This window comes from Wolbachia endosymbiont (group A) of Bombylius major (assembly GCF_947251895.1).
GTDB classification, from domain to species: domain Bacteria; phylum Pseudomonadota; class Alphaproteobacteria; order Rickettsiales; family Anaplasmataceae; genus Wolbachia; species Wolbachia pipientis.
Genome location: NZ_OX366395.1, coordinates 288,358 through 346,028, shown reverse-complemented (window position 1 = coordinate 346,028; position 57,671 = coordinate 288,358). Strand labels below are relative to the sequence as shown.

The 57,671-nt window shown below is 35.3% G+C and carries 50 protein-coding genes, 4 tRNA genes, 1 rRNA gene and 2 pseudogenes (2 of these 57 only partly in view); 22 read left to right on the top strand and 35 right to left on the bottom strand.

Going from position 1 to position 57,671, the window contains the following annotated elements:
* The 3 genes in view from bfr to OPR49_RS01590 are tightly spaced (at most 59 nt apart) and all read right to left on the bottom strand, a layout consistent with a single transcriptional unit that may run on beyond the window.
* On the bottom strand, positions 1-433 hold the 5' portion of the coding sequence (gene bfr / locus OPR49_RS01600) for a bacterioferritin (RefSeq protein ID WP_265027257.1). Its footprint begins 44 nt before the window's first position; the window shows 433 of its 477 coding nt (coding positions 1-433); it begins with the start codon at positions 431-433; the stop codon falls past the left edge of the window.
* A gap of 59 nt (positions 434-492) precedes the next feature.
* A complete protein-coding gene (locus tag OPR49_RS01595) occupies positions 493-978 on the bottom strand; it encodes an RDD family protein (RefSeq protein ID WP_265027256.1) in 486 nt (161 codons plus the stop codon).
* Complete coding sequence (locus OPR49_RS01590) at positions 978-1,616, bottom strand: HAD family hydrolase (RefSeq protein ID WP_265027255.1); 639 nt, start codon at positions 1,614-1,616, stop codon at positions 978-980. Before OPR49_RS01590 ends, OPR49_RS01595 begins: the two co-directional genes overlap by 1 nt.
* 167 nt (positions 1,617-1,783) lie before the next feature.
* Here OPR49_RS01590 and OPR49_RS01585 point away from each other — a divergent pair, with 167 nt between their 5' ends.
* The 3 genes from OPR49_RS01585 (at position 1,784) to OPR49_RS01575 (ending at position 4,654) form a co-directional block, all read left to right on the top strand.
* On the top strand, positions 1,784-2,608 hold the full coding sequence (locus OPR49_RS01585; RefSeq protein ID WP_265027254.1) for a hypothetical protein: 825 nt from the start codon (positions 1,784-1,786) through the stop codon (positions 2,606-2,608).
* An 863-nt stretch (positions 2,609-3,471) separates the two neighbouring features.
* Positions 3,472-4,002 (top strand): phospholipase D family nuclease, encoded by a 531-nt coding sequence (locus OPR49_RS01580; protein ID WP_265027253.1) that lies wholly within the window; start codon positions 3,472-3,474, stop codon positions 4,000-4,002.
* Positions 4,003-4,111: 109 nt separating this feature from the next.
* Entirely contained in the window at positions 4,112-4,654 is a 543-nt protein-coding gene (locus OPR49_RS01575; protein ID WP_065094427.1) for a hypothetical protein, read from the top strand.
* A 122-nt stretch (positions 4,655-4,776) separates the two neighbouring features.
* Here the strand turns inward: OPR49_RS01575 and OPR49_RS07540 are convergent.
* The 19 genes and pseudogenes from OPR49_RS07540 to OPR49_RS01480 form a co-directional block, all read right to left on the bottom strand.
* Positions 4,777-4,912 (bottom strand): annotated as a pseudogene (locus OPR49_RS07540) (IS66 family transposase); the annotation flags it as partial.
* 81 nt (positions 4,913-4,993) lie between these two features.
* Positions 4,994-5,692: a ribonuclease III gene (rnc, locus tag OPR49_RS01570; RefSeq protein ID WP_006279914.1), complete on the bottom strand. Its 699-nt coding sequence runs from the start codon at positions 5,690-5,692 to the stop codon at positions 4,994-4,996.
* A gap of 187 nt (positions 5,693-5,879) precedes the next feature.
* Complete coding sequence (locus OPR49_RS01565) at positions 5,880-6,956, bottom strand: quinone-dependent dihydroorotate dehydrogenase (protein ID WP_265027252.1); 1,077 nt, start codon at positions 6,954-6,956, stop codon at positions 5,880-5,882.
* A 130-nt stretch (positions 6,957-7,086) separates the two neighbouring features.
* Positions 7,087-7,158, bottom strand: a tRNA-Cys gene (locus OPR49_RS01560).
* 5 nt (positions 7,159-7,163) lie between these two features.
* Positions 7,164-8,060 (bottom strand): class I fructose-bisphosphate aldolase, encoded by an 897-nt coding sequence (locus OPR49_RS01555; protein WP_265027251.1) that lies wholly within the window; start codon positions 8,058-8,060, stop codon positions 7,164-7,166.
* Between the two features lie 208 nt (positions 8,061-8,268).
* Positions 8,269-9,135: a molecular chaperone DnaJ gene (locus tag OPR49_RS01550; protein WP_265027250.1), complete on the bottom strand. Its 867-nt coding sequence runs from the start codon at positions 9,133-9,135 to the stop codon at positions 8,269-8,271.
* 63 nt (positions 9,136-9,198) lie between these two features.
* Complete coding sequence (locus OPR49_RS01545; RefSeq protein WP_265027249.1) at positions 9,199-11,505, bottom strand: AAA family ATPase; 2,307 nt, start codon at positions 11,503-11,505, stop codon at positions 9,199-9,201.
* A 204-nt stretch (positions 11,506-11,709) separates the two neighbouring features.
* On the bottom strand, positions 11,710-12,936 hold the full coding sequence (locus tag OPR49_RS01540) for a DEAD/DEAH box helicase (protein WP_265027248.1): 1,227 nt from the start codon (positions 12,934-12,936) through the stop codon (positions 11,710-11,712).
* 35 nt (positions 12,937-12,971) lie between these two features.
* Positions 12,972-13,223 (bottom strand): cold-shock protein, encoded by a 252-nt coding sequence (locus tag OPR49_RS01535; protein ID WP_265027247.1) that lies wholly within the window; start codon positions 13,221-13,223, stop codon positions 12,972-12,974.
* Positions 13,224-13,397: 174 nt separating this feature from the next.
* On the bottom strand, positions 13,398-14,732 hold the full coding sequence (locus OPR49_RS01530) for a TldD/PmbA family protein (protein ID WP_265027246.1): 1,335 nt from the start codon (positions 14,730-14,732) through the stop codon (positions 13,398-13,400).
* Between the two features lie 18 nt (positions 14,733-14,750).
* Positions 14,751-15,614 (bottom strand): ATP synthase F1 subunit gamma, encoded by an 864-nt coding sequence (gene atpG, locus OPR49_RS01525; RefSeq protein WP_265027245.1) that lies wholly within the window; start codon positions 15,612-15,614, stop codon positions 14,751-14,753.
* A gap of 198 nt (positions 15,615-15,812) precedes the next feature.
* Positions 15,813-17,033, bottom strand: a complete 1,221-nt coding sequence (locus OPR49_RS01520) for a heme biosynthesis protein HemY (RefSeq protein WP_265027244.1) — start codon at positions 17,031-17,033, stop codon at positions 15,813-15,815.
* Positions 17,030-17,761, bottom strand: a complete 732-nt coding sequence (locus OPR49_RS01515) for a hypothetical protein (RefSeq protein ID WP_265027243.1) — start codon at positions 17,759-17,761, stop codon at positions 17,030-17,032. The genes OPR49_RS01520 and OPR49_RS01515 overlap by 4 nt, the downstream gene beginning before the upstream one ends.
* A complete protein-coding gene (locus tag OPR49_RS01510; protein WP_265027242.1) occupies positions 17,754-18,983 on the bottom strand; it encodes a lipoprotein-releasing ABC transporter permease subunit in 1,230 nt (409 codons plus the stop codon). Before OPR49_RS01510 ends, OPR49_RS01515 begins: the two co-directional genes overlap by 8 nt.
* A gap of 411 nt (positions 18,984-19,394) precedes the next feature.
* Positions 19,395-20,683: pseudogene (locus tag OPR49_RS07750) on the bottom strand (sugar phosphate nucleotidyltransferase).
* A 116-nt stretch (positions 20,684-20,799) separates the two neighbouring features.
* The gene (locus OPR49_RS01495; protein ID WP_265027241.1) at positions 20,800-22,053 is read right to left on the bottom strand and encodes a hypothetical protein; all 1,254 of its coding nucleotides are present in this window, start codon (positions 22,051-22,053) and stop codon (positions 20,800-20,802) included.
* Positions 22,054-22,129: 76 nt separating this feature from the next.
* Positions 22,130-22,486, bottom strand: coding sequence for a succinate dehydrogenase, hydrophobic membrane anchor protein (sdhD, locus tag OPR49_RS01490; RefSeq protein ID WP_265027240.1), 357 nt, complete (start codon positions 22,484-22,486; stop codon positions 22,130-22,132).
* Positions 22,483-22,860 carry a succinate dehydrogenase, cytochrome b556 subunit gene (gene sdhC / locus OPR49_RS01485; RefSeq protein ID WP_007548462.1) on the bottom strand — a complete coding sequence of 126 codons (378 nt, stop codon included), beginning with the start codon at positions 22,858-22,860 and terminating at the stop codon, positions 22,483-22,485. Before sdhC ends, sdhD begins: the two co-directional genes overlap by 4 nt.
* A 100-nt stretch (positions 22,861-22,960) precedes the next feature.
* Positions 22,961-24,465: ribosomal RNA gene (locus OPR49_RS01480) — 16S ribosomal RNA — on the bottom strand.
* Between the two features lie 153 nt (positions 24,466-24,618).
* Between OPR49_RS01480 and OPR49_RS01475 the strand changes: the two genes are divergently transcribed.
* On the top strand, positions 24,619-25,233 hold the full coding sequence (locus OPR49_RS01475; RefSeq protein ID WP_006279813.1) for a hypothetical protein: 615 nt from the start codon (positions 24,619-24,621) through the stop codon (positions 25,231-25,233).
* An 809-nt stretch (positions 25,234-26,042) separates the two neighbouring features.
* Here OPR49_RS01475 and OPR49_RS01470 read toward each other — a convergent pair.
* The 3 genes from OPR49_RS01470 to OPR49_RS01460 all read right to left on the bottom strand — a co-directional run bounded on the left by OPR49_RS01470 (position 26,043) and on the right by OPR49_RS01460 (position 30,304).
* Positions 26,043-26,894 (bottom strand): ParB/RepB/Spo0J family partition protein, encoded by an 852-nt coding sequence (locus tag OPR49_RS01470; RefSeq protein WP_006279814.1) that lies wholly within the window; start codon positions 26,892-26,894, stop codon positions 26,043-26,045.
* Positions 26,891-27,733 carry a ParA family protein gene (locus OPR49_RS01465; protein ID WP_006280226.1) on the bottom strand — a complete coding sequence of 281 codons (843 nt, stop codon included), beginning with the start codon at positions 27,731-27,733 and terminating at the stop codon, positions 26,891-26,893. Before OPR49_RS01465 ends, OPR49_RS01470 begins: the two co-directional genes overlap by 4 nt.
* A 90-nt stretch (positions 27,734-27,823) precedes the next feature.
* On the bottom strand, positions 27,824-30,304 hold the full coding sequence (locus tag OPR49_RS01460; protein WP_265027239.1) for an ATP-binding protein: 2,481 nt from the start codon (positions 30,302-30,304) through the stop codon (positions 27,824-27,826).
* Between the two features lie 160 nt (positions 30,305-30,464).
* Here OPR49_RS01460 and hemF point away from each other — a divergent pair, with 160 nt between their 5' ends.
* The 9 genes from hemF to sucD all read left to right on the top strand — a co-directional run bounded on the left by hemF (position 30,465) and on the right by sucD (position 36,174).
* Positions 30,465-31,289 (top strand): oxygen-dependent coproporphyrinogen oxidase, encoded by an 825-nt coding sequence (gene hemF / locus OPR49_RS01455; RefSeq protein ID WP_064124995.1) that lies wholly within the window; start codon positions 30,465-30,467, stop codon positions 31,287-31,289.
* A gap of 81 nt (positions 31,290-31,370) precedes the next feature.
* Positions 31,371-32,162: a hypothetical protein gene (locus OPR49_RS01450; protein ID WP_265027238.1), complete on the top strand. Its 792-nt coding sequence runs from the start codon at positions 31,371-31,373 to the stop codon at positions 32,160-32,162.
* Positions 32,163-32,217: 55 nt separating this feature from the next.
* The gene (locus OPR49_RS01445; protein ID WP_245611069.1) at positions 32,218-32,568 is read left to right on the top strand and encodes a hypothetical protein; all 351 of its coding nucleotides are present in this window, start codon (positions 32,218-32,220) and stop codon (positions 32,566-32,568) included.
* Positions 32,569-32,636: 68 nt separating this feature from the next.
* Positions 32,637-32,708 (top strand) — tRNA-Glu (locus OPR49_RS01440).
* Between the two features lie 28 nt (positions 32,709-32,736).
* Complete coding sequence (locus tag OPR49_RS01435; protein ID WP_265027237.1) at positions 32,737-33,423, top strand: 16S rRNA (uracil(1498)-N(3))-methyltransferase; 687 nt, start codon at positions 32,737-32,739, stop codon at positions 33,421-33,423.
* Positions 33,424-33,632: 209 nt separating this feature from the next.
* Positions 33,633-33,706: transfer RNA gene (locus OPR49_RS01430), tRNA-Pro, on the top strand.
* A 199-nt stretch (positions 33,707-33,905) separates the two neighbouring features.
* A complete protein-coding gene (rpsU, locus tag OPR49_RS01425) occupies positions 33,906-34,106 on the top strand; it encodes a 30S ribosomal protein S21 (RefSeq protein ID WP_006279819.1) in 201 nt (66 codons plus the stop codon).
* A 37-nt stretch (positions 34,107-34,143) separates the two neighbouring features.
* Complete coding sequence (sucC, locus tag OPR49_RS01420; RefSeq protein WP_151807516.1) at positions 34,144-35,295, top strand: ADP-forming succinate--CoA ligase subunit beta; 1,152 nt, start codon at positions 34,144-34,146, stop codon at positions 35,293-35,295.
* A gap of 3 nt (positions 35,296-35,298) precedes the next feature.
* Positions 35,299-36,174 carry a succinate--CoA ligase subunit alpha gene (sucD, locus tag OPR49_RS01415; RefSeq protein WP_264339708.1) on the top strand — a complete coding sequence of 292 codons (876 nt, stop codon included), beginning with the start codon at positions 35,299-35,301 and terminating at the stop codon, positions 36,172-36,174.
* A gap of 8 nt (positions 36,175-36,182) precedes the next feature.
* On the opposite strand, the gene dapF is transcribed toward sucD, so the two are convergent.
* Together dapF and OPR49_RS01405 are read right to left on the bottom strand one after the other, a co-directional pair.
* Positions 36,183-36,971, bottom strand: coding sequence for a diaminopimelate epimerase (gene dapF, locus OPR49_RS01410; protein ID WP_265027236.1), 789 nt, complete (start codon positions 36,969-36,971; stop codon positions 36,183-36,185).
* The gene (locus OPR49_RS01405) at positions 36,952-37,539 is read right to left on the bottom strand and encodes a nitroreductase family protein (protein WP_265027235.1); all 588 of its coding nucleotides are present in this window, start codon (positions 37,537-37,539) and stop codon (positions 36,952-36,954) included. Before OPR49_RS01405 ends, dapF begins: the two co-directional genes overlap by 20 nt.
* Before the next feature lie 85 nt (positions 37,540-37,624).
* On the opposite strand from OPR49_RS01405, the gene OPR49_RS01400 reads away from it, so the two are divergent.
* The 3 genes from OPR49_RS01400 (at position 37,625) to OPR49_RS01390 (ending at position 39,566) form a co-directional block, all read left to right on the top strand.
* Positions 37,625-38,152, top strand: a complete 528-nt coding sequence (locus tag OPR49_RS01400) for a biotin transporter BioY (RefSeq protein WP_265027234.1) — start codon at positions 37,625-37,627, stop codon at positions 38,150-38,152.
* The gene (locus tag OPR49_RS01395; RefSeq protein ID WP_320157605.1) at positions 38,149-38,538 is read left to right on the top strand and encodes a DUF1284 domain-containing protein; all 390 of its coding nucleotides are present in this window, start codon (positions 38,149-38,151) and stop codon (positions 38,536-38,538) included. Before OPR49_RS01400 ends, OPR49_RS01395 begins: the two co-directional genes overlap by 4 nt.
* A gap of 152 nt (positions 38,539-38,690) precedes the next feature.
* Complete coding sequence (locus OPR49_RS01390) at positions 38,691-39,566, top strand: tetratricopeptide repeat protein (RefSeq protein WP_265027232.1); 876 nt, start codon at positions 38,691-38,693, stop codon at positions 39,564-39,566.
* Between the two features lie 36 nt (positions 39,567-39,602).
* Here OPR49_RS01390 and OPR49_RS01385 read toward each other — a convergent pair whose 3' ends face one another.
* The gene (locus OPR49_RS01385) at positions 39,603-40,691 is read right to left on the bottom strand and encodes an IS481 family transposase (protein ID WP_265027486.1); all 1,089 of its coding nucleotides are present in this window, start codon (positions 40,689-40,691) and stop codon (positions 39,603-39,605) included.
* A gap of 563 nt (positions 40,692-41,254) precedes the next feature.
* On the opposite strand from OPR49_RS01385, the gene OPR49_RS01380 reads away from it, so the two are divergent.
* From OPR49_RS01380 to petA, 3 genes are all read left to right on the top strand, one after another.
* Positions 41,255-41,327 (top strand) — tRNA-Val (locus OPR49_RS01380).
* Positions 41,328-41,379: 52 nt separating this feature from the next.
* Entirely contained in the window at positions 41,380-44,082 is a 2,703-nt protein-coding gene (gyrA, locus tag OPR49_RS01375; RefSeq protein WP_265027231.1) for a DNA topoisomerase (ATP-hydrolyzing) subunit A, read from the top strand.
* A gap of 92 nt (positions 44,083-44,174) precedes the next feature.
* Positions 44,175-44,774, top strand: coding sequence for a ubiquinol-cytochrome c reductase iron-sulfur subunit (gene petA, locus OPR49_RS01370; protein ID WP_264338911.1), 600 nt, complete (start codon positions 44,175-44,177; stop codon positions 44,772-44,774).
* Between the two features lie 18 nt (positions 44,775-44,792).
* Here petA and priA read toward each other — a convergent pair whose 3' ends face one another.
* Positions 44,793-47,135 carry a replication restart helicase PriA gene (gene priA / locus OPR49_RS01365; RefSeq protein ID WP_265027230.1) on the bottom strand — a complete coding sequence of 781 codons (2,343 nt, stop codon included), beginning with the start codon at positions 47,133-47,135 and terminating at the stop codon, positions 44,793-44,795.
* Positions 47,136-47,279: 144 nt separating this feature from the next.
* On the opposite strand from priA, the gene OPR49_RS01360 reads away from it, so the two are divergent.
* Entirely contained in the window at positions 47,280-49,064 is a 1,785-nt protein-coding gene (locus OPR49_RS01360) for a hypothetical protein (protein WP_265027229.1), read from the top strand.
* 72 nt (positions 49,065-49,136) lie between these two features.
* Here the strand turns inward: OPR49_RS01360 and thyX are convergent, their stop codons facing one another.
* The 5 genes from thyX to acpP all read right to left on the bottom strand — a co-directional run bounded on the left by thyX (position 49,137) and on the right by acpP (position 54,055).
* Positions 49,137-49,991, bottom strand: a complete 855-nt coding sequence (gene thyX / locus OPR49_RS01355) for an FAD-dependent thymidylate synthase (RefSeq protein WP_265027228.1) — start codon at positions 49,989-49,991, stop codon at positions 49,137-49,139.
* A 9-nt stretch (positions 49,992-50,000) separates the two neighbouring features.
* Positions 50,001-51,278 (bottom strand): UDP-N-acetylglucosamine 1-carboxyvinyltransferase, encoded by a 1,278-nt coding sequence (gene murA, locus OPR49_RS01350; RefSeq protein WP_006279833.1) that lies wholly within the window; start codon positions 51,276-51,278, stop codon positions 50,001-50,003.
* Between the two features lie 155 nt (positions 51,279-51,433).
* A complete protein-coding gene (locus OPR49_RS01345; protein ID WP_458694417.1) occupies positions 51,434-52,258 on the bottom strand; it encodes a lysostaphin resistance A-like protein in 825 nt (274 codons plus the stop codon).
* 251 nt (positions 52,259-52,509) lie between these two features.
* Positions 52,510-53,781, bottom strand: a complete 1,272-nt coding sequence (gene fabF, locus OPR49_RS01340; protein ID WP_010082030.1) for a beta-ketoacyl-ACP synthase II — start codon at positions 53,779-53,781, stop codon at positions 52,510-52,512.
* Positions 53,782-53,794: 13 nt separating this feature from the next.
* Positions 53,795-54,055, bottom strand: a complete 261-nt coding sequence (gene acpP, locus OPR49_RS01335) for an acyl carrier protein (RefSeq protein ID WP_006279836.1) — start codon at positions 54,053-54,055, stop codon at positions 53,795-53,797.
* 145 nt (positions 54,056-54,200) lie between these two features.
* Between acpP and OPR49_RS01330 the strand changes: the two genes are divergently transcribed.
* Both OPR49_RS01330 and OPR49_RS01325 read left to right on the top strand, forming a co-directional pair.
* The gene (locus tag OPR49_RS01330) at positions 54,201-55,208 is read left to right on the top strand and encodes a polyprenyl synthetase family protein (protein ID WP_265027226.1); all 1,008 of its coding nucleotides are present in this window, start codon (positions 54,201-54,203) and stop codon (positions 55,206-55,208) included.
* The gene (locus OPR49_RS01325) at positions 55,201-56,142 is read left to right on the top strand and encodes an FKBP-type peptidyl-prolyl cis-trans isomerase (protein ID WP_265027225.1); all 942 of its coding nucleotides are present in this window, start codon (positions 55,201-55,203) and stop codon (positions 56,140-56,142) included. Before OPR49_RS01330 ends, OPR49_RS01325 begins: the two co-directional genes overlap by 8 nt.
* 68 nt (positions 56,143-56,210) lie before the next feature.
* Here OPR49_RS01325 and hslU read toward each other — a convergent pair whose 3' ends face one another.
* Positions 56,211-57,671 carry the 3' portion of an ATP-dependent protease ATPase subunit HslU gene (gene hslU, locus OPR49_RS01320; protein WP_265027224.1) on the bottom strand. It continues 30 nt past the right edge of the window, so the window shows 1,461 of its 1,491 coding nt (coding positions 31-1,491); its start codon lies off the right edge, out of view; the stop codon is at positions 56,211-56,213.

Below are 57,671 nucleotides of genomic sequence, written 5' to 3'. Positions count from 1 at the left end.
TAAGATCGATCTGTTTCTCAATCCAATGAAAGTGCTCTTCTTCATTTTTTAACATCTCTTCTAATAACATTACACTAACAAAATCCTTTTCTTTCTCAGCGATAGAAATCGTTTCTTTGATATCCTTAATACCTTTTCCCTCTAATTTCAAATTAGCTTCTAAGATTTTCCGTATTGTGTCTTTTGTAAACTTTCCATCATACTTTGATATTTCGTTTGTATCCTGAAAATTTGGGACTCCTTTAAATAACAAAATTCTTTCTGCCAACTTGTTTGCATGTTCAAGTTCTTCGTTAAGCTCATTTTTTACCTTTTCTGCAAGTTTATTAATTCCATTGTTTTTGAGAATCGCAAAATGCAAAAGATACTGGCGTACAGAAGTCAGCTCATTGGTCAATAATTTGTTCAAATGTTTTACTATCTCTTCATTCATAATCTTCCCTTAGTTCAATTCATCAGCATAATTTATATGATAACGATAGTTATAGCAACTCATTTAATAGTTCCTTTGATAACAACCGTATTAAATAGCATGTCGTGGTATGTCTGTTTCTTTTTAGAAAAACAAGCAACTAGATACCAATAGAGGGTGAGCAGCACTATCATTACTTTCAATGCACTCAAGACATTCACTAATACTTCCTGATCTTGCAAAAATTCAGTAAGGATAACTGCTACACTGTTTAACAAAGGAAGAAAAAACTGGGAAGTGCTTCTGTCAAACGCTAAATTCAAGTCTATTTTAGAATTATCTAAATTGATAGTATATATATTCAGTAACTGTTGGCCGGGAGTTGCTTGGGCCTTTGAAGATATAAAATATGTGAAGTAACTACAAATTACACACATGTATGATAGATGTAATATCAACGGAGAATCCTCTAATAGCAGTATAATTAATAAAGTTGGAATTAATAAAATTGCTACATCTATTAAATATGCGCAAAAGCGCCTTTTTATGCTGGCAATCTCTGTCATTACCTATCTTCTAAATACTTTATTATAAAATCTGTAAGTTTATCAAAATGTTGAAAACATAACAAATCTTCATAACCGCTTATTGATTGACCGTATATAATAGGTAAACAATTGGCATTTTGTGCACACAGAACATCTGTGATGCTATCACCAACGAAAAACACATTTTCTCTATTTATAGGCAACGTACTCTCTTCTAGTGCAAATAGCAGTGGGGTTGCAGATGGTTTATCTTCCGCGGTATCGCATGACCCAACCACTCTTTCAAAGTAAGAATCTAGTTTAAAATAGGTAACTTCTTCACGTAAATTAGTATTTTTCTTATTACTTACTATTGCTAGATAAACATTGTGGCTTTTCAGTGTCTGCAACATTTCCTCTACTCCTTGATTCAGAGCAATGTTTTGTAATAGCGCATTATCTAAGTATTGTTGATATATCTGATTTGCTTTTTTCCACTGATCGCCAAACAAATTGACCATATAGCTCTTTCTCGACTCATGGGAATTTCTATCAGCAGCTTTATTACTATACCCCATTGAGTTTATGGTATGCTTAATAGCATTAAAAATGTTATCTTGAGTGTCAACTAAGGTATTATCCCAATCGAATACTACTGCTAATGGGCTATCTTTCATTTCTTATATAATTATACATTTTAACTTAATAAGTAAACAGCATTTTAATGAAAAAGATATAAATAGGACGCCCTTGATAAACACTTTTTACCACAAGTTATGTTAACTGTTTTTTATATAATTAGCTAATATACTGGTTATATGATATGTTTTAATAGGTAACAGGTATGGCCCAGACATCTAAAGAAAGTGTTGAAAAAAAGTTTAAAGATGTTTTTGAACGTTCTCCAGGTGCTTTTCCAGAAGGTACCTCATTAGAAGAGAAGGTTAATTATATCGCAAAAGGAACAGAGGCTCTAAAAGCTGTGAAAAGTAAGGAGCTTGAGAACAAAATGAAAAACGTTGCAGAATTGAGTCAGAAATTTGAAAGTCAAGAAGGACGTGCAGATGAAAAAGTACGTCAAGATTTTGAAAGAATTGCTGAGCTTGACCAACAATATAAAGGGAAGGGCATCTTCACAAGTGAAAAAGTTGCAGAGCCAAAAAGTGACAAAAAACTCCAAGACACTCCGAGAAAAACTACAACAGCAGTTAAAGACCTTGAACATAATACACAAAAAAAGACTACTGAAGCTTCTGTGCAAACAGCATCAGAGCACGATTCACAAACCGTTAATCCCTCAGTGAGCAAGAGTTCTGTAAAAGAGAAGCTCAACACTGAGCCGGACAAAAAAGATACCACGCCTCAACCACAAGAAAATCAAAAAGAAGAAGGGTTTTTGAGTCTTCTGAAGCGCTTTGTTAAGAAAATATTAGAAAAATTTTTAGGTGAAGGTAAAAAGGATGTAGAGAATGCTCGTGGCATGAAAGAAGATGCTCAAAGAGATACGTCAAATAACGAAGAGCAACAAAAGAGTAAGCAGCTTGATGAAATTTTAAAGGACAAAAGTGTAAGCGAGGGTTTGAAGCAGGCAACAAAGCTTGAGAACCCGGCAATAACGCCTGTTAATACTCCTAAAGTGAATGAAGTAAACACGGGTCGTGAAAGGTGATCCGCTTTCAAGCTTCATTATACCGCCACGAACCGTCATACCGCCGCGGTATCTCATCCGCTAACAAGTAGCGGGATGACGATTGTCAGGGTGTCATCCCAGTGTCCCTATGATGTCATCCCAGTGCCCTGAATACTTGGATCTAGCAAGCTTTGCTTGCAAATAAGTCTAATACGCGTTGCGTTTTATGCCAAAATACAATTGGAGTTACATGCAAAATAGATCCCAGTGTCAGCTACTCGGATGACAAAAAAAGGAGCACTGGAATGACACCATTTGTTGTATTTAACAAAGTTCGTACTTAGCTTCATGTTAGCTATAAACATTAAGAAATTTACCAAGCGAAAAAAAGGCAAAAGAAGCCCCAGCTAATATCTATTTTAGAACATTGGCGTTTTTTAAGTCTTAAACACTGCAATTTAGCTGCTTTTAAATGCAACTCACCTTAGTTTAAATGTTTAAGAAATTTACTAAGCAGAAAAAAAGGCAAAAGAAACCCCGTGTTAGCTAGTTGTCACTTTCTAATCCTGCAAATTGGCGTACTATACTGTCTTAAACGACTTATAAGCGCGTTTCAGCTTATACAGGTAAAAACCCAGAAATGTTGTGAAGACATAAGGTGCACATAGTGCAAAAAATTAAAAATAAGACGCCAACTACGTTGTTTTTTTGCTGTTTAATCTGCACAGATGAAAATAACTGAATACCTTCAGTTTCATGATAAGGGGGCTAGCGGAGCTTGTCAAGTAAGCTTTTCGTTTCTGACAGCTGTTAACGTGCTGCCAAAAGCTATGCAAAAAGTCTATTGACAGGTGATTAAACTATAATGTAGCCTATCGCCATATATCCTGGGGTGGGTTGTTGTGAGGCTTTTTCACTTTTTATTTTTATTAATGTGTTTTTCTCTGTATTACTATGCGGGTTTTATATTTTCGCCCTGCCCAAAAGCTACGGTTTGCTTTTCACCTGGAGAAGATTGTGCTGTGCCGATAATCAGCGTAATAGATCAGTCTAAAAAATCTATCCTAGTTCAAGAATACACATTTACTCTTGAAACAATTGCAAAATCTTTGATCAATGCTAAAGAACGTGGCGTTGATGTTAAAGTCATTTTAGATAAATCGCAACTCTACTCAAAATATAGTGTTATAAATGAATTATTTTCAGGTGGAGTACCAGTTTGGATCGATGATAAGCCAAAAATTGCTCATAATAAGATAATGATTGTTGATAATCAAAAAGTTATCACAGGGTCGTTTAACCTGAGTAAGACAGCTAAAAAAGGAAATGCTGAAAATTTATTAATTATTACAGATTATCCTGAATTGATTCAGCAGTATGTGAAAAACTGGGAGGCACGAATGTCACAGTCTTATAAATATGCTCCCAACTAATCAAAAGCACTTGCTTAAAATCAGTTCTAAAAACAGCAAGAGAGAGCTTTTTTGATTGACTGGCATAATGATTATGATATAATAAACCAAAAGTTTAAGGAATAAAGTAATGGATTATACAAATGATGCTGCCGGTAGCTACACTGCCGTTCATGATTTTTTTCAAAACAATGGTGTTGGAGATTACAAAGTTCAATGCAGTTATGGTGGGGTACCGTATGCTACTGATGAGTACGTGCATTCTGGCGATAAATTTTGGAGTAATAATTTTATAGACTCACATTTTGGAAGGGAAATAAAAATGTATCCTCGAAGTGAACTTTTAGCTAAAGAATATGCTGGAAGTACGCTGCCAGTTTCAATATCACTAGATAAGGATTTAATAAAAATAAAGGAATGTCAGAAAAAAACGAAATTTGTGGAACTAGAAAGGGAGTCAGGCAATTTAGTGTATGATAAGCAACAGCATGTAAAGTGTTACACAACGAAGCTATCATATGATGATGTGCATATTTACAATAACGATAAAGTTTCAACATTTAGCATAAAATACGACGTGCCAAATGATCCGAAATACAGTTTAAATATAACATTTACAAAGGTTAATGATAATAAATCAGGATTTTGGCAAAAATTTAAAAACATGTTTTAACGTGACCATTCACTGGTTTTTACTCAATCAACCAACAACAGTTAATATCAAATTTTTATAATTAAAAAATATGCTATTTTTTAAAACTTTCATTCTCCTTGACTCTGTCAACTTCACAAAACAACTCTTGGACCAAATGTATCTGGCATAACACCTTTTGGTAACTTGCTACTTCTTTTTTTTCCGCATCTCCGACAACGGCCATTGATATTCCACTACATAAGGCTTGATTTTTGGTAGATCAACTTTTTTATGAATAATACTATGCTTCTCCTTAAGTTGACCATTTCCCCTAAACGCTATTAGCTTCCTTAAAACTTACATTAATGCCTATTTTGCCTAAACTGAAGCGTCTTTTCCAATTTTTTCTAGCATCAACTCAGCAGCTTTTTGTTCAGCAATCTTTTTACTAGAAGCGCATGCAGAAACTTTACCATAATCTTCTATGCAAACTGATATAGTAAATTCAGGATTGTGCGCTGGTCCAGTTTGTTTTACAAGCTCATACTCTGGTAAAGGCAATTTGTTTTTCTGAGTCCACTCTTGCAGTGAGGTTTTAGGATCTTGAGGGGGGTCAAGCATGCCTTTAGCTAGCTTTTCCCAATATTGGATAATAAATTTTTCAACATTTTCAAGCCCGCCATCAATATAAATTGCACCTATTAGTGCTTCAAGCGAGTTTTCTAAATTTTTTAAGTTACATCTCCCTCCATTGCAGCGTTCACTATTATTCATGATGATAAAGCTGCCTAATTTTATTTCTTTAGCAACATTAGCAATGGTGTTGCCACAAACTAAATCCGTCTTTCTTTTTGCCAATGCTCCTTCTTTTTCTTCAGGAAATAGTTTAAACAGTGTGGCAGATACAACCATATTCAAAACACTATCGCCCAAAAACTCTAGTCTTTCGTAGCTTACAATCTGGTTTTTGCTATTCCTTTTATTTACGCTTGGGTGAGTTAGTGCCTCTTCTAATATTGCATAATTTGTAAATTTATAATCAATGATCTTAGATATTGCATCATTCAAACTCTTCATACCCATTATTTAAAAGAAAAACACTTCCTACCACACCTTTATACCAAAGAATTAGTTTTGTTTTATTAAAATAATACCAACAACTTCCAAAATATACAGTTTAATAGAGCTCTTGCATAGCCATTATTTGAGTAATGATTCATCGATGTTATTCCAGTGTCGGCTACTTAGGTGACAGAGAAGATGTTTAATGTATACAACCCACCACCTCACTAATGTTACTAAATCCATCTCTCCTTATTAGTTCTGCAAGTTCTAGATTAATTTTGTTTACAACTTGAGGTCCGTGGTATATGAGAGCAGTGTACAACTGCACCAAAGAAGCTCCTGCCTTTATTTTTTTATATGCATCAGCACCACTTGAGATTCCTCCGCATCCTACCAACAATATTTTGCCCTTAGTAAGTTTGTACATATCGCTCAATAACTCGGTTGAAAGTTTAAACAGCGGTTTGCCACTCAACCCACCACTCTCGTTGTGGTGGGAATGTAAGTTATTCCGACTGATCGTAGTGTTGCTCACTGTTAATCCGTCAATCTTATATTCCAACGCAAGCTCAGCGATATTTTCTTTCGTTTGCTGATCTATATCTGGTGAGATTTTTAATATTATTGGTATGGATTTAGAATTATCAATTGATTTCCGGGTTAGAGTTACGGATTTCAACAATTCCGATAATTCTTGCTTATTGTGCAGATTGCGTAAATTAGGCGTGTTTGGAGATGAGATGTTCAGCACTATATAATTGCTTTTTCCATATACTATCTTTATTAAGTCAACATAATCGCTGATTTGGTCCTTTGATGTACTGTTTTTTCCTATGTTGATGCCAAAAATGCAGTCATCAAGCTTGGTTTTATCTATTTGTTTAAGAAAGTAGTCTATTCCTTTATTGTTAAATCCCAATCTGTTAATTACCCCTTGATCTTTAATTAACCGAAAAATTCTTGGTTTTTTGTTTCCATATTGTGGATTACGAGTTACAGTACCAGTTTCAATAAATCCAAAACCAAATGAAAGCATAGGCCTTATAACTTCTGCATTCTTGTCAAAACCTGCAGCCAGACCCACGGGGCTTCTGAGCTTATTACCAAAAAAATTCACACTCAAAGATTCTGGTAGCTCTATAGGTTTTCTATAAGGCATTTTCTTTAATGCCATAATTGCCAAAGAGTGAGCAACCTCGGACGGTAGTAAAAACAATAAATCACGTAATATCATTTTATAAAACACTTTGCTTATTTTTAGTTTATTTTTTACCATGAAACGCTATAAGAGTATAACCATAACTTGAAAAGAAATTGATTTTACTTATGAATAATTTTCTCTATAGGTTACACACTTAAAGCTACTGTTGAATTGAGCAACTTTTACAAGATATAGAAAATGAAAGAGGCCAGGACCGGAATTGAACCGGTATAAAAGGATTTGCAGTCCTCTGCATAAGCCATTCTGCCACCCAGCCGTTTTTTATGTGTAGATATCCATTATATCTTTTAGCATAGATAAAGCTTCCTCCCTTTTGCGTTGGAAAGTGTTACGTCCAATGATTGAACCATTACCACCACCCTGCTTAATTTCTTTCGCTTCATTGCATATGTCATTCACTGATTTCGACTCGCCACCAGAAAAAACTACTATTCTTTTTCCTGCAAAACAAGATCTTTTAACATATTCAATTCTTTTAGATAATGATTCAATATTTTCTGTTTCTATTTTCTCCCTTTCCAAATATTTAGTTGGAAGTTTTACTTTTATTATATTAGCGCCAAGCAAAGCTGCCATGTGTGCAGCATAGGCAATAACATCAACCGCTGTTTCACCTTCTTTGGAAATTCCTTCACCGCGTGGATAAGACCATAACACTACTGCAAGCCCATAAGATTTGGCTTCAGCTACGATTTCACGGGCTTCTTCCATCATATCGAAACACTTAGCAGAACCAGGATATATAGTAAATCCAACAGCCAAGCAGCCCAAACGCAGTGCATCTTTCACAGAAGAGGTTATTGCTTGATCAGAAGTCAGATTCTTCGAATGTAAGGAGTTGGAACTATTAAGTTTCAAAATAAGTGGGAGCATTCCAGCATAAGTTGAAGCACCAGCTTCAATCATACCAAGTGGAGCAGCATATGCACTTACTCCCGAATCAACCGCAAGCTGAAAATGATAATGTGGGTCATAAGCATCAGGGTTAACTTCAAAACTTTTAATTGGACCATGCTCAAATCCTTGATCTACTGGCAGAATCACTAACTTGCCAGTGCCGCCAAGCTTTCCATGCATGAGAATACGAGTAAGATTTGCTTTTACGCCGGGGTTTTCACTTTCGTAGTGGTTTAAGATTTGTTTTATTTCTTTATTCATTAATGCTATGAAGTTCATTTAAAGTATAGCAAAAACCACAGTTGAAGCAAAGATCTTTTTACATTCTTTCTCCTGCAGCCATACCTATATTTAAAGGTGTAACGTTAGGATTGGTGGTGTGCTGTTGTGGCTTTTCTTGGATTAAATCTCCAAAATACATTTTGATAATAGGAAGAACAAGTGGCATAAGCACTAGCTTGTAGTCATACTATGCAAATTTTTCTTTATAGCTAAATTCTGTATCTTCTTCATATAAACGCTGAATGCAATGTTCACTATATAGTTCAGACGCCTTTGTAAAAGTTCTAAGTAAAGCAATAAGTAATAAATCCAATGCTAAATTAATCATCAGCATTGTTCCATATTGAGCAGGCCAGCCATTTTGTGCTACCTCTGACACTAGACTACATATAGCAAACGTCGCCGCAATACATATCACATAATTATCAGCAGTAAGAAGCATATTTACTCTTCGATTATATTTATCAGAATTTTCTTCTTGCAAACCTTTTTGTTTACTTGCTGCGTAAATAATACCACAAAAGAATATAATGGACAACAACGGCCAAATCCCTGTGCTAAATGCATAAAATTGATAAGCGGCGCTTTGCACCGTACCACTATTAGCAAGTTGTGACAAGCAATATTCGACTTTCAGCGATGGAATAAACACCGCATTTGCTAACATAAAAAATAAAAGTGCTCTATTTACAGCTTTGCTTCTACGTGATAATATTCCATAAATTTTTGTTTGCCTCCTCCGTTCTTCTTCACTTGATAGCCTTTCATATTGACTAGGAGTTTTCCCTTCTTTTAAAGCGTTGAGATATTCCTCTAGCCTATCTTTATCTGCACTAAGTTTTTGAAACTTTTCTGTAGCTATCTTTTTCTTCTCTTCATCTTTTTCTTTGTCAGGGTGGCACTTTAATGAAAGCTTTCTAAAGCTCCGTTCAACTAACTTGAGTATATCGTCAAACTCCTGGCTTATTACTTCTTCTGCTTTTATTTCTAGTCTTGAAAATAAATTCTGTAAATCGCGATTACTGTAATACTGATTTCTAGTTAAACTTGCCACTATAGCCTCATTATTCTTAAAATAAAATAAGTATACTATCAGTGTAATAAAAAAACAAGAATTTCAAACTATATCAAAAGCAATTTTATTTTCTACTTTATTCATATAGATTATTAATTTCTTTCCTTTTATTAATTTACGATTCAGTATTTCTTCCGCTAAGTAACTTTTTATCTCTTTTTCAATAAGTCTCTCTATCGGACGTGCTCCCATTTCCTTACTATAACCTGTTTGTGCAAGATAAGATTTCACTTCATCTTCTACCAAGCAGTTTATGCCTTTTTGCGTCAGCTGCTTTTTCAGTTCCTGAATAAATTTATCTACAATATGCAGAATTATATCCGCATTTAAGTCAGAAAAAGAAATAATCGCATCAAGACGATTACGAAATTCAGGGCTAAAAACCTGTTCTATCGCTTTTTCACTATCACCAGTGTTAAATTTTTTATGCCCAAAGCCAACAAAACTTTTGCTGCGTTCAGCTGCTCCTGCATTAGTTGTCATAATTAAGATTATATTGGAAAAGTTAACTTTACGTCCGTAAGTGTCTGTAACACAACCATAATCCATAATTTGTAGCAATATATTATAGATATCGCTATGGGCCTTTTCAATTTCATCAAGCAACACAACACTATATTGATTGTTAGATACAGACTCTGTGAGTAATCCACCCTGATCATAACCTACATATCCAGGAGGAGAACCAATCATCCTTGATATCGTATGAGACTCAATATATTCGGACATATCAAAGCGTATAAGATTCATGCCCATGCTGTCTGCTAATTGTTTTGCTAGCTCAGTTTTACCAACACCAGTTGGCCCTGCAAAAAGATAACTTGCTAAAGGCTTATTGTAATTTCTCAACCCAGACTTAGCAATTTTAATAGAATTAACAAGAGATTCTATTGCCTGCTCTTGGCCAAAAATCACCTTTTCTAGATTAGCTTTTAAAGACTTTACTTTCTGCAAATCATCAGATTCAGATCCGCAAGGCACATTTGTAATTCTAGTAATGGTATTCTTAATATCTCTACTATTTACAATTTTACCCCTGTTTCTTAGCAATTTACAATATGCCCCTGCCTCATCAATAACATCAACCGCTTTATCAGGTAATATTCGCCCAGTAATATACTTATGCGAAAGTTCAGCCGCAGACCTAACGGCATTCTTTGTATAATATACTCCATGATACCCTTCATAGTAGTGCTTTATACCATCTAGTATCTTTATCGTTTCATTAACAGAAGATTCTTTAACATTAATTTTTTGAAACCTTCTCGCTAGTGCTTTATCTTTTTCAAAACTAGCGCTGTATTCTCTATATGTGGTTGCACCTATACAACGCAGTGTACCTCTTGCAAGCGCAGGTTTGAGTAGGTTACCTGCATCAAGAAAGCTACCACTTGTAGAACCTGCTCCAATGATAGTGTGTATTTCGTCAATAAAAAGGATAGCACCTGGTTTTGCCTCAATTGCTTTTATTATAGATTTTATTCTCTCTTCAAAATCACCTCTGTAGCGTGTCCCTGCAAGGAGTGACCCTAAATCCAAAGCATAAATTATACTGGACCTGAGCGCACTTGGAACACTGTTTTCAATGATTTTGAGTACCAAACCCTCAACTATTGTGGTTTTGCCAACACCTGGGTCTCCAACATATAAAGGGTTGTTTTTTCTACGCCTCGATAATATTTCTATAGTGCGATTTAATTCATAATCACGACCAATAACATAATCTATTTTTTTGCTTCTTGCATAGTCATTTAAATTTTTACAATAACTTTGTAGAATTTCCTCATCTTTTAGTAGCTCACCTTTATTTACTGTAGTAGGAGCGTCATTATTTTTATCAAGTTTTACTTTATGATTGGTGGTGTATTCATCTATATCGCTCAAGTATTTCATATTAGATATATGGTAAATCAAATTGGAATCTTTCGCACTTTGTTTCTGCAATAGATCTTCAACATATAAATCTTGCCCAGACAAAATTTCTACTAGAACACTTGCTCCATTTATTTCTTTTTTCCCCAGGCTATGAGCCCGTATTATTGCTCTGTGTATTATGCATTGAAACATTGAGCTAGGTTTAACTCCACTGATAATCAATTCAGAACTGCTTTGTAAAAACCCTTTTATATTATTATTATAATCATTAGCCTTAATATTGCATCTTGATAGAATGTTATCCATATTGATGATTTCATCGGCTCTGATATTACATCTTGATAAAACGTAATTTACATCCACGTCTTTAGTTAACGCCAGCAATAAATGTTCTACTTTCGCATATTTTAGATTAAAATTAGAAGCAATGAGTAGCGCTCTATTCAAACTTGCCTCTAAGTTTTTGGAAATCATCTCCTATTCTCTTTAAAAGTGGGAACTCATATATAATGAATAGCACACAATTATTAAAAAAATTGAAATCCAGCAGTTCGCTGTAGCCAATTTGAGTCCCCACTCTGGATCTACGTCATAGCACCGCGATATCTCAACATAGATTCCGCTAATGAGTAGCGGAATGACGAGTTTTACGCTTATCAAGTTGTAGGTAAATCCTATTTAATACGCTTTTTCTAGTACTCTGCTTTTCTTCTGAAATGCATTGATCTTTTTTCTACCGTATTTAGTCTTTAGCGTACTTGGCCTTTTAAAGACCTTTTTGCTGTTACGTTTTTTAAATTGCACACTACAATCAAAATTTGGCTCTCCTTCTTTGTCTGCCAGTGCAGGCAGTCTTCTCTTATCTTGAGGTGTAACAAAAGATAGCGCATGCCCTTCAGCTCCAGCACGTGCAGTTCTACCTATACGATGAATATAGTCAGCTTGCGATTGTGGTGCATCATAATTGATAACATGTTGAATGTGGGGAATATCAAGGCCGCGAGAAGCAACATCTGTTGCAACCATGATTTGATTACGGCCACGACGAAAAGAATTAATGACCCTTTCGCGCTTGTGCTGCCTTAAATCACCATGAATTGCTAAAGCGCTATAGTCATCTTTGTGCAATCTGTTAGCTAGCTGATCCGCTCCTCGCTTTGTTTTGACAAAGATAATGATTGATCCTTCGCGCTGACATAGTTGTGTAGCAAGCTTTTCATATTTTTCTGATTCTGATGCATAAACAATTTCTTGCTTAATTTTTACAGAAGTTGTAGCCTCACAATCAACAGAAATACGTTCTGGTCGATTAAGGTACTTCTCAGCAAGTTTTACTATATCTCCAGGAAGAGTTGCAGAAAACATAAGAGTTTGCCTTATTTTAGGCAAATGCTTCATAATTTCTTCAATCTGAACTCCAAAGCCCATATCAAACATACGATCCGTTTCATCAAGCACAAGAACGCTAACATTGCGAGTAATCAAAGTTTTACGCTCAATATGGTCTATAATACGACCAGGAGTACCTATTACAATTTGTGGTTTTTTCTGAAGCTGATTTAGCTGCCTAAAAATAGGCTCACCACCAATCAACAAAGCGACCCTTAGTGCAGAATTTTGAGATAAGAGTTTTCTTATCTCATTTGTTACCTGATGCGCAAGCTCTCTGGTTGGCACGATGACTAAAGCTGAACCAGTGTTAGGCTCATTCAGCAACTTAGCAACCAACGGAATAGCAAATGCTAAAGTTTTTCCAGTCCCCGTTTGAGCAGATCCGAGAATATCTTTACCTTGTAGCGCTAAGGGAATCGCTTGTATTTGAATTGGAGTTGGGACGAAAAGATTATTTTTATCTAGAGCTTGTGTAAGCGAAGCTGGTAGACCCATCTCATGAAAATTATTCACAATACGTTAATCCTATTAAAAGACTTCATAATAGATTAATCTTCCAATCTTAAATTTATTGCAGATTTTTTATCTTCTCCGTTTCTACCGCGCTCCTCTTTAACCTCATAACTCACCCTTTCTCCTTTTATCCCCTTCTCTTTATTCTCTCCTTTAAGTGTCTCAGGCCTTATTCCTGAACGTTCCAATGTGCTAATATGTACAAAAACGTCATCCCCTTTACCTTCTGGCTTGATGAAACCATAGCCTTTTTCGGCATTAAACCATTTTACATTACCAAATTCCATTTAAACAACTCCTAAATTATTAACTAACATTACTAATGTGATGAAAAACTTTGAAATTACGATTGAGAATGCTTTAAGCTTAGCTATTGAAACTAAACCTTTATACTCCATAGTCTATTCTTAACATTACATGACAATAATACACAATTGTTGTACTTAATGCAAATAAATTTTTTAATCGTTAAGCGAACCTGCAACCGTCATTTCGCTAACTTTAATCGTTGGTGAATTAAATTGCCCACAAAAAGTTAGATCATCTGCAACGACTAAATCGCTAAACATATCCTTCAAATTGCTAGCAATGGTAATCTCATGTATTGGATATGTTATTTTTCCATTTTCTATAAAAAATCCGGAAGCGCCTTGGCTGTAATCGCCATTGATTAAATTGACACCAAAACCAAATAAATCAGTTATATATATTCCCTCTTTCACTTCCTGAATTAATTCTTCAAACGATACATTACCATTCTCAATGTAGAGGTTACTAGCTGCAGGAATAACTGCAGCATTACTTGCACGAGTTGCACTTCCGGTTGTTTCTGAGTCTAATTTTCTAGCCGAGTATAAGTCTAAAATCCAATTTTGTAATATTCCGTTTTTTACAAATATATTTTTCTTGCTAGTTATCCCTTCTTCATCAAATGGTCTCGATGCTATGCCTCTTGGCAACAATGGATCATCGATAATGTTAATTCTATCATTGAAAATCTGAGCGTTTAAACTACCCCTCAAGAAAGAACTGTTGCTTATAATACTGCTCCCATTTATAGCAGAAGCAAAGCTTTTTACTAGCCCTTTTGCTGCTCTTTTTTCAAAAATAACTGGAAATTTACCAGTTTTAATTGTACGCGAATTCAATTGATCAACTGCTCTTTTTGCTGCTTCTTTTCCTATCAACTCTGGCAACTTTAAATCACTAAAATTACATGCTATATCATAATCGTAACCAACCTTCATTTCACTTTCTCTTCCAGCAACAACAGAGACCTGATTAGTAAAGGTTGATTTACTAAACGAGCCAATAAAACCAGAAACAGTCGATAATACTGTATTCACTAAAGCGTATGAAGAAGAGGCTCCTTCAGAATTAGTGATACTCTTATGTGCAAGGGCTGAATCTTCTGCAGCCTCAGCAATTTCTTTTAGGTTATCAACGGTTACAACATTATTATCTGAGATACTTAAATCTGCAGAAGAGATATAATTACTACCATTTACAGCAAAATTAATGCAAGGATCTTCTGGCGCATTCTTTGCCATTTCTACCACTTGGCTTACCGTATCACTAAGATTATTCAAATCATTTGTAGAAATATACGCAGCTTTGTTTTTACCTGCTATAGCTCTGATTCCTACAGTGCAATTTTTAGATTGTGATATTTGCTCAATTTTTGATAGACGCTGAGAAACTGAAGTCTTATTAGTTTCATATATTGTAACTTCCGCATCTTGATTCTGCTTTTTTATTAATTTAGTGATATCTGCTGCAATATTTAATATATTCATTTTCCATTCCTTAGATTTTTATAAAGACTCTGCACCACCTATAACTTCAATTAAATCAGTTGTAATTGCTGCTTGACGAGAACGATTATAAAGCAATGCTAGTTTGTTCAGCATCTCTTTAGTGTTTCTGTTTGCTGATTCCATAGCAACCATTCTAGCACTATTCTCACTCGTTGCACTTTCAAGTAAAGCAGAGTAAAGAGCAATTACAACGTAATCTTGAACCAAAGATTTTAAAATAAATTCAATATTTTGTGGTTCATACTCATAGCCGTAATCTGTTATTGGACCAGCCAGAGAGTTATCAATCAAGGATGAGTCTTTACTCCATGGTTTTATTGTTTCCAATATTGGTTTTTGCGTGAAGGTATTATAGAATTTGCTATAAAAAACTTTAACTTTATCGTACTTACTTAGATCTATACCACCAACCAAAGCTTCTACGTGCTTTAACGTGATTCCCTTACTATTTTCAATTTTTAAGATACTTTTAGAGTCAAACCTATTTTTCCCTATATCAAAAGCTTTTTTACCAAGAAATACAATATCTACTTTTTTGCCATTTGTGATTAACTTATTTTGACTAAATTTGACAATAGAAGAGTTAAAGTTGCCGCACAAGCCACGATCAGACGCAACAATGAATACTAGGTAAGAACCGTTGTTACTGACATTTAGAATTTTTGCCAGTAATTCTTGATCAACTGATAGCATTAATGAAGAAATAATGCTATGCAGCTGAGATATGTACAATTTTGAATTTGATAATTTCTTTTGGCTTTGTAATAACTTTGCTGCAGAAACCATTTGCATTATTTTCGTGGTTTTCTGGACAGACCTAATATTCTTAATTCTTAAGGATAATTCCTTTAAGCTCTTCATTTTATATACAACTCTATTTATTAAAAATATATAACTGTTAGTGTCTAAAAGCAAGTTTTTTTGACATTAAAACCAAGTCTAGCTAAGAAACTTGCAGGTTTATTGTTTGGAGATAAGGATTATATTAAGAAAGTGCTCTAACTTCAGCAATATCAATGTGAAAGTAGCCTAATGGTAATTTCTACACTTTGTGGAATTTTATAATATATAATAAACACAATTAAAACTATTACAACTTGAACACTTATGATCCCATTGTTCTAGTTCCCTGTTACAATTTTTACATTTCCAGCCTGGATCAGGCAAAGCTTCTGAGCCCATCTTGTTTAGCCAATAAATTACCTTGTCGTGTTCTTGCAATGTAACCTTGAGTTGTATTACAATAAAGTAGATTGACATGTAATTAGCTTTTTTCATAGCAGTGTCTAAATATTGACTTGCAAGATCATATTTACCTGAACTCATTGAGGACAAAGCAAGTAAACAGTAACTAAAATAATAATCAGGGCGTAAGTTGTATAGTCTTTCAGCACCTTTACTATTCAAATTGATGTACATTTTAGCTGACTGAGGAGTAGGATTTACTGCATATTCTGCCTCTAGCATTGCAGAAGCTTTTCTGATTTTTCCAAGTTTGATGTATAATTCTGCCTTTAAATAATTGATGGGCCGAAAGGTTGCATAATAACTTTGCGCTCTGAATAAAGACTTTATAGCCCCTTTAAAATCCCCTTTACTTTCATATTGTTTTGCCAAAGCACAATAAAAAACTGCAAACATTTCTTTATGGTCAAAGGGAAGAAAAATATTGAACTTAACTGCTTCCTTCAACCTCAAAATTGCATTAATCCAATCTTCTTTCAATATGTAATGCTCTATTTGAAAGGGAATAGATAGCATTTTATCGTTAATTGAACTAGAGCAATATTCTATAAATTTTTGAAAGACTACTTTTTCTTGTTTGAGGTGAACGATCAGCTTATTGGCCAGAAGTAGAGCTAAGTTACGATTTTTATTTGCAACGTTTGTTAAACCGTTACTGAAAAAGCTGTAATTTCCCGTCTTACCTGAGTTAAAGAGCTTTATTAAAGATAACCTATCGCTCTTCTCATTTAGACTTTTAACTACCTTTTGGGCGTTCTCTATATTGTCTAAGTCTATGCTAAAGAAAGCTTCAAAGAGAAGCAATTCTTCCCTATCCCTTCTTCTATTTCTTATGTTGGCAAATGTTGATGAAATGGAAGAAAAAAAGCGTGCAAGTGCAATTAACAAAAATAATAAAACTACACAAGTAAAAATAATGAAATATAGATCAATACTTATAATGTAATTGCCTAATTCTAATTTTATTACTTCACCACTTACCTTGACCCATATGCCAAATAAAAACGAAAGAGCGAAAATTATAAAATAAATCATGAGATATATTGTAATAAGTGATGATATATTGTTGAAATATTCTTAGAAGCTACAATAAGACCATTCAATTTATTCAGCCATGGCTTGAATTCTGGGTGTGCTAAATCTCCTATTGTAGTAGCTATGCTCTGCCAATCATTATCGTTTATTGATTCCTCAATTTCCGCAAATTTTACTCTTAATGGATCATTCCGGTCGTCTACCTTTATCCAGTTTGAAATGATTTTTTTAGACAATGTACTTTTGTTGTAACAGATAGTATCAATAGTTTTTTCAAAAGATAACTTCAATTCGTGTAAGGTATTTATCTCTTTCAAATTTTCTAATTCATTTACTGCATTTTCTATCTCTGGATCGTCAAGCTCTGATATCAAAGGCTTTATTGAATTTATATGGTTATCAAATTTTGCTTCTCGCAATAACGAATTCTTCATTTTAACCACAAGTAATAGCAATTTTGCAAGGTTCTTACATCTTGAGTTATTATCACCTTGCTCACATTGAGTATGCTGACTTCTCTTTAAGTCAAATATCCTTTTTTCCGTTCTAGATTGATTAACTTCAAGCAACATTCTAAATTCATCCATGTTTTCCGTTAAAGCTTTCACATTGTTTTCACTTTCTTGTTGATTCATTTTTAAAAAGATTATGTTATTTATTGTGATGTAACCGGTAAATAACAATACAATTAAGAGCCAACCTATGTACTTTTGCTGAGTATCATTCATAACGTAATATCTCCGCAGGATCTTGTGCAGCTGCCTGCAACGCAGGAGCAATTGTCGCTAAAAATGATAAGAATAACGCAAGTGCAGAAATGTTCACTACATCTTGAGGAACTAATATCATTGGCAAACTTGAAAAAAAGTATATCATAGGATCAAACAGCTTGACGTTAGTAATGTTTTCTAAAAACACTCTAATATTTTCGATATTGAGAGAAAAGACGACACCTATAATACAGCCAAGACAAGTTCCCGTAAAACCGATTAATAGACCACAAGCACAAAATATGCGCATAATGCTTCCACTTGTTGCACCAAATGTACGCATAATTGCAATCGCGGATTTCTTTTCTTGCACTATCATCATTAAATTTGAGATAATATTAAACGCTGCTACAACTATAATCAAAGTAAGAATTAAAAACATCACATTTCTTTCAGTTTTTAAAGCACTAAAATAATGGCTTTGCTGTGATTGCCAACTTTCAGCTTCCATTCCTATTTCTTTTTCTATAGCATCTGCCAGTTTATCAGCTCTAGTAACGTCGTCTACAAGTACTTCTATATTTTTTATGCTATTTTCATAATTAAAAAAGGCTTGTGCTGATTTTAGAGGCATATATATCAAGGTATTATCATACTCAAACATACCCATATCAAATATTGCTATAACTTTATATTTTTTCATTCGCGGCATTTCACCAAGTAATGCATCAAATTCTTCAGATGATATAAACGTAATTTCGTCGCCATAGTCAACGTTCAAAACTTCTGCCAATCGTGCTCCTATTATTATCCCTCCATCAAATTTTTTTACATCACCTATAATTACATTATTTGTAACGGCAGTACTATCAAGCAAGTCTTTAGTTGACACACCTCGCACTACGCTACCTGCAATTTTACCATTTGCTACAATAATAACTTGATCATTGGTCATAGGAGTAGCTTTTAATATACCAGGAATTCTCTCAATAGATTTTGAAACTGCGTAGTAATCTGAATTTATGTTCCTATCAAAATAAACGTTAATATGGCCATCAATGCCAAGTATTGAGTCAAGCAACTTTGCTCTGAATCCGTTCATCACAGACATCACCACTATTAGTGTTGCAACTCCAAGGGCAATGCCGATAATAGAGAACAAAGTCATTATAGAGCAAAATCTGGCATTTTTCGCTCGCAAATAGCAAGCAGCCATAGTAATTTCAAAGGCAATGGACATTAAAAAATATTTTGAGGTTAAACATTATATTTTTGAAACTTCATATAATTGTAGACTTTTCTTTATTTGAAAACTAGAGATTTTTGCTTCCTTAAATTTAGCAGGCTTATAGAATATATTCAATACCTTAACACACAGCTATACGAACATTTGTTTTTGTTAAGGTAATTCATACAGTAAATGGTGTCATGCCAGTGCTTGACACTGGCATCCAGGAAATTTTTGCTTGCAAATAAGTAAACTGATTTGGTGAGCGTAGAAAGCAGCTGATCTTATGCTGAATAAACGTTTTTGATGAGGTTGCATGAAAGCTGGATCCCAGTGTCGAAGCACTGGGATGACACCCTTCCCTGGTAGAGATTTGCCCTCAAATCACAATGTTCGTACAGTTATGACCTTAACATTAGAATTTCAAAATCTTCCATATACATCATCCAACCTCACTATATCATTATCAGATAAATGCTCTCCTATCTGAAATTCAACTATTTCAAGTGGAGAGCTTGTGCTTCTATTTTCAATCCTATGGGAAACTTTCCTTGGGATCTCTATCATATGGTCTTTTACTATAGCATATTCTTTGTCGTCTAAACTAACATACCCAACTCCCGATAGTACTATATGGTATTCATCTCTATAGTGATGAAATTGCTTAGAAGTGCAGCTTAATGGATTTATAGAAAGATACTTTATAAGAAAATTTTCGCTCATTAAAATTATACTACAAAATCCCCATGGTTTAACTTCTTTCCTTATCGCCTTTACTTTCTTAACTTTATGAATAAATGAAATTAGACTTTTGTTTGGTTGCTTACAAGCTCCACCCAATAAATTTTTATTACTTTCTGTCGTTGAAACTGGTTCTTTTTCTCTAATCACATGCTGAAATGACACCGGTTCTTTACTAAACTTCTCACTCAATTCTAAAACTGAATTCCAAGTTCCAACATCCAGCCAATCGAAATTAGCCTCTATCATTGTAACGTTCTTTGCTTTCTCCATCACCAAGTAATCAATGGATATGTCTTCAATTCCTGCAAAATCTCGTTGTTTTAAATATAGAAATCTCTCTTGCGGTGTGAAATGTTTAAAACATAAATTGTAAAGATTCGGGGCAGATTTTTTAATCTCATCTATGTAGCGTTTTGCTTTAAACACAAATATTCCAGAGTTCCAATAATGATCGTTACTTAACTTACGCTCGGGTTTTTCTGTAAAATCTTTCACTATATGACATTTTTCTTTCTGACCATATACTGCATTTATATAGCCGTATTCAGAATTGAATTCATTAGGCTTAACCCCAAAAGTGACTATAGAGTTAGTTTCAGAGGCTAACTTAGACGCTTTTTGAGTAGAAGCATAAAAACTATTCAAATCACCTATGAAATGATCTGAAGGCAGAATTAACATTGTCTCGTTTTCATTGCAGAGAAGTGCAGCAATTAATATCGCCGCTGCTGTTCCAATTTTCACTGGTTCGAAAATCACTTTATATTCTCCAGCGCATGCAACTCCTTCTTCACTAACGACTCGTACTGTATATTTGTGGCAATTATAGGCGGCATATAATCGCTTTTTAGCCTCAACAAAGTGTTGTAAAACATAGTGTTCTGACTAAATATTTTCTGAAATTGCTTTGGCCTGAATAAAGGCCAAAGTCTACTGCCACTACCACCACACAATATTACAGGGCGCATTTAGTTAAGAAAATTAATTAAATAATTAATATCTTATACTGAAGGCAAAATGCATGCAAGTTTTTGTTGTGGAATAGTTAATAAAGAAAGTAAATGTTAATTAAAGTAGTAGCTGATTATTGTCTCTCGTATGATGGAGCGCTTGCGCCTACCTGTCTTTTTTGTGTTATTTTATCAGCATGGTTGCTCAATTTCTCCTGAGCAATAGCCTTTTTTCCAGACTCAGCTATGCTTTCATTCTTTAAGCTTTTTCCAACACCTGGTTCTCTAGATTTATCTATACTTTCACTACTTTTATTCAGCGCCTTTTCTAAGTCTCTTTCAATATCTGGTCTCCTGGCGTTAAGCTCATCCCATGTGCCCACTAGTGACTTACGATTCCTATGATCCGGCTTTAGCCTTTCTTCACCTTTAATAACATTAAAGTCACTTTTTGCTTCTTCCCAACATTCTTTCAATTGGTGTTTCCACATAGTGAAGTAAGCATCACCATACTTTTTCTTATCCGCTACAAATAATAAAACTGGAGCCTTAAGTATGGTAGCTCCCATATCCACTAAATTTTTTACTGCCATTGCAGGAGTAAATAAAAGATAACCAAAAGACTTTGCAATTGGGTTTTGTTTACCTATTAAATACTCCCCTAATTTCATAGGAAGAGAAGTCAACAATTTAGTACAAACTTTAGCTAAACTTGTAGCAAAAACGATAGGAACAGATATAAGACTTTTATCTAGCTCTAGATTACCATTCTGATCTCTAATTTCTGAAAAATGGGTGCTTAGCTTCTTGTAATCACTAGTGTATAATAATTCTCCATTTCTTCCTTTTTCATCAACAACTTCCTGAACTTTACCTTCTTTATTTTTTACCTCTTTAGTTAGCACAGAAGAATTAGTTAATTCAAATGGATATTGAGGATCCTTAGTTTTTTCAGCTTCAAAAATTGGCACGTGTTTTTTCAAATCCATTCTCGAAAAGCCTAATGGCTCAAAGTATGACTTATTTAACGAATCTGTAGGAATTTGCTTACCCTGATTGTCTATATAATTGATAGTAAAATAAGATCTATCATTATCTTCATCTTTGGTAACTAAAGATAATCTGAAACTTGGTTGTTCTCCATTCTCATCTTTTTGACCATACAAAAGTTTATAGGTTGGATTTTTATCTTTATCTAGTATAGCATTTCCATGCATATCCCTGTTTTCTATGATTTTAGCAGACTGTACAATTTGATCATAATTTTTTGGATACTGGCATTTCCTTCCATCATACATCATTACCTTTCTAAGGTCTTTGACATAAGTTGTGCTAGGCTCAGATGAAGTAAATAGGCTCCTTACTCCTAGTGTAAGACTTGCAAGCATATTGTTAAACCAGAATCACTATAACTTAATAATAAAATGAGTATGTTAATAATATGTTAACACAGAACCGGTGATTTTACAAGAAAATATGCCTGTAGAAGATAAAGATTGTAAAAGCGAGGGTTATATAAGTAATGCTTGATAAATACTTTATGCATGTAATTGTAAAAATCCTCAAAGGTACGCTATGTATATAATCTTCACACACTACCTGCATTCCAAGAACTGCGTGCCAAAAAATGCAAAACAACAATACAACAAAAAATAAAAGCCCTAAAGGATGATTAATAAATTTTTCACTAAAAGACAAAGAGCTATCAGTATAAAATGCGCAAGAAAATGAATAGATGAACCAAGGAAATAGGAGCAGCAAAATCACTGCAGAAACACGCTGAACCCACCAATGATGTACTGAATTTCCAGATTGACTCATATAAACATAAATAAAAAAGCCATAGTAGAAAGAAGTAACGTTACTGTCAACAGTATAGCACTCCTTGAAACGCCAGTAATTTCTAAATTAAGCCCAGCATCCCACAATAAATGACGAATACCATTAAGAAAATGATATACAAAACTTATAAAACATAAGACATAAGCTAATTTAGCAACAGGAGTGAATAATAATGCATTTAAGTACCTTACTATAAGTAACTCAGGAAAGTAAACATGTAATATGAAATACCAAGAAAGTATCATTAATAAAAGGAATAGCAAGATACCAGTCAATCTATGCATAATAGAGAAAAAACTAGTAACTTGTACTTTATATATTTGTAAATGTGGAGAAAGAGGTCTATCACTCATAAAATTCCGTTATCGGGAAATTAAAATAAAGTAGAAGTAAAGACAGCAGTATAGCACATAACAACACCATCATTAAAAATGGTAAATTATGTGCAAAGCCTAAGGAGGTAATCCAGCTGCAGATTCCCCTACTGCTACCTTGTTACGACTTCACCCCAGTCACCGATCCCACTTTAAATAACTCCCTCCTTGCGGTTAGGTCGTTAGCTTCGAGTGAAACCAATTCCCATGGCGTGACGGGCAGTGTGTACAAGACCCGAGAACGTATTCACCGTGGCGTGCTGATCCACGATTACTAGCGATTCCAACTTCATGCACTCGAGTTGCAGAGTACAATCCGAACTGAGATGGCTTTTAAGGGATTGGCTTAGCCTCGCGACTTTGCAGCCCATTGTAGCCACCATTGTAGCACGTGTGTAGCCCACTCCATAAGGGCCATGATGACTTGACATCATCCCCACCTTCCTCCAGTTTATCACTGGCAGTTTCCTTAAAGTCCCCAGCATTACCTGATGGTAACTAAGGATGAGGGTTGCGCTCGTTGCGGGACTTAACCCAACATCTCACGACACGAGCTGACGACAGCCATGCAACACCTGTGTGAAACCCGGCCGAACCGACCCTATCCCTTCGAATAGGTATAATTTCCATGTCAAGGAGTGGTAAGGTTTTTCGCGTTGCATCGAATTAAACCACATGCTCCACCGCTTGTGCGGGTCCCCGTCAATTCCTTTGAGTTTTAATCTTGCGACCGTAGTCCCCAGGCGGAATGTTTAACGCGTTAGCTGTAATACAGAAAGTAAAACTTCCCATATTTAACATTCATCGTTTACAGCGTGGACTACCAGGGTATCTAATCCTGTTTGTTCCCCACGCCTTCGCGCCTCAGCGTCAGATTTGAACCAGATAGACGCCTTCGCCACTGGTGTTCCTCCTAATATTTACGAATTTCACCTCTACACTAGGAATTCCTCTATCCTCTTTCAATCTCTAGATTAGCAGTTTTAAAAGCAATTCCAAGGTTGAGCCTTGGGATTTCACTTTTAACTTACTAATCCGCCTACGCGCCCTTTACGCCCAATAATTCCGAATAACGCTAGCCCTCTCCGTATTACCGCGGCTGCTGGCACGGAGTTAGCCAGGACTTCTTCTGTGAGTACCGTCATTATCTTCCTCACTAAAAGAGCTTTACAACCCAAAGGCCTTCTTCACTCATGCGGCATGGCTGGATCAGGCTTTCGCCCATTGTCCAATATTCCCCACTGCTGCCTCCCGTAGGAGTCTGGACCGTATCTCAGTTCCAGTGTGGCTGATCATCCTCTCAGATCAGCTATAGATCATTGCCTTGGTAGGCTATTACTCCACCAACTAGCTAATCTAATATAGGCTCATCTAATAGCAATAAATTTTTCCCCCGTAGGGCGTATACGGTATTAGTTGCCGTTTCCAACAATTATTCCGTACTACTAGGTAGATTCCTATACATTACTCACCCGTCTGCCACTAAGTTATACCATAGCAAGCTACAATATAACTCCGTTCGACTTGCATGTGTTAGGCCTGCCGCCAGCGTTCATTCTGAGCCAGGATCAAACTCTCAAATTTAGACTTCAACCTATAAAAGGTTGAGGGTACATCGGATAAATCCGACAAAAAATAATTTAGCTTAATACTGCTGTCTTTATTTCTACTTTAGAAATATTTTAATCTCCAACTATTCAAACAACTTTAAGAATATTATTATGTGATATAATCACTATGTCAATATGTTTTTGCAAATCAAAAGCATTAATGTATAAATATATAACTATTTGGAATATTACCATGAAAAAATACATCTTTCTGCTTGCACTCGCGCCAATGTTAGTTGGCATCACATTATACTTATTGCGCAACATTGATAACACAAAACAATCTATAACTGCAGGTGACAAGTTTTACGAAGTATTATTCTTAAAAAAAGATAATAAGCCGCTGCTAGAAGAAATAGATTCAAATTGGGAGTATTTAGCAAATTTTGAACGCGCATTCAATCATATCTCAGATTCAATGCCAACAGACACAGCATCTATTTATAATGATTTGGCAGATGATAAAGATGCTCCTGGTGTTTTGCGTGAGTTAGCACAATATTTAGAAGTAATGAGCTTACTTCACTCCAACGGTGAAAAAATAAATAAAGACAAAATTGATAATTTAGAATCAAGCACAGTATACCCTTATTCAAGCCAAGAAGCCATCGCTATAGTAAAGATACACAATAACGACGTTAAGGGTGCAACTGAAATATTGCGTTCCCTATTAAATGATAGAAAATGCCCTATCCTAATCAAAGCTAATGCACAAGAATTACTCAGGATATATGGGAGTTAACTCATTGGACTTTTTGCATAGCTTTTGGCAGCGCATTGGATGAAACGAAAAACTTCCTTGACAAGCCTCGCCAGCTCCCTTATCATAAAACTGAAGCTATTTATTTATCTTCGCAATCTGTGCAGGTTAATGACAAAAAACTTAGGGTATTTGGCGTCTCATGTTTAATTTTTCGCACTACGTGCATCGCATGTCTTTAAAAATTTCTGGGTTTTTACCTATATAAGCCGAAACGCGCTTACAAAGCGTTTAAGACAGCAAAAAACGTCAAATTGACAAGGGAGAATTTGAATGCTAGCTACTACGGGGTTTCTTTGCCTTTTTTCCTGCTTAGTAAATTTCTTAAATACTTGCGGTGTAGGTTAGTTGCAAGTTAAAAGCAGCTAAATCGCTCTTAATCAAGCATTTTAGAATAAAAAAAACGCCGATATTTTAGTACATGGTAAATAGCCAACCACCACGGGGTTTCTTTTGCCTTTTTTTTTATTTGGTAAATTTTTTAAATATTTATGGCTAAAGATTGCACGAATGTTGCAATTACAAAAACGATTTCTACTAGGGTGTCATCCCAGTGTCACGCACTGGGATGACACCATTCTTTTTCCTGGATCCAAGTAGTCAGGGCACTGGGATGACAGCTACCCTGACAATCGTCATCCCGCTGCTTGTTAGCGGATACCGCGGCGGTATGACGTAGAAGTTATACTTTTATGCTTACCAACTTAATAAAATTCCTGGATTCCAGTGTCAGCTACTTTCATGACACCAACAGTTGATATTGGTTTGTTGCTTTGCTAGCCAACTACTAGCTATGCCTCAAGTTTCCTATTCAAAATTTTCAATATCAAATCCAATTCATTTGGATTATCATACCGTATCATAACTTTACCCTTAGAATTGTTGTCATTAATTTTGATCTTTAAACCAAGTTGAGAAGATATAGCGCCTTCTATTACTGTCATATCTTGATTTCTAGTATATCTCTGCTCTTTTTGATTGTTGTTTTGATGTAGGTCCTTTATCAGTTTTTCAGTTTGTCTAACGCTTAAGCCCTGAGAAACTATTTTTTCTGCAATACTTTCCGCATTTTCAACATTTATCAACGCTCTTGCATGACCCATAGACAATTTTTTCTCATTGATCATTGTTTTCACCCTATCAGGGAGCAACAACATCCGAATCATATTGGTTATGTGGCTGCGGCTTTTGCCTATAGCTGAAGCTAATTCCTCATGTGTATAGAAAAACTCATCTATCAGTTTTCTGTAAGCTTCACCTTCCTCTATTGGATTAATATCTTGCCTTTGTATGTTTTCAATAATGGATACTTCCAAGCATTCCTTGTCGCTCAGATCTTTTATGATAACCGGTGCACTATCAAGATTTGCAATCTTGCTTGCTCGCCAACGACGTTCTCCAGCTATTATTTCATAACCATCATCATTTGAATCTTTGCGTACCACGATAGGCTGTATAATGCCACTTTTCTTTATCGAATTTGCAAGTTCTCTTAATGACTCCTCGTCAAAATGTTTCCTCGGTTGAAATTTGCTTGGGTGCAGTAATGAGATAGGCAAATGCTCTTGTCGATCTTCTTTATTATCATAATTATCGCCTATGAGGCCGGCAAGACCTCTGCCGAGACGTCTATCATCCTTCATACTACGCCCTCGCTTACTAGTTTCTTCTCCTTACAACTGCTCGCGTGCTTTTTTAAAATTTCCCTTGCCAAACTTATATATGCTTGTGCACCAGGACACTTAAGATCATACACAATAGCGGGTTTTCCATGAGAAGGCGCTTCTGATAACCGTACGTTACGTGGAATAACAGTCTCATACAATGGGATGATAGTTTTGTATACTTTATCATTTAAATACTGGCAAATATCGTTTTTAATCTGTTCACTGAGTTTGTTGCGCCTGTCATACATTGTTAACACTATCCCTTCTATTGCCAAAAAAGGGTTTAGGTTATTTCTTTTTATCAGCTCTACAGTTTTAACTAAATGGCTTAATCCCTCCAAAGCAAAAAATTCACACTGAAGAGGGACAATAATAGAATTAGCAGCAGTCAAAGCATTTATGGTTAGAAGCCCAAGTGATGGAGGGCAATCGATGATTATATACTCATAATTATCGCGTATCTTCTCTAATGCGCTTTTTAGCACAAATTTTCCTCGCTCAAGTTGCGATAATTCAATTTCTGCAGCTGATAAATCAACTACTGACGAAATTAGTGATAAATTTGGAATTTCCTTTATATTGAAAATTGCCGATTCTATCAATTTATTTTCGCTGCTTAGTAGTATTTTGTATATATTTTTTTCTTCCCTACTACGATAAGAAATCCCGAGCCCGGTGCTAGCATTTCCTTGAGGATCAAGATCTACCAATAAAGTGCTTTTTCCCACAGCAGCAAAGGCTGTCGATAAATTTATACTAGTTGTGGTTTTGCCAACTCCACCCTTTTGATTTACTATTGCAATAATCTTGCTCACGCCTTTTATCTTATGTATAAAATAATTCTATTGTATATATGCAAGAAACTTTTGCATTAGAAAATTTTTTTGTTGTTAACCACACTAAAATTAGACTGTCTTTTTTGCTTTGTATAACACACTTTGAACCTTGTTTCCTAATTCATTCAGAGTGAATGGTTTTGGCAAAAAGTGAAAATCTTCTATATTGATGTCATCACTCTTTAAAAAAGCATCTTCTGCATACCCAGAAATAAAAATAACGTTGATATTTGGCCTATGGATCAATGCTTCTTTAACTATTTCTGGGCCGCTCACCTCTGGCATGATTACATCAGTGATTATAAGATCTATGTGTTGACTTTTTTTACTGATTATTTCTAGCGCCTCGCCGCCTATGCTTGCTTCTATTACATCAAATCCTTTCCTTTTTAGTGCTTTAGCAATGAATTCCCTTACTGAATCTTCATCTTCAATCAATAAAATTATACCATTACCTTTAATTTCACTTACTACCGGTCTTTCTATTTCTTCACTATCTTCCTCTCTCAGATTTTCATCTGATATGTAAACCATGGGCAAAAATATGCTAAATTTAGTTCCATGATTTACTTTGCTAGCAACATAGATGTATCCTTCAGTTTGTTTAATAATGCCATATACAGTAGAGAGGCCAAGACCTGTACCAGAGGTAATATCTTTGGTAGAAAAAAATGGGTCAAATACCTTTCCAATTGTATCACTTGTCATTCCACATCCAGTATCAATTACTTCAATCACAACATAATTTCCATGTTCGATCGTTTCCTTGTCTGGAGAAAACATATCCTGAGATGTAGAATTTAATGAGTCAATCTTTTGATTAAAGGTTCGTATAGTTAATTCCCCGCCCTTTTCCATAGCAGCACTAGCATTGACTGCTAAGTTAAGTATAACTTGCTCTAATTGCCCTTGATCAGCCCTAACAGCACCCAAGTCTCTACCATAATAAATGTTAAATTTTATATTTTCACCTATTAATCTTTTTATCATTTCATAAAGATTAGCTATAGTTCTATTTACATCAATAATTTTTGGCTGCAAGGTCTGTCTTCTTGAAAAAGCAAGCAATTGTCTTACTAAATTTGATCCACGCTTTGCATTTTGCTGTATCTGTATTATATCTCCAAAAGATGGATCACCAGCTGAATGCTGGAGTAAAAGCAAATCGCAAAATCCTATTATCCCAGTCAATATATTGTTGAAATCATGCGCAATACCACCTGCTAACTGCCCTATAGCTTGCATCTTTTGATAATGCTCAAGCTTTATCTCTAGGTTTTTGTGTTCAGTATTGTCAATAAAATAACAAAGTATGAAGATCATTTTATTATGAAGAAACTTATTGAAATATATTTTTATGTTATTACCGCCGTTGAGCTGTACATCAAAAGACGCATTATTTATTCTATTACTCGAAAAATATTCACGTATTTTCACATGATAACTATCCAATATCAACGTAAAGATTGAATTATTATCTGACCCTGCAAGCTTTATTAGTGCCGTATTTTTCTTTACAAAGTTGCCGTTTATGTCACATTGTGCAATAGCAATTGATGAATTTGCAAAACAAGGGTGTAATTGATAATCAACAATATTTGATTCGGTTGGTGTTATAAAGCCATATATATAGCTATGGTTGTATTTATCACAAAATATAGCAGTGCTCATATAAGCCTTGAATGGAATACCACTTATAGTAAAAAACAAAATTTCATTATCGGTTGTTGTATTGTTATATTTAGATTGAGATATAAAATCACTGATTGAGCTACCTTTTTCCAGTTTTTTTAGTTCAAATATGTCTAAAAATCTTTTATTTACAGATAAAATCACCCCTTTGGCATTTGCAATGTAAGTTCCTATGCTGTGTTTTTCTATTAACTCTTCATATATCTGCTCCTTGTTTATCTGTGTTGCTTTTAATACAAAATACCCATCTGGCCTTGCTATTGGCACTAATGATAAATTTAAAATCTTATTACTATTTATAGCAATTTGGGGATTATCTGGTATCGGCTCAAAGAGCAAAAGAAAGTTAGATACTCTATTCTTCTTGTTTAAGGAAATGCATACCTGTACAGAAGAGTTATTTTTTAGTGCATGATAGAGTACTTTTTTGTCTGCTTCTGAAACATCTCCTATTTCAAGAATCTTGCCTAACGTAATGTCATCATCTATATGATCTTTAAACCTTTCGTAGAACCTTGCATCAGCATAAATAATACCTTCATTTTTATGTAAAATAAGGCAAAATTCTGTATTATGATTTAGTGCATTTGCAAATATTGCATTTTGAAATTCTATAGTGTTAAGTAGGTATCTGTAGCGTTTTACATTATATATCATAAAGAGAGTTGTTAGAATGCTAACTAATAAATTAATCTCTATATTAATATGCTGACTATATATATCAAAAAAGTAGAGTATCGATATTGCTACTGGAGGTAAGAGCATAATAACTGCCATCACAACAATTGACATTCCATAATTTCTTAGTATGAAGTCAACCCTGTTCTCTTTTTTGTTATCTATGTATCTCTTATTCATTATTGTTACTTGGCATTGTTGTACATACGAAAATGTTCTATTATATTGATTTAATTATTATAGATTTATTAACGTCTTTGATAGATAATTATCATCCAAATCTAATTAAGTTCCTTAAATATCAGATATAACAATGTTAATAAGCTAGCAAGAGGATATTATGGAAAAACAAAAAACACAAGCATTTAAATGGTTCTGTGCACTAAGAGATAAGATCATAGAATCTTTCTTATTAATTGAAAAACAATCATCCGCAGAGCCAAAGATCGAAAAGAGAAAGTGGGATCGCCCAGGTGGTGGAGGTGGTGAATCTACAATTATTTTTGGTAATGTTTTTGAAAAAGTTGGAGTAAACGTTTCAAAAGTACACGGAAAATTTGCAGATTCAGCCATTAATGAAATTCCTGGTGCAAGTGAAAGTAACGGAGAGTTTTGGGCAAGCGGTATATCTTTAGTGTCTCATATGCAATCGCCCCTTATCCCTGCAGCACATATGAACACAAGGCTGATATATACTTCAAAACAATGGTTTGGTGGAGGAATGGATTTTACGCCAATATATAAAAATGAAGAAGATTGCAAGTATATCCATGAATCAATCAAAATGACATGTGATAGATTTGACACCGGATATTATCCAAAATTTAAAGAGCAATGTGACAACTATTTTTTCTTACAACACAGAAAAGAGCCGCGTGGTATTGGTGGCATTTTCTATGATAATCTGAGTTCTGGCAACTGGGAAAACGATTTTGAGTTCACAAAAGCAGTAGGTGAAGCCTTTTTGGAAATTTATTTGCACATCATACGTAAACATATACAAAAATCTTGGACAAAAGAACAACGAGAAAATCAATTAATAAAACGTGGCAGATATGTAGAATTCAATCTGTTATACGATCGTGGCACAAGGTTTGGTTTAATGACTGACGGCAATCCAGATGCAATTATGATGTCAATGCCACCACTTGTTAAGTGGTTATAGAGAGCTGCTATTAGTAGAAAATAAATCATCATAGTTTAAAATTGTACCATGGTAGTGAGCTTTTATATAGGGGGTATAATCATGGGCATAACAGATAATTTTTTAATTAAATCTGTCAAAAACAATGACATAAAAGGTGTTAAACTGACTCTAATTCTCTATGATGCATTAAATAGTTTTAGAAAATTCTTTTCAAAGACTATGTCTCTCAAGAATACAGGATCATTTGATATAAATAATAATCAAGCTTTAAATCAGGCTTTAGGACATGCTACAGATCACAAAATAATGGAATTGCTGATTAATCGTGGAGCTGATATCCACTCAATAGATGAGAATGGAAAGAATGTTATAATTCGTGTTATTGAGAGTTTAGCAGAATCAAAAAATCTAAAATTGGATAGTGAGAAAAACTTACCAGCAGAGATAATTCTTCACCCCACAGTTTCCTTTTTACTAGGAAAAGGCGCAGAGTATTATTCTACAGATGATTTGAATGTTGAAGCTATACAACAAAAACCTCCTAGAACCTCTGAATATGAGCCAATAACTATGTACGCTGAGGTGAACAACAATGTAATACCACCTCAAAAACCTTCTAGAACTTTTGAGTATAAGCCAAAGAGCACTAATTATGATGCTTTGCCTTCAAAAGAGCCAATTTACGCTGAGGTGTATGATGCTAAGGTTAGTAACTCATTAGGGAAGAATGGTTATTTGAGTGTATCAGAAGAATCTATTTATGCTGAAATATATGATTCACATAAAAAATCCACTGAAAATTTATCATTGGAAGATAGTGGTTATTTGAGTATATCAGAAGAACCTATTTATTGCACTATAGATGATCTTTCAGAACAAAAAGCCTACTAGCCTAAAACAGAAAGAGCCAGAACAGTCGTCAGAACCTATTTATGCTAGGGTAGATTTGTCCAAGAAAAGAGCAGAAAGAAAAGCAAAAGACATAAAAGCTAATTCTGGAACTTGCCATGGGTTAGTGCAAGATAAAGTGAATGATTGGCAAGTGAAGCTAAATGAGCTAAGTGCTAATAAGTCGATAAGTCAGCAACAGACTAATGATCAAAAAATTAAGACCAAGGCTGGCTTTAGTGTAGAAGAAATAAGGCAGAAATATGAGCGTAGAGATTCTGGCTACGATTCCGATACAAAAGTTGAACAACAATTAGAATTAGCTCCTAAATCTGAGATAGGTTCAGTGAGTATTGAGCATGGAGTAATAGGAGGCTGTCGATATAAGATTACTGATATATCCCTCTAACTATGTGATTCAAAATAATTGAATTGACTTTATATATGTAATCGATATAACCTAGTTAGATTCAAGTTGACTCTTTCGTCTAGTGGTTAGGACACCACCCTTTCACGGTGGTAACACGGGTTCAAATCCCGTAAGAGTCACTCAAGTAGAATATAATTAAAGTTTTGAATGGGAAAAATTAGGCTCTATGTTGAAGAAGCTTTATCACAAGGCGTGAGTTTAGCACTTAATCCACAACAAAGTCACTATATTTGCAATGTAATGCGGCTTAAGAAGTATGATAATCTCTCTCTTTTTAATGGAAAAGATGGAGAATGGTTAGGAGAAGTAGTTAATATATCGCGTAAATTGACAGAAGTTACACCCAAAGAATGCACTAAACAACAGCAATATGAGGAAAATTTATACCTGTATTGTGCCATGGTAAAAAGTGCTGCTTTGAACAACATGGTAAGACAGGCAACTGAAATGGGAGTAATCTGCATTCAATTTATTTCAACGGAACGTACAGTGGTAAAAAATATTAACCTAAGTAGAGCAAAATTACAAGCAATCGAAGCAGCGGAACAATCAGGTAGGATAAGTATACCAGAGATTTTGCCTCCTATTAACTTTTGTGAGTTACCTGATTCCCAGAGTAAAAATTTTGTTTTGTGTGATGAAACAGGTAAAGCTGACAAAGTGCTGAAAGGCAAAAAAAATGTTGCTATTATTGTTGGCCCTGAAGGTGGTTTTTCATCTTATGAACTTGATCTTGCCGATAAGTTTTGTCAAAAATTGAGTCTAGGAAAAAGAATTTTAAGGGTCGATACCGCTGTGGTTGCTGCACTAACTTTCACCAATTGGTGTAGCTAGATTTTTAAATATGGCTAAGATAAAGAAATCTGGTTCAGTGTTGCGCGCACAAAAACTCTGTAGACTCTCTACGAAGCAGTCTGTTGTTAAAGAGGAGCTAATAAAAAACGTATTCTAAGATAATATTAAATCTTATATTATATTTTTTCTAAAATAAACAAATGAACCTTGCATTTTGCCTGAATTATTGATAGCCTGAGTAAAGAAGTCGGGGCGTAGCGCAGCCTGGTAGCGCATTTGGTTTGGGACCAAAGGGTCGGGAGTTCAAATCTCTCCGCCCCGATGTTAGTATAATTGTAAGAACGCTGTAACATAAGAGCAATCTCCATCAGTAAGCAAGTAGCTGACACTGGAATGACATTATTCACCATGTAAATTATGGCATATTACATTTTAACGCTCAAGTTTATAAAATAATTGACAATGTTAATTTTCTAATTTATAAATAGATTTTGAAATGATTACCGAAGGAGGTATAGAGTTTGATAGAAGTATCAGTCCATTATGGTGATGTAGACAGAGCTCTTCCAGTATTGAAAAAAACAATTCAAAAGGAAGGAAGAGGGTTGAAAATGAAAAAACAATATCATGAAAAAAAATCAGAAAAAAGAGCTAAAAAGAAAGCTGAAGCTAAAAAAAAGAGGTACCAACAAGAGTGCAGAAGGCAGCGTTATGGTTGGTAGTTTGTACTCAAGTTAATAGTTTATCATTGGTTATTTTATGAATATTCACGAATATCAAGCGAAAGAAGTGTTGCATAAATTTAATGTCCCAGTGCCAAAAGGTTTTGTTGCTACATCTGCGGAAGAAGTAAAGACTCAAGTAAGTCAATTAAAATCTGACGTGTTTGTAGTTAAAGCTCAAATTCATGCAGGTGGTAGGGGTAAAGCCGGTGGCGTAAAGCTAGCAAAGTCAGTTGAAGAAGCTCAACAGTTTGTAAAGGACATGATTGGTATGACTTTAGTTACTCATCAAACAGGGCCAAGTGGGCAGCAAGTAAGAAAAGTGTACGTTGAAGAAGGCTCAAGCATTAAGAAAGAGTATTATTTAAGCCTGGTAATCGACCCGAAGCTCAGTAGGCCAATATTCATATTTTCCTCAGAAGGTGGAATGGACATCGAAGAAGTGGCAAAAAATTCTCCTGCAAAAATTGTGAAATTTGATATTGATTCTGCTACAAGTTTTGATAGCAGCAAGTTAAGCAGCAGTTTTCATTTGAGTCCAGAACAAATAGAAAAGATATCGAACATTGCAAAAAAAATATATGATGCGTTTATTGCAACTGACGCGAGCCAAATTGAAATTAATCCACTGGTTGAAACAAATTCTGGAGATTTTATTGCGCTCGATGCGAAAATTAATTTCGATGATAATGCTTTATATCGTCACCCAGAAATTATGGAACTTCGTGATTATGATGAAGAAGTGAAAGAAGAGATAGAGGCTTCAAAGTATGGGCTCAGTTACATCAAAATGGATGGCAGTATTGGTTGCATGGTAAACGGTGCAGGTCTTGCTATGGCAACAATGGATATAATAAAATACTACGGAGCAGAGCCTGCTAACTTTTTGGATGTTGGTGGTGGAGCGAGTAAAGAAACTGTAACTGAAGCATTTAAAATCATATTGTCTGATAGCAACGTAAAGGGAATTCTGGTTAACATATTTGGTGGTATAATGCGTTGCGATATTATCGCAAGTGGAATTGTTGCGGCTGCAAAAGAAATGAGCATTAAAGTTCCTTTAGTGGTTAGGTTATCAGGTACTAATTTTGAAGAAGGAAAAAAAATCTTAGAAGAGTCAGGATTAAATATTATTGCTGCAGATGAACTGGGTGATGCTGCGCAAAAGATAGTAAAAGAGGTAAAATAAAGCATGTCCGTTTTAGTAAACAAAGATACAAGATTAATATGCCAGGGTTTTACTGGTGCACAAGGTACGTTTCATTCAGAGCAAGCAATTGACTACGGGACGAAAATGGTTGGCGGTGTAACTCCTGGAAAGGGTGGTAGCACTCATCTTAATTTACCGGTTTTTAATACTGTAGCAGAAGCCAAAGAAAAAACCGGTGCAAATGCTACAGTTATATATGTACCTGCTAAATTTGCTGCTGCTGCAATACTTGAAGCAATAGATGCAAAAATAGAATTGATAATTTGTATTACAGAGGGCATTCCTATACTTGATATGGTAAAAGTTAAGCGTGCGCTTATCGGCTCAAAAAGTCGATTGATTGGTCCTAACTGCCCAGGAATTATTACACCTGAAGAATGCAAAATAGGAATTATGCCTGGCCATATCCATAAGCGTGGACACATAGGAATTATGTCTCGCTCTGGAACTTTAACTTACGAAGCAGTAGCACAAACAACTGCTGTTGGTCTTGGTCAATCCACATGTATCGGAATTGGGGGAGATCCAGTTCATGGTATGACATTTGTCGACTGTATGGAGCTCTTTTTAAAAGATAACGATACTCATGGTATTGTAGTTATTGGTGAAATAGGTGGAAACGAAGAAGAAGATGTATCACATTTTGTGAAAACAGAAAAAACTAAAAAGCCAATCGTTGGTTTTGTAGCAGGCCAAACGGCACCTCCAGGAAGACGTATGGGACACGCTGGAGCAATCATCTCTTCCAGTGGTGGAAGTGCTGGTGCAAAACTAGAAGTTATGCGGAGCGCTGGAATTGCAATTGCTGAAACCCCTGCAGTGATTGGTAAGAAGGTATTGGAAGTAATGCATCACTAGAATTAGGGTCACAAAAACCCTATATCACCGGTCATGAATACGTTATTTGCCCATTCGATTAATAACTTCCCTCCTGGTAAATCTACTGAAGTCTGTTGGGCAGTCAGATATCTACGTAGTGTGGATGCAACAAGTGCTGCACAGGCTGCACTACCGCATGATGCAGTAATGCCTGTACCTCTTTCCCAAACTCTTAAAGCTATTTCTCCAGACTTTTCAACTTGTGCAATACTAATATTAATTTTCTGAGGAAATAATACGTGATTTTCCAGCTTTGGTCCTAAACTTTGCAATGGTATTTCATTTACGTTATCAACAAAAAAAACTATGTGAGGATTACCAATATTTACTGCAACGGGCTCTTTTAGCATTTCAAGCTCTATAGATAAGTGAAGAGTGTCACACTCAGTAGACAAGGGAATTTCATGCCATTTTAGCAAAGGTTTACCCATGTTAACCTTTATGGATTTATCACCCACTTTAGAACACTCTAAAATGCGTTTGTTTACCAGCTCAATAGTGATATACTCAGTACCTTTTTCTGACATTATCAAATATCCAACACAGCGTGCTGCGTTTCCGCACATTTCAGCTCGACTGCCATCAGCATTATAAATATACATAAAGCAGTCTGCAGCATTAGACATTGTTATAATTATCACTTGATCACAACTGCTTTGATCAGCAATTTGTCTATAGTTCCAGTCTAAATTGTTTGTTGAACGTGAGTCTATGATAACGAAGTTGTTACCAGTGCCGTGCATTTTGATAAAATTTTTAGGACCTTGGCCACTCATCGTAGAAAAATATTTCTTCTATTGGTCTTCTTTTTTTCTTACTTGTTTCAGCACCCTCTTCTTCGTAACCAACCGCTATCACTGACATTACGTTAAAGTCATTGGGTATATTGAACTCTTTCACTATTTTATCTCTATCAAATCCACCCATTTGATGGGCCATTAAGTTCATAGCTGCAGCCTGTAGCATAAGTGCATAATTTGCTGCACCAGTATCGTGATTAGCCCAAAAATTTTCACCTTTGTCAGATTTACGGAAATTCTTAGCGCTTAGAGATATAATTAGTATTTGTGCATCTTTTGCCCATTTTTGATTAGATTCATCAAGGCAATTTAGCAGCTTTTCCCATGCGCTTTGATTGTTCTGTTTGTTGCATATTACATATCTCCAGGGTTCATCACCAAAACATGAGGGAGTCAGCCTTACAGCTTCCATTAAAATATCCATGTCTTCCTGAGATATTGCTCTTGTAGGATCGTATGAACGTTCGCTGTGTCTTGCTTTCATCAACGATAATAGATCTTGTTTACTCATCATTTTTAATTTAATAGTGCATAAATAATTCATTGTAGCACAATATAAGCAAAATTTAAATTGCAAAACCTCTTATACACATATATTACATTCAATAAGTTATTTTTATTGGGAAGGTATGTTTATAACACAATCTAGCAGTAAATCAACACTGGCTGAAATATTGTCTTGCGTTTTACTTTTATTCTTGATGGCTCAAATAAGCATACCATTGCAGCCTGTGCCTATCACATTGCAAACTTTAGGAGTAATGCTTATTGGGCTTAAATTTAACCGCAGAACAGCATTTTATTCTGTGCTTACATATCTATCACTTGGTGCGGCAGGATTTCCTGTTTTTGCAAATTATTTTGGTGGTTATCACATTTTTCTCGGACCAACAGGTGGATATTTAATTGGCTGTTTAGCTGCTGTTATGGTAATGAGCAAAGTAAATGAATTACTGAACTCTAAATATAAATCATTTGTGTGTAATTCTTTAAGTTGTCTGGCTGGTACAGTTGTGATCTTTATTTGTGGTGTTAGTTGGCTTGCTGTTTACTTGGGTCTGGAACAAGCAATAATGGTGGGTGTTTTACCATTTATCCTTCCTGGTTTGGTAAAAATTTTTCTACTTGTAGCAGCTTTGCAATATTTGAAAAAATGATAAAGTTCCGCCCTCATCATTTCATGTGCACCCTCGCGTTTCGGGGATATGGGTATTCTCAGGGTTTTGTAGAAAATTATAAAAAGATAGCAAGCAAAGTAATTAGTACTCAAATCGAAGTAGTTGGTAACCTTGATAGTATTTGTAGTGCTTGCCCAAACCAGACTAAACAAGGTAAATGCACCGAACAAGCTAAAGTTTTAGAGCTAGATAGAAGGCATATGGAAATTTTAGGAATTAAAATTGGCGAGACTTTGACCTGGAGTGAAGCGGTAGAAAAGATTAGAGAGAAAATGTCTTTAGAGAAATTCGAGTACGCATGTGAGGGGTGCAACTGGCAGCCATACGGAATATGTAAAAATGCCCTTTTAAATCTACAAAGGTAGTTGACAAAATGTTAAGATAAATTGAAGCATTTTTGTGGAAATAAAGCGAAATATGGAAGAAAAAAGATAAGTGCATTCTACGCAGCATCGCTAATTAATAATATCTTTATTGTTGTATGAGATAGGTAATTTAGCATTTATGAATTTGTAATGTGTTACGCATAGCTCAAAGAAATAAGGTTTACTGGTTACACGCTGCAGCCAATGCCACAACACTAGGACCTATGTTTATCTGCATGTTAATTTGCGTTGTGATTTTATGGAGGTCTTCTGTTACCTATGCTAGTGAAAATTTGGAGATACAAAAGGCCTTCGATAGTGTTGTCAAGCATATAAAAGCTGATAAAAAATATAAAGATCTTGATGTTATTGAGAGAAAAAGTGACAAATTTAATATCAAAATTTCGCAGAATTCTGGCAAGAGTTTTGACATATACTCTACTTTAAAAAAAGCAAAAGATTCCTTTGAGTCAGGAGATAATGAAACAGCTATTTCTCTCCTTAATCAGATTACCGCAAAGTTTCCTTATCATAAAAATGCTTTAATTGGATTGGGAAATATTTATTACGCTAATAAAGAATACAAAAAAGCTGTAGAGATTTACACAAGACTGTTAAAAGAACACCCTAGTAACCCTTACATATTAAAAAATTTTCTGACGATAATCTCACAATATGATCCTGATCTGGCGTTGAGTGAAATGTTAAAATTGTATGATATACATAAAAATTATGCTCCTTTATTAGCAAATTTAGGTCTGATCTATATGAAAAAGGAGGATTATGTAAAAGGTAAAGAGTATATGATAACTGCTATTTCCCTCGATGAAAACAATATTTTTTATACTTATAATTTAGCTGTTATTCTAGATAAACTTTCAGATTTTCAAAATGCTACAATATTCTACTTAAAGTTGTTAAACATGGCTACAACTTCGAAAGATGTGAGTGAAAAAATACCTTTATACAAAGTGACAGCAAGACTAAAATTTATAAAACTTCACAGCACGCACCCAAAGATTTCATAAAAGCTTATAGCTTACCTAAAGTGTAAAAGACAAGAATTAACTGACAGAAGAATTGACGTAGTCAAAACTAATATCAGGCTGTTGTTTAATGCTACTAATATTTTTCTGAAAAGCAATATGTTTACTGTCAAAAAACGTTTGCATAGGTGTTTTGCCATAGCAGTATTTGCCTGAGTGAGGCCTTGTCTCATTGTAAGAACGCAACCAATGATCAACATCGATCTGTAGATCCTCCAAAGAATAGTAGATTTTCTTTCTAAAGATAATATTGTAACACTCATCTTGCATAGTTCTATGGAATCTTTCACATATGCCATTAGTTTGTGGAGAGTTGGCTTTGGTTCTAGAATGATCGATATTTTCGATTCCTAAATATAGCTGATAAGCGTGATTTTCGGGCTTGCCACAATACTCCGTACCCCTATCAGTTAGAATGCGTAATAATGGAATTCTCTGCTCATCAAAAAATGGGATAACTCTATCGTTAAGAAGATCTGCAGCTGTAATAGCTGTTCTGTCCGTGTAAAGTTTAACCATTGCAACTCTGGAATAAGTATCAACAAAAGTTTGCTGATAAATGCGCCCTATGCCTTTGATATTGCCCACATAATAGGTATCTTGAGAACCCAAATAACCTGGATGTTGCGTCTCAATTTCACCATGAGCTTCCCTTTGTTCTTTCACTTTTTCTAAAGCTGCAAGTTGTTCTTCAGTTAAAATGATTCCGTCTTGAGCTACTTTTGCCTCCAGTGCTTTAAGTCTCTTTTTCAAAGTTTCAAGGTCATTTCTTAGCCATACAGATCTTACTCCTCCTTGGGAAATTATTATACCTCTTTTTCTCAGCTCATTTGCAGCTCTTTCTTGTCCATATGCAGGAAATTCTGTAGCTATGCCAATTATTGCTCTTTCTATATCTTCCGAAACTCTGTTTGCTAATAGCGGTTTTTTCTTACTTATTTCATGTAATGCTTCTTCTCCCCCATTTTCATATAACTCCTTGAATCGATAAAATGTATCTCTTGAGTATCCCATCACTTTGCACGCTTGAGACACATTTCCTAATTGTTTTGCTAGCTCTAGTAATCCTAGTTTTGGTTTTAGTATTTTTGTTTGTATTGTACTCATTTCTAACACTCCTTATTTTTATTATTCTTAACTTACTTTTTTAAAGTGTCATATCAAGTCCTGTTTAATACACCTAAAGCTAATTTATCGTATCTGTTCAAGGGAGTGGCTAATGTGCAAATATTGAAGCAAAGTGTTTGACACACAGCTGTACGAACATTTGTTTGCAAAGGTAATTTGCACAACAAATGCATAACTGTACGAACATTGTGATTTTGGCCCATCAGGAGGGTGTCATCCCAGTGCTTGACACTGGGATCCAGGAATTTTATTAAGTTGGCGAGCATAAAAATAGCTGTTTTATGTAAAAATACAACGTTTTAATGATTATGAAAAAGCTGGATTCCAGTGTCAAGCACTGGAATGACACCATTCTTTTTTCTGGATCCCAGTGTCGGCTACTTGGATGACACCATTTATTGTAAGGACTTACCTCACATTTACTCTATGATTATCTTTTTAGATCACCTTGTCTACCTATTTTGCCACTCTGCTGAACGGATACAATTTATTGCTATTTTTGTTTACAATAATAATATTGAGCTATAGAATTAGATCTAAAGGGGCAATTAGCTCAGCTGGTAGAGCATCTCGTTTACACCGAGGAGGTCGGCAGTTCAAGTCTGTCATTGCCCATTTGCTTAACTGAATGTTAGTATTATTAATTACTTCAATTAAAGTATAGAAAATGCAGGATAATATAGTACCAATCTCAATAGTAAAAGAGCTGGAAGATTCTTATCTTTCCTACGCAATGAGCGTTATCATAAGCCGGGCTATACCTGACGTGCGGGATGGATTTAAACCTGTTCATAGGCGCATATTATATGCAATGTCAAGAGCTGGATTCGATGCCGGTAAGCCATATAAAAAAGCGGCTCGTATAGTTGGGGACGTAATGGGGAAATATCACCCACATGGTGATGCAGCTATTTACGATTCCTTGGTCAGGATGGCTCAAGATTTTTCTCTTCTTTTACCACTTATTGATGGGCAAGGTAACTTTGGTTCGATAGATGGAGATCCACCAGCTTCAATGCGATACACAGAAGCAAGACTTCAAAAAGTGTCGCACTTTTTACTGAATGATATTGATGAAGATACAGTTAATTTTAGGCCAAACTACGATGGAAATGAAACAGAACCAGTTGTGCTGCCTGCAGAGTTTCCGAATCTATTGGTAAACGGTGCAAGTGGTGTTGCAGTTGGTATGGCAACCAATATTCCTTCTCATAATCTTGGAGAAATAATAGATGCTTGTATATTATATGTAAATAATCCTGAAGTTACTTTGGATGAGTTACTTGAAGTGATGCCAGGGCCGGATTTTCCAACTGGGGGAACAATTCTTGGAAGGTCTGGAATAAGATCAGCATTTGCAACTGGTCGTGGATCAATTGTTGTGCAAGGCAAGACTCATATAGAAGATCTGCCACAAGATAGGCAAGCAATAGTGATTGATGAAATACCTTACCAGGTAAATAAAGTAAAATTAATTGAGAAGATAGGTGAGCTTGTAAAAGAAAAAAGAATTGATGGTATAACAGAAATTAGGGATGAGTCCGATAAGTCTGGTATTAGAGTAGTAATTGACCTCAAAAGAAATGCTGAAGCAAGTTTTATACTTAATCAAATATTGGGGCTAACTCCACTAAGAAGTAGTTTTAGTGTTAACACTTTAGTGCTCAATAACAACAGGCCTGCTTTGATGTCATTGAAAGAAATCATAGAGGCCTTTATTGATTTTAGAAAAGAAGTGTTAATCAGGAGAACAGAATTTCGTCTAAGAAAAACGAGAGAAAAAGCTCATATATATATAGGGCTCTACATTGCGGTCCTCAGCATAGATGAAGTGATAAAAATCATCCGCGGTGCAAAAGATCCTGCGGAAGCAAGTAGAGAACTTTTAAATAAAGAATGGAAAACTTCGAATGAAATCAACACTATTATTGAGTTGATTTCAGATAGCGCAAGCTTTTTGAAAGATGGAGTGTATAGATTAACTGAGCTACAAATTAAGGCTATCCTTGATATGAAACTGCAGCGTTTAACAGGCCTTGAAAAAGACAAATTAGAAGCTGAGCTAAGTTCAATGATCAACCTGATAAAAGAATATATCACTTTTCTTGGCTCAGAAGAGAAGTTGATGAAAGAAATAAAAAACAATTTACAAGAAATAAAGAACAGATTTGCCGTACCACGAAAGACTGCAATAGAGGAATCAGATACGGACATTGAAGCTGAAGATCTAATTCCACAAGAGGATATGGTGATAACCGTAACTATGAATGGTTATATCAAGCGTGTGAAGCTTTCTCATTATAGAACTCAGCGTCGTGGTGGAAAAGGAAAGCTAGGACAAGGATTAAAAGAAGAGGATGTAACCACAAAATTGTTTGTTGGGAATACCCACACTAGCCTCTTATTCTTTTCTAATATTGGCCGAGTCTATAGATTAAAGGTTTATAAGTTGCCTCTTGCAGAACCAACTGCACGTGGAAGAGCGCTTGTTAACATATTTCCGCTTAGCGATGGTGAAACTATAACTAATATCATGCCGTTACCAAGTGAAAATGATGAAAATCAAAACATAGTTTTTGCTACTGCCTATGGAAACATAAGGCGTAACTCCTTAGCGGACTTTCACTATATTCCAAGCAATGGAAAAATAGCAATAAAGCTCGATGAAGGAGACAAATTAGTATCGGTTAAGGTATGTAATGAAATTGACCATGTTTTACTTTCAACAACGCTTGGAAAAAGTATCAGATTTGTTGTAAGTGATGTGCGTCAATTTAAGAGTCGCAATTCAGATGGCGTAAGAGGTATCAAACTTGTAAAGAATGACAGCGTGATATCCATGACCATATTAAATGGGATAGGTGTAGCAACAGAAACAAAAGAACTTTACTTAAAAGTTCCACTTGCAAAAAGACTGGGGACTGCAATTAATAACTCCATTGATTCTAAATTGGAAAAGACTTTGAATGATTTAGGAATAGATAACGAATTATTCTTAAAACTTGCAGTGAATGAGGAGTTTATATTAACTATTACTGAAAATGGCTTTGGTAAAAGAACTTCTGCGTATGAGTATAGAGTAACTAACAGGGGTGGTGTTGGTATCACCAATATTCTTACTACTAGCAGAAACGGTAATGTTGTTGCTAGTTTTCCAGTTGAGCAGGGTGATAATATAATGCTTATTACAGATAAAGGAAAGTTAATTCGCATTTCGGTCAATGAGATTAGAATTGCAGGACGCAGCACTCAAGGAGTCACTCTGTTTAAAACAGAAAGTAGAGAAAAAGTGGTGTCAGTAGCGAAAATTGAAGATCCTGATTCCACTGAAGATAGTATTTTTGAAGTTGAAAACTCTATCGCTTCTTAACCGTAGTATAGGTTAAACAAAAAGCGCAAGTTTTTGTTGATTAATACGCAGTATTTAAATTAAAATATATACTTATGGCTAAGTAAAGATCAATGGACAAAAAATTAACTAAAAATAAAAAACCACTGGTAGACAAAGAGGATAAAAAAACACCTCCTGTTAAAGATCTTACTAAAAATAAGGGTAGGAGAGATTTTATAACATTAACTACGTGCGCTATGGCTGGTATAGGAGCTGCAAGTGGACTTTGGCCACTGGTTAAGTCTATGAATCCTTCTGCTGAAGTTCTAGCAACTTCCACAGTGGAGGTGAATTTGTCTGGAATTCAGGAAGGACACGGAGTAAAAGTAAAGTGGCAAGGTAAACCAGTATTCATTCGTAGACGCACAAAGCAAGAAATTGAGACTGCAAGAGCTGTGAATGTAAAGAACTTGAGGGACCCTGAATCAGATGAGCAAAGAGTACGTGAAGGAAAAGATGAATGGTTAATCATGATCGGAATATGTACACATCTTGGGTGTGTACCGGTTGACCACGCTACAAGAGATGGTAATGGTTGGTTCTGTCCTTGCCACGGTTCATATTATGACACATCAGGCCGAGTAATTGGGGGGCCTGCACCAAAAAATATGACTGTACCTGATTATTTTTTTCCCAGTGAGAATGTTGTGGTAATTGGCAAGAAGGCTTAACGAATATAAATAAACTCGTTAAAAAAAACTCACAGGATCAACATCTATTATCACTGCAATACTCGAATTCAAGTTACAATTTTTAATCCAATATTTCAGCTTTTTTTGTATGGATAGACTATGCTTATTGTGTATTTTTAATAATACCCTATACCGATACTTATTATTTAAAAAATTTATCGCTGCTGGTGATGGGCCAAGAATTTCAAATTCCTTTTTGTCTACACCTATATTTTTTTCCTGGATACAAGTAGTTGAGCTACTTGAATGACAGAGAAGAGATTTTACTATTTCATTCGCTGCTTTTTGTGTTGCAATCTGATTCTTACCACAGATTATAAGCGCTATTAATCTGCTAAATGGTGGCATTTTGGCTTCACGTCTTGACTTAAGTTCGATTTCATAAAATGAGTCCCTTTTTTGATGCAGCAATGCTTTTATTATTGAACTTTCAGGGTTATTGGTTTGCACTATTACCATTCCTTTTTCATTAAACCTTCCTGATCTGCCTGCAACTTGGTGCAATAATTGATACGTCTTTTCTGCTGCTCTTAAATCAGAATTTTCGAGACTCAAATCTGCATTCATTACTCCAACCAAAGTTAATTTGGGAAAATTGTGCCCTTTAGCAATTATTTGTGTGCCGATTATAATGTTCACCTCTTCTTTCAGTACCAAATCAATTACGTTACTAACCGACTTCTGATCGCTGCTTATAATCGCAGTTTTTGCGTTTGGTATTAATTTCACCATTTCTTCAAGTAACTTTTCAATTCCTATGCCGTAGAGGGACAACGGCTGTTCACTTTGGCAATTAGAGCATTTTTCTGGAAGTTTCAATTGATAAGAGCAGTGGTGGCACAAAAGAGCATTTTTTTTCTTGTGATATGTAAGCCAAACAGCACAATTTAAGCAGGAAATTTTATATCCACACTTTTTACAAATTGCCAGTTGTGCATACCCTCTGCGGTTTAGAAAAAGCATAACCTGCTGTTTTTTCTCTATGGTTTGTTTGATGCTTTCAAAAAGCTCAGAGGAGATCCATTGCTTGTTGTTCCTCATATCTACTACTTTAATGAGTGGCAATTCTGCACCACCAAATCGTTTAGTTAGCTTTACATGATTGTAATTCCCGTTTTTAACATGATGAATCGTTTCAAGCAGTGGAGTAGCTGATGATAAAATAATCGGAATATTTTCAAATTTGGCTAAGATTATCGCCATATCTCGAGCATTATATATAATTCCCTGTTCTTGTTTAAAAGATGAGTCGTGCTCTTCATCAACGATAATCAATTTTAGGTTTTTATAAGGCAAAAAAAGCGCTGACCGTGCACCAATAATTATCTGCGCATTTCCATTTGCTATATTGAGCCAATTATTCCGGCGAGTTTTTGGAGTGAGCCCTGAGTGCCATTCAACTAAGTTTTTTGATATCTGACCGCGAACACGATTTACCAATTGTGAAGTTAAAACAATTTCAGGTAGGAGGATTAAAATTTGTGTATTACCTTCTCCTGATGTCATTTCAACATATTCTGGTGTCATACTAGTACGTGGCAAAGACGGTATGCTAAATGTTACAGTGGGTTTTGCCTTGAGTATAAAGGTGTCATTCCAGTTCTTGACACTGGAATCCAGGAATTTTGATTGTAAATTAGGTATTGGTTTTAAGTTAAAATAAACATTTGTAATGAGGTTATATGAAAAACTGGATCCCAGTGTCAGGCTACTCGGATAATACCCTCTTGGTAGACCCAAATCACAATGTTCGTACAGTTGTGTCTCTGGGCACTGGGATGGTAAAGTCTGAGCAGCATTTGGAACGGCAGTGTAATTCTTAATCAATTGTGCAATCACAGAGAGATAAACTTCCGTTTTTCCAGATCCTGTCTCACCGTCAAGCAAAGTCACTGAATACTCGTTCAAATTGCTTATTATTTTATCACTAGCTATCTGCTGTTCAGGGCTTAATTGGCAACTTATTTCACTTGTTTCCTGCTTTTGTTCAACACAAACCAATTTATCTATGTGATTTACTTTTAACACTCCTCCCATTATCACTTTGGCAAGCATACCAACAGGTATCAAGTTATACTGCGCAACCCACTCTGCAAATGCGATCAATTTTGGTCTAATATTTGGTAAATCGATTTTTTGCTCAATAAATTTTAATTCTCGGTTACTTTTATCACTGTATTTCCAAACTATTCCGATTAAGCGTTTTTTGCCAAATGGCACCACTACGTAATCTCCAAGTAAAATCTCAGTATTTTCCTCAATTGCATATGAAAATAACTGATCAATTGGAAGTGGTAGTAATACGTCAACTGTTTTTGCCATAGTGATTGAGTTTAACATTGTTTTAAAGAGCTTGTAACTTTATTAAGCTTGGCAATATAGACGAATCGGTACAGAGAAAATCTTAACGTTTAACACATTTTTCATAGTACAGACCGTATGATTGATAAATAAAATGATTTATAGAATTTGTGGAGGCTACCAATGGTCAACGACAAGATTACTTTGAACTTTGAAATAGAAAAAGGCGAACCTATAGATCGATACTACTTTTCTGCACATATAAAGCTTACAGATGAAAGCAAAAATCTTTTGCGGGAGAAGCTTGGCAGTACAATTCAATTCGATAATCTAGATGATCACTTCAATCTTAACCATGAGAATTTTTATATCTACTACAACAAATATAGTGAGCACAATGGTAGAAGTGAGCTACACGTTAGGGATGATAACGGTAAATATTTAACCTCCAATCTTCCACTTAATTACTATGGATTCTCAATGGAACTATCACCTGACGGAGCGTCAATTGCAGATTATGGTTTTTATCCTCTGTATGCAATCTATAACCCAAATCACTATGATAAAGCAAAGGAAAAAGTATTTGATGATCACGGTGAATTGTCACCAATTGCATCAAATGTGTTAGATAATTTTTTAAGCAACACAAATAGCTTAACCACACAAGATATATTACAAAATGTATTCTCACAACTGCAGAAGAAAGCTGATGAAGAAGCAGAAAGATTGGCAAGAGAAAGAGAAGCAAAAAGACAAAGGGAGGAAGAGTTAAATGAAAAGAACGAGGAGTTAAAAGAACTTGTAGAAAAGGATGAGATTAAAATATTCAAAGTGGTAAAAGGTAATGATTTAGGTAATGGGCATTCAGCAGTAGTTTTACAACTTGATGGGGAAGAAGGTGACAAGATACCTCTCGACTCTAGTAAATACTACATAGCAGAGTATAGACACCACCCAGAATGGGAAGGCGATGAATATTTAAATTTTGTTAGCCCTGATAGTGATATGCTGGTTAATTATGAAAACTTATTTTTTGTGCTCAATCAAAGCTCCTACTCAGACTTTGAAAGTGGGTTTTATTCAGAAAACAGAACCGATCCCCATAATTATGCTAAATATTCAAAGGAACCATATTTGAGTGGTGACCAGCTATCTGAAAAATTATCTAATGAATTGGAGGAAGATAGCAATCAGATAGGTACTGAATTTACAATTGATGATGAGCAAGTAGACGAAGAAGTTGTGGTAGAGAGTGAAGCCAAGTCTGGGGAGAAAGGAACGGTTGGTGAAGATAACGCAAAAAATACTATACAGGAAGAAGAATCTAACTATATAGATCAAATGCAAGCGGATGATAGCAGCAGTTATAAACCAGCTTTGCAAAGCAATCGTGATGATTATGCTGATACGAAAAAAGCTCTGCAGGAAAAATTGCATGGAGATGAAATACACAAGCAAAGTAATGAGAAAGCTCAAAAAGATATAGAAGTAAAAAAAGTAACTGTGGAAACTGACAGTAGCAGTAATAAGACTGAAAAACAAACAAAACCAACAGAAGATGAACAAGAAACTGTTATGGCAAGTGTGATAGAAAATATGGATAAAAATTCTGATATTGAAGCAGAAACTTCTAACAGTGTTGCAAATTCACAACATCCCTTAAAAATAAAGACAGGAAGTCCTCTTGAAGTGGGAAAGTATAAGGTGGAGCTGCAAGTGACATATGATGATGTAAAGAATTTTTATGATACCGTACGTGGTAAATATCATGCTGGCGATGGATATAACTACGAACAAGTAATGGTTTTATATAATGAAATTGTTAGGCCCGCTCACAATCATCATTACGAGCTGTTTACTCTTGATGAAGCACATGTTGCTAATGATCACCTGTTTATCAAGGGTCAGGATTTTGGAACTCTAAATGATTTTAATGAGATGTTCTATAAAAGTGATGAGTTAATGTGATGTAAAAAGCAAGATTCAATCTGGTGAACGAGAGTTAACTGACAGAGGAGATTGACACGTATGCCTTTATCTTTAAGATTGTTTATCAAGTATAGACATCAGCTCGCCCCATTCTCTTTTACCAATATTACTTTCTTCTCTAGTAACGTTTTCCCCTTTAATTAATTTGCGAATTATTTCTAGACCAGTTCTTGAAATACAGGCTGATTCTAGGCAATATTCAACAAAGGCATTGTAGGCCATTGGAACCCATTTTTTTATTATATCCAGCATAACTTCTGCATAAACTCTGATTTCATATTGGGCATACTTATCAGCTCTAAGCTTCAAAAAATGAAGGAGATTATGCAGATCTATTTTCCAATAAAATTGCGTGTAGTAATTAAGCATTAGGTTAGTTCTGGCAATTTCTCTTGCAAGCCCCTGCTCAATAAATTTTTCATAATGAGAATATACTAAATTAGAGTCATTTGTTAGAGAATCTATTATTTCCTTTGAGGTATCTGGATCAAAAGCTTCCCCGCTACCTTGTTTATTATTGTCAGATTGTTTTGCAACTTGTTCTGGTTTAGGTGTATAAAATTCATTATCAAGTATTGAATACCTTGCTGAATATTCATTCACATTTGCAGTTCTATGCCTTATCCATTGCCTTGCAACAAAAATTGGAAGTTTCACGTGAAACTTAATTTCACACATTTCAAATGGAGTTGTATGATGATGTTTCATTAAATACTTTATAAGTGCTTCATCCTGACTTATCTGTTTTGTTCCCTTGCCATAAGAAACACGAGCAGCTTGAACTATAGCGCTATCAGAGCCCATATAATCCACTACTCGAATAAATCCATGGTCTAATACCTTATGTTCTTCATATAAGATTGCATCTATTTCTTTTACTATAGTTCGTTTGGTTGCTTCATTCATAAAATATCCTCAAGACGAAATGGAGATATCAGCTCCACATGAATTGAGTTTTTCATGCATTGCTTCATATCCTCTCCATAAATGATGTGAATTGTTTATTATAGTTTCTCCACCGGCTACCAAAGAAGCAAGCACCAAAGCTGCTGTTGATCTTAAGTCAGTAGCATATAGATTAGCTCCAGATAAGCTTTTTATTCCACTTATAGTAGCTTTGCTTTTCTCGATGCTGATATTAGCACCTAACTTTCTCAATTCATCTGCATGTGTAAATCTGTTTTCAAAAATGTTCTCTTCAATTACTGATATCCCATCAGCGATGCACATTGCAGACATCAGTTGTGGTTGCATATCACTGGGAAAATTGGGGTATGGATCTGTCGCAACGTTAGCAGACTTAATAGAGCCATTTTTTCTGGAAATAACAATGCCTCCATCATACAGTTCAACCATAGCTCCTATAGTCTCCAACTCATTTGTAATACACCTTATATCAGATAGATTTATTCCTTCCAACTCCAACTTACCACCGGTTATTATAGCAGCTAGTGCATAGGTGCCTGCTTCTATGCGATCTGGTATTATTTTATGAACACATCCATTTAGTGCTTCAACTCCTGTTATTATGACCTTTGTATTATCAATTTCAATATCAGCACCCATTTTCTTCAGAAAATCTATTAAATCAAGAACTTCCGGCTCAGTTGCAGCATTGTTTATTGTTGTCACTCCTTCTGCAAATGTTGCTGCCATTATTACATTTTCTGTTGCGCCAACACTTATTTTCTCAAATGTGATTTCTTTTCCTTGTAGCTTTCCTTTCACTGTTGCAATTATATTATAGCCGTCAATTTCAATTTTAGCTCCCATTTCTTCTAATGCTTTAATATGCATATCAACGGGACGCTTTCCAATGTTGCATCCACCAGGAAATGCTGTTCTCGCTTTGCCAAATCTGCTAAGCATTGGACCCAATATTAGAAAAGAAGTTCTTAGCTTACTTGCGGTTTTATATGGCATCACGTGATTGTTGATATTGCTGCAGTCAATTTTCAAAGTATGGTTCGCTTTATAATTTTTATTGTGCATAAAGTTCACTTCTGCTCCAAGACTTTCAAGCAACTTAGACATTAGATGCACATCAATTAAATCAGGTACATTATGCAAAATTACCGGGGAGCTACTTAATAGACTTGCTGCCATTATTGGTAAAACAGCATTTTTTGAGCCATTAATCTTGATTTTTCCGACCAAAGGTTTGTAGTTATTTCTTATTAATATCTTGTGCATTTAATTAGATATAAAGTATAATTCATTAGTTTATTGAAGTCTTACTAAGTATAATAGATTGACCGTAAAAGGCAAAATTTGCTTTTTCTTCCTCATCATCCCAGTGTCATGCTACCTGCATGACACCTGATGCGAATTGCCCCCGAAATTTTATACTATGAATTACTCAAATGACGCTCTCGAGCTTTATCAAACCAAATAACACCAATTGCAACAATGAAATAACCAGCTGCTCCTAATGTAAGGCGAATTACTGCATCGAAAGTTGACAGAGGAGGAGACGGCATTAGAATGCTCAAAACACTATACACAAGATTATTTGTTGCATGAGCAATAGTTACTGGCCAAATCGAGTTGTCTTTTTCAAACAACCAGGTAAACATTATAGACATTGCACAAATATAAAGGGTATAAGCACAAATAGTCGGGAATGTAAAGCCATCCTTCCACAAAGCTGAGCCAGCAACCACATAAGTTGGTATGTGCCATACTGACCAAATAATACCGACAATAATTGCTCTGATATAAAAATTTGATATTTTGCTTTTAAGATTTTTCAAAAGATAGCCACACCAACCGATCTCTTCACCAAGAGACATAATGATCCACATCACAAAGGTTGATAATAAAACAAATAACATCACTAATGGACTCAAAACTGCACTCAAATCCTTTACACGGTCTAACGTAAAAGACTCTCGGAAAAATGAAAAACCGCAGTAAATTGACAAAAGACCATTGGAAATTAGCATACTTACCAGAATAAGTATAAACCCTAATAGACAGTTTTTTGGCGAACTAAGTTTAAAAAGATCCCTTACCTTCTGTTTATTATAAATGGTTAGCAAAATTGCAACTGAAGCCGGAACAAATGTTGTTAATAATGTTATGTCTTTGAAAGGTAAGCACCAAGCTATAATGCACGTCAAAAAATATGTAATTACAACAAATAATGTACAATTAATAGTGGTTAAATTCATGCATACGCCTATCAATTCCTTTTCTGCATTATTGATCTTTATTCATAAATTGTCAATAAAATACTTCTTCAGGGATGAATAGAATATTTTTTCTTTTTGAATTGCTATTGATAGTTTAATTTTTATATGTATTCCCTTTCACAACCGTTTGTCATCCCAGTGTCACGTGCTGGGATGACAGTAGGAGAGCTGCTTGCATGACAAGAGGAGGGTACTGGAATGACAAGAGGAAGACACTGGGGTGACATCAACTAAACTTGTCCAAATATGAGCGATGCATTAGTGCCACCAAAACCAAACGAATTAGAAAGTGCATATTGAATTTTATGCTCCTGAGCTTTAAACGGTACAAAATTTAAATCACATCCTTCTGAAGGCTTGTGTAAATTTAAGGTTGGCGGAATAATTCCATTATTTAACGCAAGAATACTGAATATTGCTTCAACGCTCCCTGCAGCACCAAGTAAATGTCCTATAGAAGATTTAGTTGAAGAAACAGGTATTTTATAAACGTAGTCACCGAATAACTGTTTCATTGCTATTACTTCAATTTTATCTCCAAGTGGCGTTGAAGTTCCATGTGCATTGATATACCCTACTTGATTGGGATTAATTTGTGCGCTCTTTAAAGCAAGCTGCATTGCCTTAAATGCGCCTCTTCCTTCTGGATGTGGTGCTGTAATGTGGTGCGCATCTCCTGTGAGTCCGTACCCAACCAGTTCAGCATGTATTTTTGCCCCCCTTTTTTTCGCATGTTCGTATTCCTCCAGCACCAATATACCTGCTCCTTCACCCATAACAAAACCATCGCGTTCTTCATCCCATGGCCTTGAAGCTTCTTCCGGTTTATCGTTAAATTTAGTTGATAACGCCTTCATAGATGCAAAACCTGCAATTCCAACTCTACACAGTGCACTTTCTGCTCCACCTGCAATCATAACATCCGCTTCACCAAGTTTTATAGTTCTTGCTGAGTTTATGATTGCATGCGCACCTGTTGCACATGCGGTTACTGCTGAATCGTTTGGACCTGTAAATTCGTATTTAATAGAAATATGGCCAGATATCAAATTTATTAGACTTGCAGGGACAAAAAATGGACTGACACGTCTGGGCCCTTTTTCCTGCATGGTAATAACATTTTCCTGAATTGACGGAAGACCACCTATACCAGAGCCAATAGTCACACCAACACGTTCCCGATTGATATTTTGGCTTTCCAAAATTAATGAATCATCTACTGCCTGAATAGCTGCTGCAATACCGTAATGGATAAAACGATCTGTCCTTTTTGAGTCTTTCTCAGAAATATAATCTAGTGGATTGAAATGGTGCTCAATGTTGTCTGATTGCAACGGCACCTGCCCTGCAATTTTGCAAGCAAGATCAGAAGAGTCAAATCTATCCGTATTGATTGCTTTTATGCCAGACTCACTTTTTATTAGCCTTGACCAAGTGTTGTCAACATCTGCCGCTAGTGGAGTGATTAAACCAACACCAGTGACTACTACTCTTCTGCTCATTTAACACTAACTATTAGCCTTTTTTATTATTAATGTACTCAACTATTTGCTCCATAGTTTCCATTTTTTGTGCGTCTTCATCTGGAATTTCTATTCCAAACTCTTCTTCTGCTGCCATGATGATTTCAACTGCATCTAAGCTGTCTGTACCATGCTCCGAAAGCTTTGAAGAGCTGTTGAATTTCTCTACATCCTTACTAATGTGCTCTAGTATAATCTTTTTCACTTTTTCTTCTATGTCTTCTCTAGTACTCTTTGCTAGTTCGCTATTCACATTTCTTACCAAAAAAATAACCTATTCTTTGATGTTATAAAAAATTTTTATGTTTGCAATATCTTTTATAACTGGTAAACTACAGTAAAGTTTTCTACTGCCCTAGCTGGCTAGCGTTACTTGCTAAACAATTAACAATTCAAAAATGCTAGACGAAACAACAAAAAATTTGCTTATTGTAGAAGTAAATAAACTCTTACCCGAAAATAGCGAGAATCAGCTTATATCAGCTATGCGTTATATACTCCTTGCTCCTGCAAAACATATACGCTCCTTTTTAGTCGTAGCTTCATCGCGAGTGTTTAACGCGGAAGCTAAAAAAGCAATATCAGTTGCTGCAGCAATTGAATTTGTTCATGCTTACTCTCTAATTCACGATGATTTACCGTGCATGGACAACAGTGATACTCGCAGAAGCCAGCTAAGCTGCCATAAAAAATTTGATGAAGCAACAGCAGTGCTTGCCGGAGATGCACTACTTACTCTGGCTTTTGAGGTATTATCTTCGTTAAATGAGAAACGCTGTGAGATCATAAAAGTTCTTTCTCAGGCAATAGGAATTAGGGGAATGGTGGGAGGACAGGCTTTAGATATTAACAGTGAGCATATAGATTTTAGCCCCCAACCCTCTGTCATCCCAGTGCTTGACACTGGGATCCAGAAGGCTTTGCCTACAAGCATTTCGTGCAAAAAGCTATGCGATGGTGGAGCTGAACATGAAATGGATTCCAGTGTCAGCTACTTGCATGACACCCTTTCTACCTTAAAACTACAACATTCGTACGGCTGTATGTATGACGCTGGAATGACGTCGGGCCAAGCTGATAAAATAAAAGAAATTCATTTGATGAAAACCGCAAAACTATTTGCAGCTTCATGTGAAATAGGTGCTATAATAGGGGGTGCCACAGACAAGCAACGTAAAGCGTTATATAACTATGGAATAAATCTAGGGCTTATCTTTCAAGCTAAGGATGATATTGAAGACTACGAACAAGATAAAACAAATAATCTAATGTCTGTGCTTGGTAAAAGTGAAGTAGAGGACTATATAGACGGCCTCTTTAAACAAGGCTTGGATAATTTGAGTGCGCTTTCAGGGGATACTAATTATTTATATGATTTATTGAATCAAGTAAAGAAAGATGGTTAGAAAAATTATATTACAAATGCTTATTTCCGTAGTAATGATTCTCACTTTAACTTCTGCTTTTGCGTTTACTATTGTCTATATAAACAAAGGTAAACCGGAAAAAAAGGACAAGCTTTATGAGATAAATGCCACGCATGGTGGTTTGATACAGACGATAGCATATTACCTAGTGAAGCCAATACTTGAATCAGCACTTGACCGCTATATTGAAAAGTATGGGCTGACAGAATATTTAGAAGAAATGACGCAGCAAAAAGAAGAAGATTCAATAAATTTTTATGAAATTACTGAAGGCAGTGGCAGCAAGGCTTTCTGCGGCCTGGAAGTCCTATTGCAAATATATAAAATTTCTAATAATAACTTAGCAACACTCCCTAGCAAAGTTTCTGATGTTACTTTGAAAATAGGTCAAGATAACCTAAAAGAAGTGAGTTTAGGGGTAATAGGTATGAAAGAAGGCGGAGAGCGTGTAGTTACTATTGCCAATGATAACAAAATGAATTTTAATTCTTATTACGTCAAACTGATCGAAGTAAAGGATAAATATCCCGATTCAGTGAATAATCTGATGGTTTTTAATGACTTAATTAACAAGACTGGAAAACAAGTAAGGTGCGGTGATGAGATATCGGTTAAATATAGCGTAAAGGAGCATAATGGAGAATATATAGCCAAAGACCAAACAGTGCAATTTAGGGTTGGCGATAAAAAAATACCACTTGCTATAGAGCTTGGAGTTGTGGGAATGAGAGCTGGTAATAAAAGAACTATTCTTTCTCCACCTGACCTTTTGACTATTACTGACGATATGTTAATAAAAGACATAGATTATGATGAAGAAAATATCTCAATAATTGACTTAAGCTTAGATGTTAAGCAAGAGGTCGCAGCACACCATTCTACTGTTGAAAAACAGCCTAAAGAATATAGCTGAAATTTTAGGTCTACTGGCTGACCTTCTGAACACTTTCTATACTACTTAAAGTAGGCTTTTCGTTTTTCCTAAAGTATAAACTTAGATAAATCAAGCTGCTTCGAAATTGACTCAAGTTTATCTTTTACATACTTGCTGTCTATAATGAATTTTTCGCTATTTTTCTCAGAAGCAATGAAACTTATCTCATCTAAAAGCTTCTCCATAACAGTGTGAAGCCTTCTTGCGCCTATATTTTCCACTTGCCTATTAACTGTAAACGCTATTTCAGCTATGGTTTTTATACCATCATCAGTGAACTCAAGTGTCACATTTTCTGTTTTCATTAAAGCTATGTACTGCTTTAACAAACTAGATTCTGGTTCCTTTAATATTCTTATTAAATCTTCTTGAGTAAGTGCCTTAAGTTCTACCCTGATCGGTAATCTGCCCTGCAATTCCGGTAAGAGGTCAGATGGTTTAGACTGATGAAAAGCACCAGATGCAATAAATAATATATAGTCTGTTTTTACATGGCCATACTTAGTTGTAACAGTTGTTCCTTCAAGTAATGGTAACAGATCGCGTTGCACTCCTTCTCTGTTTACTTCACCTTTTACTTCTGTACGCGCTGCAATTTTGTCTATTTCATCCAAAAATACTATACCGTCATTACTAACAAGATCAATGGCTTCTTTGATTATCTTATCTTCATCCATTAGCCTTTCACTTTCTTCATTAATTAATATTTCACGCGCTTCTTTTACCTTCACCGTAATAGTTTTTGTTTTTTTGCTCCCGTTAAACACCTTGCCCATTATTTCTGTTACATTCATCACACCAACTTGCCCACCTGGCATGCCTGGTATATCGAAAGTAGGTAACATACTCTTGCTCTCTCTGACGTTAATAGAAACTTCTCCGTCCTCAAACTCTTTATTCCTCAACCTTTCTCTAAAAATTTTTTTACTCTCTTCGGTTGCATCTTCGCCTACCATAGAGTTTACTATTGTTTTCTCAGCTAAAATTAAAGCCTTTTTAGCTAAGGCTTTACGGGCTTTCTCTTTAACTAAAACTATTGCTGCATCAACTAAATCACGTATTATCGAATCAACGTCACGTCCAACGTATCCTATTTCAGTAAACTTCGTTGCCTCAATTTTTATAAACGGTGCACCGGCAAGTTTTGCTAAGCGGCGAGCTATTTCAGTTTTACCAACCCCTGTATGACCGATCATCAATATATTCTTAGGTATGATTTCATCACGCAATGGAAATGGAACCTGATTGCGACGCCAACGATTTCTGAGCGCAATAGCAACAGCACGCTTTGCATCATCCTGTCCGATTATGAATCTGTCCAATTCTTTAACTATCTTCTGTGGTGGCAGGTCATCTAACAAAACTTGAGTACTGTCATTAACTTGAACATCGCTGTCATTTGAATTAAAACCACTCTTAGTATCTTTATAGAGGTCATTTTTTTCATCGTAGGTGTCACTACTACAAGACCGTCCTTCTGAAAGGGTTATAGGCTGATTGGAAAAATT

Bases quoted from the DNA above. Each gene is read 5' to 3' on its own strand.
- OPR49_RS01595 (WP_265027256.1), bottom strand. From the start codon at position 978: ATGACAGAGATTGCCAGCATAAAAAGGCGCTTTTGCGCATATTTAATA.
- OPR49_RS01590 (WP_265027255.1), bottom strand. From the start codon at position 1,616: ATGAAAGATAGCCCATTAGCAGTAGTATTCGATTGGGATAATACCTTA.
- OPR49_RS01585 (WP_265027254.1), top strand. From the start codon at position 1,784: ATGGCCCAGACATCTAAAGAAAGTGTTGAAAAAAAGTTTAAAGATGTT.
- OPR49_RS01575 (WP_065094427.1), top strand. From the start codon at position 4,112: ATGGATTATACAAATGATGCTGCCGGTAGCTACACTGCCGTTCATGAT.
- rnc (WP_006279914.1), bottom strand. From the start codon at position 5,692: ATGAAGAGTTTGAATGATGCAATATCTAAGATCATTGATTATAAATTT.
- OPR49_RS01565 (WP_265027252.1), bottom strand. From the start codon at position 6,956: ATGGTAAAAAATAAACTAAAAATAAGCAAAGTGTTTTATAAAATGATA.
- OPR49_RS01555 (WP_265027251.1), bottom strand. From the start codon at position 8,060: ATGAATAAAGAAATAAAACAAATCTTAAACCACTACGAAAGTGAAAAC.
- OPR49_RS01545 (WP_265027249.1), bottom strand. From the start codon at position 11,505: ATGATTTCCAAAAACTTAGAGGCAAGTTTGAATAGAGCGCTACTCATT.
- OPR49_RS01535 (WP_265027247.1), bottom strand. From the start codon at position 13,223: ATGGAATTTGGTAATGTAAAATGGTTTAATGCCGAAAAAGGCTATGGT.
- OPR49_RS01530 (WP_265027246.1), bottom strand. From the start codon at position 14,732: ATGAATATATTAAATATTGCAGCAGATATCACTAAATTAATAAAAAAG.
- atpG (WP_265027245.1), bottom strand. From the start codon at position 15,614: ATGAAGAGCTTAAAGGAATTATCCTTAAGAATTAAGAATATTAGGTCT.
- OPR49_RS01520 (WP_265027244.1), bottom strand. From the start codon at position 17,033: ATGATTTATTTTATAATTTTCGCTCTTTCGTTTTTATTTGGCATATGG.
- OPR49_RS01515 (WP_265027243.1), bottom strand. From the start codon at position 17,761: ATGAATGATACTCAGCAAAAGTACATAGGTTGGCTCTTAATTGTATTG.
- OPR49_RS01510 (WP_265027242.1), bottom strand. From the start codon at position 18,983: ATGTCCATTGCCTTTGAAATTACTATGGCTGCTTGCTATTTGCGAGCG.
- OPR49_RS01495 (WP_265027241.1), bottom strand. From the start codon at position 22,053: ATGCTTGCAAGTCTTACACTAGGAGTAAGGAGCCTATTTACTTCATCT.
- sdhD (WP_265027240.1), bottom strand. From the start codon at position 22,486: ATGAGTCAATCTGGAAATTCAGTACATCATTGGTGGGTTCAGCGTGTT.
- sdhC (WP_007548462.1), bottom strand. From the start codon at position 22,860: ATGAGTGATAGACCTCTTTCTCCACATTTACAAATATATAAAGTACAA.
- OPR49_RS01475 (WP_006279813.1), top strand. From the start codon at position 24,619: ATGTCAATATGTTTTTGCAAATCAAAAGCATTAATGTATAAATATATA.
- OPR49_RS01470 (WP_006279814.1), bottom strand. From the start codon at position 26,894: ATGAAGGATGATAGACGTCTCGGCAGAGGTCTTGCCGGCCTCATAGGC.
- OPR49_RS01460 (WP_265027239.1), bottom strand. From the start codon at position 30,304: ATGAATAAGAGATACATAGATAACAAAAAAGAGAACAGGGTTGACTTC.
- hemF (WP_064124995.1), top strand. From the start codon at position 30,465: ATGGAAAAACAAAAAACACAAGCATTTAAATGGTTCTGTGCACTAAGA.
- OPR49_RS01450 (WP_265027238.1), top strand. From the start codon at position 31,371: ATGGGCATAACAGATAATTTTTTAATTAAATCTGTCAAAAACAATGAC.
- OPR49_RS01435 (WP_265027237.1), top strand. From the start codon at position 32,737: ATGGGAAAAATTAGGCTCTATGTTGAAGAAGCTTTATCACAAGGCGTG.
- sucC (WP_151807516.1), top strand. From the start codon at position 34,144: ATGAATATTCACGAATATCAAGCGAAAGAAGTGTTGCATAAATTTAAT.
- sucD (WP_264339708.1), top strand. From the start codon at position 35,299: ATGTCCGTTTTAGTAAACAAAGATACAAGATTAATATGCCAGGGTTTT.
- dapF (WP_265027236.1), bottom strand. From the start codon at position 36,971: ATGAGTGGCCAAGGTCCTAAAAATTTTATCAAAATGCACGGCACTGGT.
- OPR49_RS01405 (WP_265027235.1), bottom strand. From the start codon at position 37,539: ATGAATTATTTATGCACTATTAAATTAAAAATGATGAGTAAACAAGAT.
- OPR49_RS01400 (WP_265027234.1), top strand. From the start codon at position 37,625: ATGTTTATAACACAATCTAGCAGTAAATCAACACTGGCTGAAATATTG.
- OPR49_RS01395 (WP_320157605.1), top strand. From the start codon at position 38,149: ATGATAAAGTTCCGCCCTCATCATTTCATGTGCACCCTCGCGTTTCGG.
- OPR49_RS01385 (WP_265027486.1), bottom strand. From the start codon at position 40,691: ATGAGTACAATACAAACAAAAATACTAAAACCAAAACTAGGATTACTA.
- gyrA (WP_265027231.1), top strand. From the start codon at position 41,380: ATGCAGGATAATATAGTACCAATCTCAATAGTAAAAGAGCTGGAAGAT.
- petA (WP_264338911.1), top strand. From the start codon at position 44,175: ATGGACAAAAAATTAACTAAAAATAAAAAACCACTGGTAGACAAAGAG.
- priA (WP_265027230.1), bottom strand. From the start codon at position 47,135: ATGTTAAACTCAATCACTATGGCAAAAACAGTTGACGTATTACTACCA.
- OPR49_RS01360 (WP_265027229.1), top strand. From the start codon at position 47,280: ATGGTCAACGACAAGATTACTTTGAACTTTGAAATAGAAAAAGGCGAA.
- thyX (WP_265027228.1), bottom strand. From the start codon at position 49,991: ATGAATGAAGCAACCAAACGAACTATAGTAAAAGAAATAGATGCAATC.
- murA (WP_006279833.1), bottom strand. From the start codon at position 51,278: ATGCACAAGATATTAATAAGAAATAACTACAAACCTTTGGTCGGAAAA.
- OPR49_RS01345 (WP_458694417.1), bottom strand. From the start codon at position 52,258: ATGAATTTAACCACTATTAATTGTACATTATTTGTTGTAATTACATAT.
- fabF (WP_010082030.1), bottom strand. From the start codon at position 53,781: ATGAGCAGAAGAGTAGTAGTCACTGGTGTTGGTTTAATCACTCCACTA.
- OPR49_RS01330 (WP_265027226.1), top strand. From the start codon at position 54,201: ATGCTAGACGAAACAACAAAAAATTTGCTTATTGTAGAAGTAAATAAA.
- OPR49_RS01325 (WP_265027225.1), top strand. From the start codon at position 55,201: ATGGTTAGAAAAATTATATTACAAATGCTTATTTCCGTAGTAATGATT.